This is a genomic window from Pseudomonas sp. TE50-2, from assembly GCF_040813665.1.
Lineage (GTDB): Bacteria > Pseudomonadota > Gammaproteobacteria > Pseudomonadales > Pseudomonadaceae > Aquipseudomonas > Aquipseudomonas soli.
Map to the genome: position 1 here is coordinate 3404194 of NZ_JBFNXN010000001.1, position 56777 is coordinate 3460970.

Sequence of the window (56777 nt, forward strand, 5' to 3'; positions counted from 1 at the left end):
CCCCGGAAGTCGATCCGGAGCACGCCGGCGTATTCATCAACGCCGTGCACGAGCTTTCGGCGCAGTACCACCAGTAACCGGTGTGCAACGCAAGAAGCCCGGCCAAGTGCCGGGCTTTTTGTTGTATTAAGTTTCAATTCAGCGATCGTCGGTAATCTGGTGGCATCAAAACGCAAACAGGACCCGATCACCATGAAAGCCCGTTACCTGCCCCTGATCCTCGCCCCACTGTTCAGCACCGCCGCCCTGGCCGCCGGCTACACCGGCCCCGGTGCCCAGTCCGTGACCACGGTGGCTGCCGCCAATGATGCCGCCGACGACACCCCGGTGGTGCTGCAAGGCTACGTGACCAAGAAGATCAACAACGACGACAAGTACGAGTTCAAGGACAACACCGGCACCATCACCGTCGAGATCGACGATGAAGACCTGCCAGCGACGCCGTTCAACGACAAGACCAAGGTCAAGCTGACCGGCGAGGTGGAAAAGCACCTGATGAGCCGTGAGGTGGATGTGGATATCGTCGAGATCATCAACTGATCCAAAGGCCTCATCGCCTGTAAGCCGGCTCCCAAGGTTGTGGGAGTCGGCTTGTCGTGGCGACGAACCGCGGCGATTGGGCTGCAAAGCAGCCGCACTCAGGTAGTCTTCGGCGCCAACCTGCTCAAATGCACCGCCACCAGCAACGCCACCGCCAACAGGCTGCCGATGAACAGCCCGATACCGTTCCAGCCCCACTGGTGCCAGAATACCCCGCCCGCCGTCCCGGCCACACTCGACCCCGCGTAATAGCTGAACAGGTACAGCGAAGAAGCCTGCCCCTTGGCCTTCAGCGCCCGGCGGCCGATCCAGCTGCTGGCCACCGAATGCGCGCCAAAGAAGCCGAAGGTGAACACCAGCATGCCGAGAATGATCATGGCCAGCGGGTTGGCCAATGTCATGAGCAGGCCGCCGGCCATGACCAGGATACTGGCCCAGAACACCTTGCGCCGCCCGAGCTTGTCGGCCAGCGCGCCGACCTGCGCAGAGCTGTAGATCCCCGACAGGTACACCACCGACAGCAGTCCGACCAGCGCCTGGTTCATATGGTAGGGCCCGGCGAGCAGGCGATAGCCAATGTAGTTGAACAGGGTGACGAAGGCGCCCATCAGCAGGAAGGCCTCAAGGAACAGCCAGGGCAGCCCGGCATCCTTGAAGTGCATGACGAAACCGTCCAGCAAGCTGCGGGGTTTCAATGACTGGGCCCGGAAGTTGCGCGATTCGGGCAGCACCTTCCAGAACACCACGGCCGCCACCAGGGCCAGGCCGCCGATCACCAGCATCGCCGTGTGCCAGCTGACGAAGTCGATCAACACGCCGGTGATCAGGCGCCCGCTCATGCCGCCGATGGCATTGCCGCCGATATACAGCCCCATGGCCAGGCCGATGTGCTGCGGGTGGATCTCTTCGCTCAGGTAGGTCATCGCCACCGCGGCCAGGCCGCTCAGAGACAGGCCCACCAGTGCCCGCGTGGCCAGCACCAGCTCCCAGCTCGGCATCACCGCGCTGGCCAGGGTCGACAGCGCCGCGCACAGCAAGGCGAAGACCATCACCGGCTTGCGGCCGATACGGTCGGAAATGGGGCCGGTGATCAGCAGGCCGACCGCGAGCATGGCGGTGGACACCGACAGCACCAGGCTGCTCTGCGCGGCGTTGATGGCGAACTCCTGCGACAGCAGCGGCATCATGGGCTGCACGCAGTACAGCAGGGCGAAGGTGGCAAAGCCGCCGCTGAACAGCGCCAGCACGGTTTTCATGAAGGCGGGCGTGCCTTTCTCGATCCAGATGTCGTTGAAGGCAGGTTCGGGTTCGACGGGCAGGGGGGCGACGGCGGATCTCACGGGAGCGGTACCTCGGGGCGTTGCGATGGAAAAATCATATAGCTGGCTAATGATTAGATCCAATATATTGTTCGACCTGTTTAAGACCTTTAACGACCTGTTCGGAGCCGGCCATGGAGCTGCGTCACCTGCGTTATTTCATCGCTGTGGCCGAAGAGCTGCACTTCGGCCGCGCCGCCCAGCAACTGGGCATCTCGCAACCGCCGCTGAGCCAGCAGATCCAGGCCTTGGAGCAGGAGCTGGGCGCACGGTTGTTCGAGCGCACCAACCGCCGGGTCGAGCTCAGCGAGGCCGGGCGGTTGTTCCTCGACGAGGCCCGGCAAGTCCTGGCCCAGGTGGAAAAGGCTGCCGACGTGGCCCGGCGTGCGCAATTGGGGGAACTGGGGGAGTTGAAGATCGGCTTCACCTCTTCGGCACCCTTCACGTCGAAGCTGCCTAAGGCACTGCACGCGTTCCGTCAGCAGTTCCCGGCAGTGCACCTGAATCTCAAGGAGATGAGCAGCCGCGACGTTGCCGAAGCGGTGCTCGACGAGTCCATCGAAGTTGGCCTGATGCGGCCAATGCCCTTGCCGCAAGGGCTGGTGGTCAACGAGTTACTGCGCGAGCCGCTGGTAGCAGTGATCAATGCCTCGCACCCGTTGGCCGAAGGCAGCGAGCAGGGGCTGTACATGCAGGCCCTGGCCACCGAGCCGTTCGTGTTCTTCCCGCGCAGCTATGGCAGCGGCTTGCATGCCCAGTTGCTGAGCCTGGCGCGCCAGGCCGGTTTCAGCCCGCACTTCGCCCAGGAGGCGGGGGAGGCGATGACCATCATTGGCCTGGTGTCGGCGGGGTTGGGGGTATCGGTGCTGCCAGCGTCGTTCCAGCGCATGCGCATCGACGGAGTGGTCTACCGCACCCTGCTGGACGAGGGCGCCGACACCGCCGTGTGGCTGGTGCGGCGCTGCGGCGAAGGCTCGGCGATGGCGCGGGCCTTCGCCGCCTTGCTGGGCGGGCAGCCGGTCACGCCGCCCGCCTGAGGGTCAGTCAACGTGGGCCAGTTCGCCGCGCAGCGCCACGGCGCTGACGAAGGTGCCGGCGCGGCACTGGAACTTCTCTGAGTCCTTGTACAGCGAGCGCTGGTCGACGCTGGCGATGTTCACCACGGCGTTGGCGTCGGCCTCCTGGGCCGCGCGCTGCATCGTTGCCAAGGCCGATTGCAGGGCCCAGTAACAGGCCTCGCTGTCGGACTTGTTGCTGCCGTTGGTCTTGCGGCTGCTGCTCACCGTACGCAGGGTGCGCACCGAAGTCGGCAGGGCCTCACCGGCCAGGTAGAAGGTCACGCTGCCGTCGAGCAGGCCTGCCTCGGTGGCGCGCTTCACGCCTTCGCGGAAGCTCAGGTAGGTCGGCCCGTCGACGCCCTGGTTGATGATGCCCAGGTTGTTCACCGCTTCGATGTCCGGGTTGAACGACAGCTCCTTGAGCACGTTGTCGCGCAGGCGGTTGACCCAGCGGTTGTAGTTGCCGTGGATCTTGCCGTCCTTGTAGTCAAGGCCCCAGCTGCTGCGGTAGACGATCTGGAACTCGGTAGGGCTGAAGGGGATGTCGACCTCGGCGTGGTGGCGGCCGCGTACGGTGATGGCCGCCTTGACCATGCCCGGGCGCACCGACTGCACGATCCACTGGCGGTCGTTGAGCGCGGTGACGATGGCGCGTTTCATCTGGTCGTCGGTGAAATTGAGGTCCTTGGCGAAGTCTTCCTTGGCGTTGTACACCGGCTTGCTGGTGCACCCGGTGAAGACCAGGGCCAGTGCCAGCAAGGCGAGGATGCGGTGAGTCCGGGACATTCCTTTACTCCGTGGTTTTGCAGGTCAGGGCCAGCGGCGGAAGATCAACGAGGTGTTGACGCCGCCGAAGGCGAAGTTGTTGTTCATCACGTATTCGTGACTCATGGCGCGGAAGGCGCCTTGCAGGTAGTCGAGCTCGCCGCATTGCGGGTCGACGTTATCGAGGTTGAGCGTGGGGGCGTACTGCTCGCGGTTCATCATCTCGATGCTGAACCAGGACTCGAGGGCGCCGCAGGCACCCAGGGTGTGGCCCAGGTAGCTCTTCTGCGAGCTGATCGGCATGCGCGGCCCGAACAGGCTGCTGGTGGCCCGGGTCTCGGCGATATCGCCCTGCTCGGTGGCGGTGCCATGGCCATTCACATAACCGATGGCCTCGGGCGCCAGGCCTGCGTCTTCCAGCGCCAGCTCCATGGCCCGGCGCATGGTCGCCTGCTCGGGCCGGGTAATGTGCTGGCCGTCGGCATTGCTGCCAAAGCCCACCACCTCGGCGTAAATCCGCGCGCCACGGGCCAGGGCGTGTTCCAATTCTTCGAGCACCAGCATGCCGCCGCCCTCGCCGATCACCAGGCCGTCGCGGTCGAGGTCGTAGGGGCGTGGGCTCAGGTGCGGGGTGTCGTTCTTAAGGCTGGTGGCATAGAGCGCGTCGAACACCATGGCCTCGGTGGGGCACAGCTCTTCGGCGCCGCCGGCGAGCATCAGCGGCAGGCGCCCGAACTTGATCGCTTCATAGGCATAGCCGACGCCCTGGCTGCCGCTGGTGCAGGCGCTGGAAGTGGGGATCAGCCGCCCGGTCAGGCCGAAGTAGATGCTGATATTGGCCGCCGTGGTGTGCGGCATCATGCGTACGTAAGAGTTGGCGTTGAGGCCGTCCGAGGTGGAGTTGAGCAGCATGTTGCCGAAGGTCTTGATCTCGTCGGTGCTGCCGGTGGACGAGCCACAGGCCACGCCCATGCGCCCGTCGCGGATGCTCGGGTCGTCGAGCAACCCGGCATCGGCCAGCGCCCGCTCGGCGGCGGCCACCGCCAGGCGCGACACCCGGCCCATGCTGCGCAGTTGCTTGCGGGTCCAGTGCGCAGGTACCTGGAAGTCATCGATGGGGCCGGCCAGGCGGGTGTTGAGTTCGCTGTAGCGGTCCCACTCGTCCATGCGGCGGATGCCGCTGCGCCCCGCCGCGAACTGTGCGGCGATGCTCGCCCAGTCGTTGCCCAGGGCGGTAATGCCGGCCATGCCGGTGACCACGACGCGGCGCATCAGCACAGCCCTCCGTTGACCGCCAGCACCTGGCGGGTGATATAGGCCGCCTCGGGCGACATCAGGAAATTCACCGCGCCGGCCACTTCTTCCGGGGTGCCCATGCGCCCGGCCGGGATCATCTTCAGCAGTTCATCGACCGGTACGTTTTCGTCGAGCATGGCCGTGTCGATCAGCCCGGGGGCCACGCAGTTGACCGTGATGCGGCGCTTGCCCAGCTCGATCGCCAGGGCCTTGGCGGCACCGATCAGGCCGGCCTTGGAAGCGCTGTAGTTGACCTGGCCGCGGTTGCCGATCAGCCCCGACACCGAGGTGATGCAGACGATACGCCCCGGCGCGCGGCGGCGGATCATCGGCATCGTCAGCGGATGCAGGACGTTGTAGAACCCGTCGAGGTTGGTGCGCATCACCTGGTCCCAGTCGTCGTCGGTCAGCGCCGGGAAGGCGCCGTCGCGGGTCAGCCCGGCATTGCACACCACGCCGTAGTAAGCGCCATTGGCTTCGACATCGGCTTCCAGCACCGCCTTGCAGCGGGCGCGGTCGGCCACGTCGAACTGCAGCACCCGGGCCTGTTGGCCAAGCGCGCGTACTTCCTCCGCCACGGCATCGGCCTCGGCCCGGCCACTGCGGCAGTGCAGCACCAGGTCGAAGCCGGCCCGCGCCAGGCGCAGGGCAACGGCGCGGCCGATGCCACGGCTGGAGCCGGTAACGAGAATGCTGTCAGTCATGGTGCGGTTCCTCTGGGCCGGCTTCGGCCAGGTAGCGGTCGGGCTGTGGCGGGCGGTACACATTCAGGCGGGCCGTGGCATGGATGCCGGGGCCGCGCAGGTGGCATTCGAACACGCCCATGCCGTTGTCGTCTTCCAGCGAGCGCTGCGCGTGGATCAGCAGTTCGGTGCCGGCGGGGAAGTGCTCGACGGCGCATTCGAACTTGCGCGTGCCCAGCAGAAAGCCCAGCTCCACCGGCAGGCCCTGGCGGCGGGCGCGACAGCCGGCAAAGGCGGCCACGCTCTGGGCCATCAGCTCCAGGCCCAGCCAGGCCGGCAGGCTGCCGTCGGCACGGTTGAACAGGCCGCCTGGGCGCACCGTGGTACGGGTGTGGATCTGCTCGTCGTCGCAGCTGTCGATCTGCTCGATGAGGATCATGTCACCGGCATGGGGCAGCAGCTCGGCCAAGGGCCAGGGGATCATGGGGTGTCTCCGAGAATCAGGCTGACATTGTTGCCGCCAAAGGCGAACGAGTTGCTCATCAGGTAACGCGGGCGTTCCGTTGTCAGTCGCTGGCTGCCATCGACCAACGCCAGGGCCGGCAAGGCCGGGTCCTGTTGGCCATCCCAGACATGCGGCGGCAGCAGGCCCTGCGGGTTGTGCCCGCTCAGGGCCAGCCAGCAGAACGCCGCTTCCAGCGCACCGGCGGCGCCGAGGGTGTGGCCGGTCATGGACTTGGTTGATGAACAGGCCAGGCCGGCGCCGAACAGGCTGTGCACGGCCAGGGCTTCCATGGCGTCATTGTGCACGGTGGCGGTGCCGTGCAGGTTCAGGTAGCCGATCTGCGCGGGCACAAGGCCGGCATTGTCCAAGGCTTTGCCCATGGCCTGCAAGGCACCTTTGCCGGTAGGCTCCGGCGCCGAGATATGGTGCGCGTCGGAACTGGCGCCAGCGCCCAGCAGGGCGATGCGCGGGCCTTGTGGGTTGGCCTCGCGGGTCATCAGCAACACGGCCGCGCCTTCGCCGATATTGATGCCGGCGCGGTTGAGCGAAAACGGGTTGCAGCGCGCGTCGCTGACGGCCTCAAGGGCGCTGAAACCGTTGAGGGTCAGGCCGCACAGGCTGTCGACGCCGCCGCACAGCACTGCGTCGCACAGCCCCAGGTCGAGCAGGCGGCGCGCGCTCATCAGCGCCCGGGCGCTGGAGGTGCAGGCGGTGGAAATCACGTAGGCCGGGCCGCTCAGTTGCAGCCAGTCGGCGAGGAAGTTGGCCGGGGCGCTGAGCTCTTGCTGGGCGTAACGGTAGCCTTCGGGAAAATGCTGCTCGCGCAGGTAGTGGGCAATGCCGTCGCTGGCTTCGGCGATCCCTGAGGTGCTGGTGCCCAGCACCACGCCGACCCGATGGGCGCCGTGGCGCGCAATCGCCTCGCGGATAGCCGGCTCGATCTGCAGCGCGGCGCTGTACAGCAGCTGGTTGTTGCGGCTGTGGTGTTCCGCCAGCGGCAGCGCGGGCAGCGGGGTGGTGACGGCGCCCACCGGCAGGCTGCGCCCGGGCACCCAGCCTGCTTGCGAAAGCATGCCCGAACAGTCGCCGGCAAACAGCTTGCGGGCCACATCGGCCTGGCCGTGGCCGAGGGCACAGACCAGGCCCAGGGCATTGAGATAGGCGCTCATGGGGTGTTCTCGGCGGGCAAGGGGCTGACGTGATAACGCAGCCCTTGGCCCAGGTTCAAGGTAAAGGTATCGGCGCCCTGGTAGCGTACTTGCCAGCGCTCGCCGAGCCAGCGTCGCTCATCCTGCTGGTGGGCCTGGGGGTAAGCCTGTGGCAATTGCTGCGCCGGGGTCAGGGCGAACAGCATGGCGGCGAACAGCTCGCGCGCCGCCGGGTTCGGCGGCAGCAGTCCGTCGGCCTGCCACTGCTGGCCATCGAGTAGCTGGCGGGCCTGGGGAATGCCCAGCAGATCGAGCAGCGACCAGCGCAGGCGGGTGTCTTCGCGCTGGATCACCAGCAGCCAGTCCTGGCGTTGCCCGGCCTGTTCCCGTTCGACGTGCAACTGGCGTGGCAGTTCCAGCGCGGGCGTTTGCTCAGGCAAGGGCGGCCGTGCGGCGCAGGCGCCGAGCAGCAGGCAGCAGAACATGGCCAGCAGGACTTTCATGGTGTCTCCAGCGGTTTGCGCGCCACCACGTTGAGCAAGGTCTCTTCGCGTTGCCCGATGGGTGGTGGTTTGCGCAACCCGAAGCGTTCGAGCAGGCCGAAGTCCTTGGCGCGGCTCCACCACAGGTACGGGTACGAGACATTTTGCGCGCTGAACGCGAAGCCTTGGGCGCTGAGCATCTGCAGGTAGCCCTCGGCGCTCTTTTGCACGTGCATCGGGTGGCGGAACAGCCAACGGATCACCCAGGTGTCGATATACGCCTCGGTGGACTCGGCGAACAGCAGGTAGCCGCCTGGCTTGAGCACGCGATGGAATTCGGCCAGGGCCTTTTCCTGCTCCACCAGGTGGTGGAAGGTCTGGTGGCAGAACAGGATATCGACGCTGGCGTCGGCGTATGGCAGCGCGGCGCAGTCGCTGCCGTGCAGCTCCACGCTGATGCCCAGGCGCTCGGCCTCGGCGGCGCTGAGCGCCAGGCTGTGCGGGTCGGCGTCGGTGCCCAGCAGGCGCGAAGGCGCGAACACCTGGTGCAGGTGGCGGAACGACTTGCCCTGGCCGCAGCCAACATCCAGCAGCACCGGCGCGGCCGGCGGGTTGCCGTCGAACAGCTGACGCAGGTCGTTGATCGCCACCCGCAGCACATGGTGCTGCCAGGTGTGGCTGCGCAGGAACCAGAAACCGAAACGGGTCTCCTCGACATAGGTGTCGCTGTAAAAGGCCTTGGACATGCTGCTGTTCATGGCGGTGGATGCGCTCCTTCGCGGGTGGCGGCCCAAGGGGCCAGCAGGAAACTGAAAGCCAGGCCCAGGCTTACCGCCAGGCCGAAATTGCTGACCGTCGGGGTGCTCGACAGCGCCAGCAGGCCGAACGACAGCCAGGTGGTCACTGCCGCCAGCAGGGTGCCCAGCAGGCTCACGGCGGCGCCGCCGATGCGCTCGTGCATGAGGATCGCGTAATCGACGCTGATCGCCGTTACCAGCAGCAGGCCGAACAGGCTGAACAGGGTCAGCGGCTGGCCCAGCCAGCCGAGGCTGGCCAGGCTGCACAGTGCCGCCAGCAGCGGCAGGGCGACGATGCGCAGGGCGCCGCGCAGGCCGAACGGCAGCACCAGCAGCACCACGATCAGCAGGCATGACAAGAGCTTGAGCTCGGCGGCGCTGAGCTGGGTGGCGGCGAACAGTTGGTTCAGCTCGCCCAGGCGGTCGACCAGTTGCACGCCGGGCAGGTCATCGGTCTGCAGGCGCAGCAAGGCGGTGTCGCCCAGGCCTTGCAGGCTGACGATGGCGGCCACGCCGTCGCCGTCCTGGCCCAGCCACAAGGGCCGCCAGGCTTCGCCCAGTGGGCCGGCCAGCACGTCGTCGATGCTTTGCAGTGGCAGCTGTTGCAGGTGCTTGAGTTCGTTATCCAGGCCAGTCGCGGGCACGCCAAGGGCGACCAAGGGCTGCCAGTGCGCCTGCAACTGGCCGAGGGACTGTTGCAGGTGCACCTGTTCAGCAGGGCTGGCGACCAGTTGGCTGAGGCTCATGTAGCCCTTGAGTTTGCCCAGCTCGACCAGTTCGCCCAGCTTGCCGCTCAGCGCCTGCAGGCGTTCGAGCAGTTGCTGCGGGTCGTTGCCGCGCACCAGGTAGAACTGGCTGGTGGGCTGGTAGCCGGTGATGCGCGCCACGGCCTGGGCCTCTTGCAGCAACTGCGGCGGGCTGCCGACCCACTGGCGGATGTCGTTGCGAGTCTCCAGGCGCCACAGGCCGGCGGCGCAGAACAGCAGCACCAGAATCAACAGCACCGCGCTCGGGACCCTGGCCAGCAGGCGTTCACGTAGCGTGGTCAGGGTTTGTGCGATGCGCAGCGGCCACTGCGCCGGGCGCAGCTCGACGCCCGCGAGCAGTGCTGGCAGCAGGCATACCGCGCTGAGGTAGGCGCCAAGCAGCCCGGCGGCGGAAAACGCGGCGATCTGGGTCAGCGCCGGGAACGGCGTGAACGCCAGGGCCAGGTAGCCGATGGCGCTGGTCGCCAGGCTCAGGCTCAGCCCAGGCAGCGTGAGGCGCAGGGCCGGCCAGCTGTGCCAGGGCTTGAGGCTCCAGCTCTTGGACAGGTAATGCAGCGGGTAGTCCACCGCCACGCCGATCAGGCTCGACCCCAGCACCAGGGTCATCACGTGCATCTGCCCGAACAGCGCCACGCACACCACTGCGCCGAACATCATGCCCACCAGCACCGGCACGAAGGCCAGCAGCACGCGCCAGCGGCGGAAGGCCAACAGCAACAGCAGCAGGATGCCCAGGGTGGCGCCCCCGCCCACCCAGGTGATCTCGCGGCTGGCCTGCTGCTGGCCGGCGGCGGCGTACAGCAGGCCGCTGGCAGCCAGCAGCCGGGCGCCGTGCTGGTCGGCGTCGAGGCGGCTGGCGGCGAGCAGCTCGGCCACCTGCAACGGCAGGTGCATGTCGAAGGCGTTGCCCTGGGTGCGTGCCCGCAGCAATACCCACTGCTGGCCGTCGGCCTCGGCGACCAATGCGCCGCTGGCGGTGTCGAGCTGCACGTTGACCGGCATCGGCTGGCTGTTCTGGATGCGCCCGGTCAGGCCCAGCCAGTCGTCCTGGCTGGGCACCAGGCTGAAACCAGCGAAGGGGTCGAACAGGCTTTGCACGCGCTGCTCGATGAAGGCCTGGGGTTGCGTGCTCAACTGCTCGCGGTCGTTCGCCGAGAGCAGGGACAGGCGGCCTTGCAGCAGTTGCGCGCGCAATGCCGACAGGTCGGTTTGCAGGCTCCATTGCACCTTTTCGAACAGGCCGCTGCCTTGCCATTGCGCGGCCAGGCGATCGGCAAGGGCCAGGGCCTGCTCACGCTCGGGGTGGCCGACCAGCACCAGCATTTCGCGGTTGAGCGGCTCCTGCATGCGCTGTTCGGCCCGCAAGACCAGCGGGTCCTGGGAAGCGCCGGGCACCAGGGTCATCAGGTCGGCCGACAGCGGTGCGCCGCGGTGCCACTGCCAGCCGGCGATGGCCAGCATCACCAGCAGCAGCCCGAGGAACAGGCGCGGCAGCAGGCGTTCAGTCGGCAAAATCGCTGCGCTCCGTGTCGTTCAGGGCCGTTGCGGCGGTGCTGGCAGGCATGCGCAGCACGGTACTGTCGCCCTGGGTCTCGCTGAGCTCGATGCGTTCCACGTACTGGCCACCGGCGATGTCGATGCGCGTGAACACCTGCTTGAGCAGCAGCGAGCGGGGCGTCAGGCGCAGTTGCCAATGCCCGGCGTCGCCAGACAGGGCCAGTTCGAAGTCGCGTTGCAGGCCGCTGCTGTCGCCCTGCAGCACGGCGAAGAACAGGCGGTTCTGCTCGGCGCCGGCGCTCCGACTGGGCAGGGTTTGCCAGCCGCTGGGGTCGCGCCGGGCGATGCCCTGGGCGTCGATGCGGTAGTCCTGGCGCAACGGGGTGTCCAGCAGCCACAGCAGGCCGTGGTCACGGGCGAGGACGAAGCGGCCTTTGCTCAGCAGCGGCTGGGGCAGGGCGCGCAGGTGTTTTTCCTGGATGAACGGGCCCTTGACCACGGCGGGCTGGCTGAGCTGCTTTTGCAGGTCGTCGAGGGTGAAGGCCAGGGTCAGCGGGCAGACGAGTAGCAGGCCGAGCGCGATGAGCAGGCGGGCCGCTTTGCGGCCCATCGCCGGCAAGCCGGCTCCCACAGGAGCCGAGCAGCCTTGCAGGTCCCTACTCCTGTGGGAGCCGGCTTGCCGGCGATGAGGCCAGAACAGGCGACTCATGCCAGCACCTTCGCAACCGCATCAAGCATCACCTGCGGCGAGGCCAGCTGCATCTCGCCGCTGTCGATATGCACGGCCACCTGCACGGTGCTGGCGCGGGTCATGCGCTCGCCGGTTTCGGCATCGCTGATCAGGTAATGGATCTTCAAGCGGTTCTCCCATTCCACCAGGCTGGCGCGCACGGTCAGGCGCTGGCCGAAGGTGGCGCCACGGATATAGCGCAGCTGCAGGTCGATCACCGGCCAGTGGTAGCCGGAGGCCTGCATGCCCCGGTAATCGTGCTGCAGACGCTCGAGCAGGGCGCAGCGGGCGACCTCCAGGTACTTGACGTAATGCCCGTGCCAGACGATGTGCATGCTGTCCACATCGAAGAACGGCACGACGACTTCGCTGTCGACGTGAAACACCCCGGGGTTACGCATGCAGCCTCCAGTGGCGTTGGCCGATACGGGTCAGGCACAGGCGCAGGTCGTGTTCCAGGGCGCGGTCCTCGATGACCGGGGCGAAGTCGGCCAGCAGCGCCTGGTGCATCTGTTCGAGCGCCGGCGGCAAAGGCCGGGTGTCGGCCTGGCGGGCGCGTAGCCAGACGCCCTGGTTGGCCGCCAGCAAGGTGGCGGCGGCGACCTGCTCGGTCAGCTCCAGCACCCGCAGGGCATCGCGTGCGGCAATGGTGCCCATGCTCACCTTGTCCTGGTTGTGGCATTCGGTGGAGCGCGAGAACACACTGGCCGGCATGGTCTGCTTGAGCGCTTCGGCGGTCCAGGCACTGGCACCGATCTGCACGGCCTTGAAGCCGTGGTTGAGCATCGCCCGTTCGGCCTCGGCGCCGGACAGGTTGCTTGGCAGGCCGTGGTTGTAGCGCACGTCCACCAGCAGCGCGAGTTGCCGGTCGAGCAGGTCGGCGACGTTGGCCACCAGGGTTTTCAGGCTGTCCATGGCGAATGCGATATGCCCGCCGTAGAAGTGCCCGCCGTGCAGCACGCGCTCGGCGTCGCCGTCGATGATCGGGTTGTCGTTGGCACTGTTCAGCTCGGTTTCGATGAAGCCGCGCAGCCAGCCCAGGCTGTCGGCCAGCACGCCGAGCACATGGGGTGCGCAGCGCAGCGAGTAGCGGTCCTGCAGACGGTGCAGCGACGGCAGCGGCGCGTCGATGGCCAGGTCCTGGCGCAGCCAGGCGGCCACCTGGGTCTGGCCTGGGTGCGGCTTGGTGGCGAACAGGCGCTCATCGAAGTGCTCGGGGTTGCCCTGCAGGGCGATCACGTTGAGTGCGGTGATACGGGTTGCCAGTTGCAGCAGGTAGTCGGCGCGGGCGAAGGCCAGGCAGGCCAGGCCGGTCATCACCGCGGTGCCGTTCATCAGTGCCAGGGCCTCCTTGGGCCGCAGCACCAGGGGTTGCCAGCCCAGCTCGCGGTGCACCTCGGCACTGCTGCGGCGTTCGCCCCGGTAAAGCACCTCGCGCTCGCCGGACAGAGTCGCGGCCACGTAGGACAGTGGCGTCAGGTCGCCGCTGGCGCCCACCGAGCCCTCTTCGGGGATCAGTGGCAGGATGTCGTGTTCGAGGAACAGTTGCAGGCGTTCCAGCAACTCCATGCGCACCCCGGACACGCCATGGCTCAGCGAGCGCAAGCGCGCCGCCAGCACCGCGCGGGTGGCCGGGGCGTCGAGCAGGCGGCCCAGGCCGCAGCCGTGGAAGGTGTACAGGTGGCGCGGCAGGCTTTCGACATGCTCCAGCGGCACGGCCACCACACAGGAGTCGCCGTAACCGGTGGTGACCCCGTAGATCACCCCTTCCTGGTCGAGCAGGGTATCGAGAAAGCGCGCGCCACGGGCGATGCGCTCGCGGTACGCGGCGTCGTCCTGCAGGCGGGTAGCGGCGCGGCGCTCGGCCACGGCCAGCACGTCCTCGATGGCCAGCGGCGCTTCGCCGAAGGTGACAGGCTCATGGGGTTGCATCGTCATCGCTCTTCCAGAAGGGGTAGAAATTGAACCATTGCAGCGGTGCCTGGCGGCAGTAATGCGCCAGGCGCTCGGCGTAGCGTGCCGTCCATTGCTGGATCACCTGGTCACGCTCGGCGCGCCGCCATTGCAGCTGTTCGGCGAAGGGTTCCAGGGTGATCTGGTAGCGGCCGTTGAGCTTGAGGCAGAACAGCAGGTTGACCGGGCAGCCGAGCAATCCGGCCAGCAGCCACGGGCCTTGTGGGAAGGCAGCCGGCTGGCCGAGGAAGTCCACGGTGGCGGTGCGCGCGCCATGCAGCGGCACACGGTCGCCGGCAATCGCCAGCCACTCGCCACGTTCCAGGCGCTGGGAGAGCTGCAGCATGATCGCCGGGTCCAGCTCGCTGACCTGGATCAGCCGCAGGTGAGTAGCGCCGGCCTCGCCCAGCAGGCGGTTGAACTGCTCGGCATGGCGGGTGTGCACCAGCACGTTCATGGTCACCTGCTCGCCCAGCTCGGCCAGCGCCCGGCACACTTCCAGGTTGCCCAGGTGGGCGCCCACCAGCAGTTGCCCGCGCTCGCCGCGCAGCTGCCCGCGCAGTCCGGCCGGGTCATTGATATCGATATCTTCAAGGCGCAGGCGGCCGTTCCACACGTCGAGCTTGTCCAGCAGGGCGTCGGCGAAGGCCATGAACTGGCGAAACACCTGCCACTGGCTGGGGGCTGGCGTCTGCCCGGCGCTCCACTGGTGCAGGCGCTGCTGGTACTGCATGGCGCTGCGCCGGGCGCGGCGGCCGAACAGGAAGAAGTAGGCGACGATCACATGGATCAGCGGGCTGAGCAGGCGGCGCCCGAGCAGGCGCGCCAGCAGCGCGGTCAACTGCATCAACCGGAAGCTGCCGCGCTCGCGTTGCGCGGCCCAGTGCTGCTCGCTCATCGGAGCCACCGGCGCCAGAGAATCAGAGGGCTGCGCAGCAGCATGCCGAAGAACAGCTTGGCGTGCATCTTCGAGATCAGTGCGTTGTCGTATACCAGGCGAAAGTGCGAGAGGCCGTCCTGCGGGTAGTGCACCCGGGTCGGCAGCCAGCGCATCGGCTGGTTGCGCCAGGCTAGGCGCACCAGGATCTCGGGGTCGAAATCCATGCGCCGACCCAGCTTGACGCTGTCGATCAGCGCCAGGGTGGGCGGCAGCGGGTAGACGCGAAAGCCGCACATCGAATCGGGAATGGCCAGCGACAGGCTGTTGATCCATACCCACACGTGGGTGAGGTAGCGGGCATACAGGCGACCCTTGGGCACACTGGCGTCGTACTGGGGATAACCGCACACCAGCGCCTGTGGATAAACCTGCGACTGGGCCAGGAAGTGGCCGACATCGGCCAGGTCGTGCTGGCCGTCGGCGTCCACCTGCAGGGCGTGGCTGAAGCCCAGCCGCGCGGCTTCGCGCAGGCCGGCCATCACCGCGCCGCCCTTGCCTTGGTTGACTGCCAGTTGCACCAGATGCACATCCGCGCGCTCGGCCAGCTGACGCAACACCTCGGCGCATGGCGCATGGCTGGCGTCATCCACCAGAACACAGGGCAGGCCAGCGTGCAGCAGGTCGTCGACCACCTTGGGCACGGCCTGTTCGTGGTTGTACACCGGGATCACCGCGCAGGGTTTATGCACAGGCCACCTCCAGCAGGATGCGGCCGCTGGCGCAGGGCTGGCCGGCGCGGGTGTAGCTGAAGTACAGCTTGCCGCGTGCCGCCTCGAAGCGCAGGTCCAACTGCAGCATGTCGCCGGGACGTACCAGTTGCTGGAACTTGAGCACTTCCATGCCGGCGAAGCGCAGGTTGGCGGTCAGTAATGGTGCAGCGAGGGCGATGGCCCAGTCGACCTGGACCACACCAGGCAATACCGGCGTGTGCGGGAAATGGCCGGTGAAGCAGGGCAGGTCCAGCGGCACGGCTAGGCGCAGTTGCAGCTGGTGGTCTTCGCGGGCCTGTTCCACGACCTCGGGCGCCTGGCTCCGGGCTGCCAGCAGCAGGGCCGTCACCTCGGCCTGGGGCAGCTTGCCCTGGCCGTTGTACGGCAGCTGGCGCAACAGGCGCCAGCGCCGGGGCAGGGCGATGGTCTCGCAGTGTTCGGCCAGGTGCGCACGCAGGCCCTCCACCAGTGCGCGGCGACCTTGGTTACGCAGCACATGCAGGCCTTCGGCGCTCGGCACCAGCAGGCTACCGAGGAAGGCGCGGCCTTCTTCGATCACCCCCAGGCGCGCCTCGGCGACCCAGGCGTGGGAGCACAGGGCCTGCTCGAGCATGGGCAGGGAGATGCGTTTTTCTTCCAGCTTGACGGTGCGGTCGAGGCGGCCGAGCAGGCGGAAGCGCCCGTCGCTGGCAAACTCGACGGCATCGGCGCTGTGCTCGACGTGGCCGGCAGGCAGGTAGGGTGAGGCGATGCGCAGGGCGCCTTCGGCGTCCTGGCTGAGCTCTACGTCGGCGAATGGCTGCCACAGCGCTTCGCCCTGGCGCCAGGCGATGCCGCCGGTTTCGGAGCTGCCGAGGATTTCCGTTGGCCACTGGCCGAGGCGCTGTTGCAGGTGTTCGGCGGCTGCGGCGGGCAGTTCGCCGCCGGAGGAGAATACTCGGCGCACCGAGCTCAGCCCCGGCCAGTCGAGGTTGTCGCCCATGCGCTTGAGCAGCGCCGGGCTGGCCACCCAGGCGAACGACGGGTGTTCGCGGCTGGCGCGTTGCAGGTCTTCGGGGAACGGCTGGGCCTTGCGGGCGAAGCCGCGCCCGGCGCACAGCGGCCACAGCACGCGGAACAACAGGCCGTAGATGTGCTGGGTGGCGACGCTGCCGAGGATGTGCGCATCACCCAGCGAAGCCCCCCACAGCTGCTCCAGGGCGATGACTTCGTTGCCCAGCTGGCGCAGGCATTTGTCGATGCGTTTGGGCTCGCCGCTGGAGCCTGAGGTGCACAGGCTGATGCGACACTGGTCCGGGTCGAGATCGGCACTGGCCAGTGGCTCGCCCAGCAGGTCGTCGAGCTGTGGGTCACCAGGCTGGTCGCTGAGCCACAGGTCGACCTGGGCCTGCCAGCGGGTACGGGTCTGCGGTTGCAAGTCGGCGCTCAGCAGTACCTCGGCCCCGGCGCGCCAGGCACCGAGCAGGGCGATGGCCAGCGTTGCGGCGTCGTCTACATGCACCGCCAGGCGTTGCACGCCCTGAGCTTGCAGGCCGCCGGCCAGGCGCAGTGCTTGCTGGCACAGCGCGGCGTGGTCCAGGGCAGGCGCCTCGGTCACCGGGCGCGGCAACGCCTGCGGGCGCAACAGGTGTTCGAGGTTGATCCAGTTCATGTGCGTCCTCGCACACGTTGACGTATCAGCCATTCCACGGCGAACAGCAGGCCCATCGCTGCATAGGCGATCAGGCCGTTGTACAGGGTCCACCAGGCCAGCGGCGCCCACAGTGTCAGGCCGGCGGCGATCAGGCCGTTGACCAGGAAGAACAGGCACCAGGCCTGGGTCACCCGGCGCGTGTAGCGCACCGCCGCCGCTGGCAGCTCGGGTTCACGCAGGCGCGCCAGGCGCTCGGCCACTGGCATGCCCTGCATCAGGCTGGTGCCGAACAGGCCGAGCATGAAGCCGCTGATCAGCACCGGGTACCAGCGCAGCAGTTGCGCGCTGTCGGACAGCGCCAGCAACACGCAGAACCCCAGCGCCGCCAGTGCCATCCACAGGCCACCGGGGCGTTGTGGCGCGCTCAGTGCGCGGGCCAGCCACAGGCCGCCGAGCAGCAGGGCGAACTGCCACGGGGCGAAGTGGCCCAGGCCGTAGTGCACGGCAAACGGATACAGCACGCCGGCCAGCAGCAGGCCGAGGCCGACCAGGCGTTTCATGCCGCGCTGTTTACCAGGCGATGAACCGCTTCGACCACATCGTTGACGGTGCGTACCGACTTGAAGTCCTCGGCGCTGATCTTCTTCCCGGTCTTGCGCTTGATGTGGTCGAGCAGGTCGATGGCATCGATGCTGTCGATTTCCAGGTCCTGGTACAGGTGGGATTCCAGGCTGATGCGCTCGGGCTCGAGCTCGAACAGCTCGACCAGGGCGTCACGGAGGGTGTTGAAGATGTCTTCGCGGTTTTGCATGGTGCGGTCTCAGGCGGCCTGGCGAGCGGTGATGAACGCCGCGAGGGTGGCGACGTTGGTGAAATGGCTGCGGGTGTCCTTGGCATCGGCGTCGATCTTGATGCCGTAGCGCTTCTGGATCGCCAGGCCCAGTTCGAGGGCGTCCACCGAGTCCAGGCCCAGGCCTTCGCCGAACAGTGTCTGCGCGTCATCGATGTCCTGCACGCTGATGTCTTCCAGGCCCAGGGCGTCGATGATCAGTTGCTTGATGTCACGGTTCAGGTCGTGCTGTGCATCGCTCATCGGTGGCGAGCTCCTTGTTGTAGTACTGGTGCAGGTAATCATTGAGTTTGCGCGACGCCAGGGGCGCCGGGCCAAGGCTGGCGAAGGCCTGGGGGTCGATATCGGCGCCGACGCGCAGGCTGAAGTGCACGCGCCGCCGGGGGATGCGGTACCAGGGTTCGTGCTTGGTCAGGGTGGTGGGGCTGACCTTGATGATCACCGGTGTGATGATTTTCGCACCGCGCAGGGCGATTGCGGCGGCGCCACGATGGAAGGCCGGGGCCTGGCCAGGCGGGGTGCGGGTGCCTTCGGGGAAGATCACCAGCGGCTGGCCCTGTTGCAGCGAAGCAGCGGCATTGTCGAGCATGTCCAGGCTCCCGTCATTGCCGATGTACTGCGCCTCGCGCACCGGCCCACGGGTGAAGGGGTTGCCGAACAGGCTGTGCTTGACCACGCAGTTGGCGTTGCGCACCAGCCCGAGCAGGAACACCACGTCGATCAATGAAGGGTGGTTGGCAATGATCATCTGCCCGCGCCGGCCCAGGCGTTCGGCGCCGCTGATGTCGAAGGTGAGCACACCGAGGCTGCGCATGATCAGGATGAACCGCCAGAACAGCCAGCCAATGGTGCGGCGGGCGCGTTGGCGGTGCTGCTCGTCACTGCCGGGCAGGCAGGCCAGCATGGGAAATACCAGCAGGCGCAGGCACAGCCCGCCGAGGCCGAACAGCAGGAAACTCAGGGCGGTGGCCGCCAGGCGCCACAGGTAGGCGTCGCGGGGACGGTTCATGGCTGACGTCGCCAGTTCCATGTGCGACGGCTCCAGGTGTGTGAAAAGGCGTTGTGGCCGTTGAGCGAGGCGTGCAGCCAGGCCAGGGCATGGGGCAGCTCGGGGGCTGGCGCCGTTTGTGCAGGCTCAAGGGACAACTGCCATTGCCGGCCGGGGGTGAGCAGCAGCGCCACGGCGTAGGCGAACGGTACATCGCTGATGCAGGGCGCGTAGGCGGCCGGAGGTTGTTCCTCGGTGACGATCAGCAGCACCGCCGGCGCACCTTCGGCCAGCAGCGCGGCGGCTTCCGCGGCGCCTTGCTCGAAGCCGTCGCCGGCGGCGGCCAGGGCGGTCATCTCGCAGGTTTGCCCGCGCATGATCGACCACAGGCCGATCATCGCGTTGTGCACCGACAGGCTGAACTGGGTCGGCGACAGGGGCTGCTGGCTGGCCAGTTCACTGAGGATCGAGAAGGTGCGCGGGGTTTCACCATGGCGTGAGACGAACACCAGCGGCAACTGGGCGTGGCCTTCGGCCAAAGGCCAGCCGACAGCAAAGGCCATGCGCGCCATATGGCTCAGGCGGCGGCGCTGCAATGCCGGCAGGAACGCCACGTCCGGCGCCTGCTCGGCACAGGGCTGGCGTTCGGCGCCGTGCGCCCAGGCCTGCCAGTCGGCAGGGCTCTGCAGGCCCGGGGCCCAGGCACGCCATTGGCTGATGTCAAAGGTGATCATGATGAGTGTGACGTTCCGCCCTGAGGGAGTTCCTGTCCGTGGGAATGACTCGGAGCACGCGCCGTGCGGGCTAGGCGCACGGGAAGGTGGCGCGCATTATCCCGGTGCACGGGACGTGTATCAATCCACATGATGGCTATCGGACAATATCCACACGCATCTGCGTCGTGTCCGCCTCCATGCCTGCATGGTTTCCGACAGTCGGTTACTCGCAGGTTGTCGGGCGGCTTACCGTCAACTTGAGCGAACAACGCTGGCCAATGGCGCGGTGTCGCCACATACTCGGGCATTCGTTGATACACGGAGGTCTGACATGCGGCGCGTGGTGTTCAATCAGAAAGGTGGCGTGGGCAAGTCGAGCATTGCCTGCAATCTTGCGGCGGTCAGTGCCAGTGAAGGCTACCGGACCTTGCTGATCGACCTGGATGCCCAGGCCAACTCGACCCAGTACCTCACCGGCCTGACCGGCGACGATATCCCCATGGGCATCGCCGACTTCTTCAAGCAGTCGCTGTCCAGCGGGCCGTTCGCCAAGAAGAACAAGGTCGATATCTACGAAACGCCCTTCGATAATCTCCATGTGGTGACTGCCACTGCGGAGCTGGCCGACCTGCAGCCCAAGCTCGAGGCCAAGCACAAGATCAACAAGCTGCGCAAACTGCTCGACGAGTTGGACGAGGATTACGAGCGGATCTATATCGATACCCCTCCAGCACTCAATTTTTACGCGGTTTCCGCATTGATCGCGGCCGATCGCGTGCTGATCCCCTTCGATTGCGACAGCTTCTCGCGACAGGCCCTGTATGGCCTGCTGGCCGAGATCGACGAGCTCAAGGAAGACCACAACGACGACCTGATGGTCGAGGGTATCGTGGTCAACCAATTCCAGTCCCGCGCCAGCCTGCCCCAGCAGATGCTCGACGAACTGCTGGCCGAGGGCCTGCCGGTGCTACCGGTTTACCTCGGCAGTTCGGTGAAGATGCGTGAGTCGCACCACGCCAGCCTGCCGCTGATCCACCTGGAGCCACGGCACAAACTGACCCAGCAGTTCGTCGAGTTGCATGATCTGCTGGAGCGTAGCGCCTAGATCCCTTGGCTGCGTAGCCATTCCAGTAATGACTGAAGTGGAAACGCACCGGCCTGGCGGGTCACTTCGCGGCCATTCTTGAACAGGATCAGGCTGGGGATCGAGCGGATACCCAACTGGCCGGCCAGGTTGCGGTTGGCCTCGCTGTCGAGTTTGGCCAGGCGGCAGCGGCCCGACAGCTGGCGAGCGGCTTGTTCGAAGGTCGGGGCGAAGCTCTTGCACGGGCCGCACCAGTCGGCCCAGACATCCAGCAGCAGCGGCAGATCACCTTTGATCTGGGCGGCATAGTTGCCTTCGGTCAGCTCGAACGAGGTGCTCAGTAGCACGTTCTGTTTGCAGCGGCCGCATTTCGGCGTGTCGCCCAGGCGCTCGGCGGGGATGCGGTTGAGGCCGTTGCAGTGGGGGCAGGGAATAAGCAGTGGGTCAGGCATGTTCAGCTCCAGTGGGCATTCAAGGGGCACTGTGGGAGCGGGCTCCACAAAAGGGCGTCGTTCAGGACGAACAGCTGATCTCCAGGTGCTTGCCCCACTCCGGCGGTCGCTCGGCATACGCTTGCATCCCGGGCTGTTCCTCGAACGGTTTGCTCAGCACCTGATGCAGCCGACGCACTTCACTGTAGTCACCGGCCTCTGCCGCTTCGATGGCCTTCTGCGCCAGATAATTGCGCAGTATGTACAGCGGGTTGACCGCATGCATCCGCTCACGGCGACCTTCGGCATTACCCGGCTCACGCTCGCAGCGTGCCAGGTAGTCCGCACCCCAGGCATCGAAACCGGCCAGGTCGACGAAATCGTCGCGCACCACTTGCAGGGCCTCGGCCACCGGTTGCTCGCCCAGGCGGCGGAAGAACAGCGTGTAGTCCACACCGCCGCTCTGCATGCGTTGCAGCAGGCGTTCGACCAGGGCCATGTCGTCGTCCTCGGCGGTGGTCAGGCCCAGGCGGCGGCGCATCAGGTCCAGGTAGTGGGCCTGGTACAGCGGCAGGAACAGCGCGAGCGTCTCCTTCAGCGGCTCGACCTCGATCACCGTGGTCAGGGCCTGGGCCAGAGCGCTGAGGTTCCAGTGGGCGATCGGCACCTGGTTGGCGTAGCTGTAGCGGCCGCGCTCGTCGGAGTGGTTGCAGATGAAGTTGGCGTCGAAGTCGTCGAGGAAGGCGTAGGGGCCGAAGTCGAAGGTGATGCCGAGGATCGACATGTTGTCGGTATTCATCACCCCATGACAGAAGCCGTAGGCCTGCCAGCGAGCGATCAGCTCGGCGTTGCGTTCGACGAAGGTGCGGAACATGGCCAGGTAAGGCTGTTCAGCGTCGCGGCATTCGGGATAGTGCTGGTGCAGCACATGGTCGATGAGCACTCGCTGCTGTTCTGGCTGTTTCGTGTAGTAGAAGTACTCGAAATGGCCGAAGCGCACATGGCTCTGGGCCAGGCGCAGCAGCATCGCGGCGTTTTCGCGGGTTTCCCGCCACACCGTGGTGCTCGAGCCGATCACGCACAGTGCCCGGCTGCTGGGGATGCCCAGCGCGCTCAGGGCCTCGGAGGCAAGGAACTCGCGAATCGACGAGCGCAGCACGGCCCGGCCATCACCCATGCGTGAGTAAGGCGTCTGGCCGGCGCCCTTGAGGTGCAGGTCCCAGTGTTCGCCGGCCTCGTTGAGGATCTCGCCCAGCAGCAGGCCGCGGCCATCGCCCAGGCGCGGGTTGTAGGAGCCGAACTGGTGGCCCGAGTAGACCATCGCCCGCGGGTCGGCCTCTTCCCAGAGCTTGTGGCCGCTGAACAGCTCGGCGAACACCGGCAGCTCGGCCTGGGCCGGGTCGAGGTCGAGCAGGGCCATTGCCGAATCGCTGGCAACGACCAGGCGTGGGTCGGCGATCGGGTCGGGCAGGACCTGGGTGGAGAAGGCATCGCCGAGTTGGGCGAAGCGGTTGTCGAAGGTGAGTTGGTCGAGGGACTTCACGGGGCCTGCTCCTGAATTCGGTGCCATTGGGGCCGCCGTGCGGCCCTTTCGCCGGCGAGCCGGCTCCCACAGGGCAAGGCATGCCATCTTGTGGGAGCCGGCTTGCCGGCGATCGAGGGCAAAGCCCTCGCCTGCATTCTGGAGGGCATGCCTGTCGCAGTCCACTCAGCTCGGCGGCGTGCTGTCCGGTTTGCTGTCCATCGGGATCAACTGCTGCTTGCCGTTCTTCGCGTCCATGAGGAATACCTCCACCTGGCGCACCGAGATCTTGATGTTGTGCGCCTTGAACTCACGGTTGATATAGCGGTTGAGCTCGTCCAGCGTCGGGTTGCGGTCGCCGAGGTCGCGCACGTGCATGCGCAGCTCGTGGTCCAGCGAGCTTTCGCCGAAGTTGAGGAAGTACACCAGCGGCTCCGGGTCCTTGAGCACCCGCGGGTTCTCGTGGGCGCCCTTGAGCAGCAGGTCGCGCACCAGGTCCAGGTCCGAGCCGTAGTCGATGCCCAGCTTCAGCGTCACCCGGGTGACGGTGTCGGTCAGCGACCAGTTGATCAGCTGGCCGGTGATGAAGGTCTTGTTGGGGACGATGATGTCCTTGCGGTCGAAGTCGGTGATGGTGGTGGCACGGATGCGGATCTTGCTCACCGTGCCGGACAAATTGCCGATGGTGATGGTGTCGCCGATGCGTACCGGGCGTTCGAACAGGATCATGATGCCGGAGATGAAGTTGGCGAAGATCTCCTGCATGCCGAAGCCCAGGCCCAGTGACAATGCCGCCACCAGCCACTGCAGCTTGTCCCAGCTGACTCCGAGGGTGGCCAGGGTGCTGACAATACCGACCCCGGCGATCACATAGGACAACAGCGTGGTAATGGCGTACGCGCTGCCCTGGGCCAAGTTCAGTCGCGACAGCACCAGCACTTCGAGCAGGCCGGGCAGGTTGCTGGCCAGGGCCACGGCGATGCCGGCGATGACCATGGCGCCGAGCAGGTCGCCGAGGCTGATCGGCACCATGCTGGCAGCCGCGCCGGTGCCGCTGCTGTACTCGTACAGAGTGATGTTGTTGAGGTAGGCGAACACCGTGATCAGGTCCGACCAGACCCAGTACAAGCCGCCGATGAAGCCGCCGAGCAGAGCCAGGCGGATCAGGCGCAGCGACTGCTGGTTGACCTGTTCGATGTCCAGGGTCGGCTCCTCGACCACCACCTCGCCATCCAGGCCTTCCTTGGCGGCCTGGCGTTTGCTCAGGGCGCGCTGGTAGGCCAGGCGCCGCGCCGCCACCGACAGGCCACGCACGAACGCGGCCTCGATCACCAGCCAGAACAACAGCAGGTAAAGGGTGTAGATCAGCCGGTCGGTAAGCTTGAGGGCGGTGTAGTAGTAGCCGAAGCACACCGCCACGAACAGGGCGATGGGCAGGGCGGTGAAGGCCACCCCGACCGCCTTGCGAAACAGCGAAGTGTCCTGGTGCGCGGGGCTGCTCAGCAGCAGTCGGCTGAGCAGCCAGGCCATCAGTGCATAGCAGGTCAGCACCACGCCGATGCCCAGTACGTCGTCTGCCAGCGCCGAGGGCTGGTGCTCGGCCACCGCCACCACGCCGACCAGGGCCAGTACCACGGTACCGAGGCGACGTACCCAGCCGCGCAGGAACTCGACCTGGGGCTTGTGCCAGCGGAAGTGAATCTCGGCAACGCCGCCCGGGGCAAGGATGCGGTACGCGGTGTAGAACACCAGCCAGGCCTGGGCGATCTGCCACAGGGCGGCGCCGAGGTTGGCGTTCTGCCCGCGGGCGTCGAGTTGCAGGGCGTAGCTGCCCAGGGTAAGCGCCAGGGCCACCGGCAGTGCCAGCAGGATGTTGATCAGGATCGCCTGGGGCGTATGCCACTGGCTGTCGCGCTTGAAGTGGCCGATGTCCTGGTGGACCTTGCCCAGGCGCCGGTACAGGGCCTTGCGCCGCCACAGCAGGGCACCGATCACCAGGATCAGCGGCAGGAACAGCAGCGGCTGCTGCACCAGGCCGTCGCCCAGCTCCTTGATACCCGCGCCCCAGGGCAGGCTGGCCACCTGGTAGGCCAGGCCCTCGGGTACTTCGCGCAGCCACTGCCAGTCCAGCGGCTTGTTGCTGGGGATCCAGAACATCTGCTCTTCCAGCGTGGTGCGCAGGTTCTGGGCGGTGCTCAGCAGTTGTTTCTGGTTCAGTTGCAGGGTGATGCATTCGTTGAGCAGCGCCGACAGCTCGCGGTTCAACCGCTCAAGCAGGTCGCCGCGGGTGATTGCCACTTCCAGCAGGGCCTTGCGCAATTGCGGGGTGACATCTTCCTCGGGCTGGCTGGCCAGCAGCTTGTCCACATAGTTGGACGGGCTGCTCATCTGTTCGCGTTCCTGATTGATCTCGAACTGGTACAGACGGATATCGGCGATCTGGTCGGCCAGGTTGCGGTCGAGCTTCAGGTGCGGCAGGGCCTGCTTCTGCTTGTACAGGATCTTCGACAGCAACAGGCTGCCCTTGAGCACATTGATCTGCTCGTCCAGGGCCTGGTCGGCCTGGGTGAGGCTGTCGAGCTGCTGCTTGGTGCGCAGGTTCTGCTGGGTCACCTCGTTGAGGCGGTCGGTGCTGCGCAGCAGGTAGTCGGACAGCTGCAGGTTGGCGGTGCTTTCGGTGGCCAGCAAGTTGCTGCCGCCGGCCTTCTGCGCCTCGATCGACTGGCGGGTGACGGCCTGTTGCGACTGTGCCAGGCGCTTTTCGTTGATCAGCGTCTGCAGGTCCTGGATTTCCTGTTCCTGGCGGGTGGCGCGCTCGATCAGCAGGTCGTGGCGGGCGTTGCCCAGGTCCTGCAACACGCTGTTGCCGGCCAGTTCCTGGCGACGCAGCAGGGTCAGGGCGTTGAGCGAGGCCAGCTCGGCGTTGAGCTGGTTGCGCTGGTCGGCATTGATCGACTTGCCGTTGTCCTTGCCGCTCTTGAGGCTGTTGTTGATCTGCTGGGCACGCATCTGGTTGCCGCTGATCTCGGCCTGGGCGCGCTCGGGGCGGGTCTGGGAGTTGATGATCAGGCTGTTGGCTTCGGACAGCGCCTTCTGCAGGTCGCCCTGCTGAGTGCTGCGCTCGCTGAGCATCTGTTCGAGCTGAGGCACCGTCAGGCTGGCGTAGCGCTGCGCCACCGGCACGACGCTGGAGGCTTTGAGCTTGATCAGCTCGCGCTGGCTGTCGCGGATCTCCTGGGGGGCGTTGGCCAGCTGCTGCTTGAGGGCTTCGAGCTTCTTTTCGCTGTCGTCGCGGGCGTTGAGCAGCGCCAGGGTCTGTTCCAGCACCTGCTGCACGGCTTTCTGCTCGGTTTCCGGCAGTTTGCGCTCGGCGATCTTGCTCAGGCTGCTCTGGATGCCCGGAGTGGTCGGGATTTCCACCGCGCCGGCGGCGAACGAGAGGGTCAGGCACAGCCCCAGCAGGGCTGCGCGGCAATGGTCACGCAGGGACATAGGCAGAGTTCTTGTGTTACGCGGCAAATCGGAGTTTAGAGGAACAGCCCGGGGCCTGGGCGGGTACCTTCGGGGAATCTGACGCCCACTTTCTGGATCTTGTTCCCGTCCATGACCGCGACGGTCCAGATCGTGCCGTGCCATTCGATCTGGTCGCCTACTACTGGAGCGCCTCCGACCTTTTGTCGGATGAACTGCGCCAGCGGCATCTTCGCGTCCAGGCCATCGAGTTTCAGGCCATAAAGTGCAGCCACCGCGCCCAGTTCGGCATCGCCTTCGAGTACGAAGTCGCCGAAGAAGCGCAGGTCCAGGCCGCGTTGCGGCGCCTGGCTGAACAGCTTGCCCAGCGCCGGCAGGTTATGTTCGTGGCCGATCACGCAAAGCATGTCGCCGACCTCCAGCACGGTGCTGCCCGACGGGTGCAGCAGCTGTTCGCCACGGAACAAGGCGGCGATCCGCGTGCCCTCGGGCATCTTCAGCTCGCGCAGGGCGGCGCCGATGCACCACTTTTCGGCGCCCAGGCGGTAGACGAACAGCTCCCATTCGCTGGTGACGTGCACTTCGAGCGCGGAGCGAGAAATCGGTGCCGGGTCCGGCGGTACCGTGACCTTCAGCAGCTTGGCCATCCACGGCAGGCTGGTACCTTGCACCAACAGCGACACCAGCACGATGAAGAACGCCAGGTTGAAGAACAGCTGGGCCTGGGGCAGGCCGGCCATCAGCGGGAACACCGCCAGGATGATCGGCACCGCGCCGCGCAGGCCGACCCAGCTGATGAAGCCTTTCTCGCGGCCATGGAAGGCCTTGAACGGCAGCAAGGCGGCGACCACCGACAGTGGTCGGGCCACCAGGATCATCCACAGTGCCAGGCCCAGGGCGGGCAGGGCGATGGGCAGCAGGTCGTGGGGCGTGACCAGCAGGCCGAGCACCAGGAACATGCCGATCTGGGCCAGCCAGGCCATGCCGTCGAGCATGTGCAGGATGCCGTGGCGGCTGCGGATCGGCTTGTTGCCCAGCACCAGCCCGCACAGGTAAACCGCGAGGAAACCGCTGCCATGCAGGGCGTTGGTCAGGGAGAACACCACCAGGCCGCCGGCCACCACCAGGATCGGGTACAGGCCGCCGGCCAGGTTGATGCGGTTGACCAGTTGCAGCATCAGCCAGCCACCGCCCAGGCCCATCAGGCCGCCGATGCCGAACTCGCGCAGCAGGTGAGTGAGCAGGCTCCAGTGCAGGCCGGTCTGGCCGCTGGCGATCATGTCGATCAGGGTCACGGTGAGGAACACCGCCATCGGGTCGTTGCTGCCTGATTCGATTTCCAGGGTGGCGGTGACCCGTTCGTTGAGGCCTTTGCCGCCGAGCAGGGAGAACACTGCCGCGGCGTCGGTGGAACCGACGATGGCGCCGATCAGCAGGCCTTGGATCAGGCTCAGGTCGAACAGCCAGGCGGCGACCATGCCGGTCAGCCCGGTGGTGATCAGCACGCCCACCGTGGCCAGCGACAGCGCCGGCCACAGCGCCACGCGGAAGCTCGCCACCCGGGTGCGCAGGCCGCCGTCGAGCAGGATGACGGCAAGCGCCAGGTTGCCCACCAGGTAGGCGGTCGGGTAATTGTTGAAGATGATGCCGCCACCGTCCACGCCCGCGACCATGCCGACGGCGAGGATGATGACCAGGATGGGGATGCCCAGGCGCGATGACAGCGAGCTGACCAGGATACTTGCGCCCACCAGCAATGCGCCGATCAGGAACAGGCTGTTGATGGTGCTTGCATCCAAAGGCAGGTACTCCGGGACAGCGGGGAAAGGAACTTGCAACTGTGAACTAGCAGGTCGCGTGCCAATCGATTCTAACCTGATGAATTGGCAGGCTGTAAAGCGTTTCTGCAGATGTAGAAAAGGCACCTCGAAAGGTGCCTTTTCTTGTGTTGCCTGTTACCGCCTCATCGCTGGCAAGCCAAGCAGGTCAGGCCTGCTTCACTTCACGCATCGGCTTGCCCTTCACCGGTGCATCGCCCGCCACGTAGTACTTGGCGGTGCTGCGCGGCAGCGGCTTGCGGCCACGGATCTTGTCCGAGATCTTCTCGGCGATCATGATCGTGGTGGCGTTGAGGTTGCCGGTGATGATCAGCGGCATGATCGAGGCGTCGACCACGCGCAGGCCCTGCATGCCGTGCACGCGGCCTTCGGCATCGACCACCGCCATGTCGTCGGTGCCCATCTTGCACGAGCAGGACGGGTGGAAGGCGGTTTCGGCGTGCTCGCGGATGAATTTGTCCAGCTCTTCATCGGTCTGCACGTGCGCGCCTGGGCTGATCTCGCGGCCGCGGTATGGGTCCAGCGCCGGCTGGGCCATGATTTCGCGGGTCAGGCGGATGCCGTCGCGGAATTCCTGCCAGTCCTGCTCGGTGGACATGTAGTTGAACAGGATGCTCGGGTGCTGGCGCGGGTTCTTCGACTTGGCCTGGATGCGACCACGGGCCGGCGAGCGCATGGAGCCCATGTGCGCCTGGAAGCCGTGTTCTTTCACACCGTTCGAGCCGTTGTAGTTAATCGCTACCGGCAGGAAGTGGTACTGGATGTTCGGCCACTTGAATTCAGGACGGGTGCGGATGAAACCACCGGCCTCGAACTGGTTGCTGGCGCCGATGCCGGTGCCGTTGAACAGCCACTCGGCACCGATGGCCGGCTGGTTCCACCACAGCAGCGACGGGTACAGCGACACCGGCTGGGTGCAGGCGTACTGCAGGTACAGCTCGAGGTGGTCCTGCAGGTTCTCGCCGACGCCCGGCAGGTCGTGGACCACCGGGATGTCGAGGCTTTCCAGCAGGGCGCGCGGGCCGACGCCGGAGCGCTGCAGCAGTTGCGGCGAGGCGATGGCGCCGGAGGAAACGATGACTTCCTTGCGGGCGCGGGCTTCGACGCGCTCTTCGCTGTCACCGACCAGGTAGGTCACGCCAACAGCGCGCTTGTTGTCGAACAGCACGCGGTCGCTCAGGGCGTGGGTGACGATGGTCAGGTTCGGGCGCTTCTTGGCCTGGTCCAGGTAGCCGCGGGCAGTGCTGGAGCGACGGCCGTTCTTGGTCACCGAACGGTCCATCGGGCCGAAACCTTCCTGCTGGTAGCCGTTGAGGTCTTCGGTACGCGGGTAGCCGGCCTGCACGCCGGCTTCGACCATGGCGTGGAACAGCGGGTTGTTGCCGGCTTTCGGCGTGGCCACGCTGACCGGGCCTTCGCCGCCGTGGTAGTCGTTCGGGCCGATGTCGCGGGTTTCGGCCTTACGGAAGTACGGCAGGCAGTCCAGGTAGGTCCAGTCTTCCAGGCCTGGCAGTTCAGCCCAGCCGTCGAAGTCCATGGCGTTGCCGCGGATGTAGCACATGCCGTTGATCAGCGACGAGCCACCCAGGCCCTTGCCGCGGCCACATTCCATGCGGCGGCCGTCCATGTGCGGCTCCGGATCGGTCTCGTAGGCCCAGTTGTAGCGACGACCCTGCAGGGGGAAGGCCAGGGCGGCTGGCATCTGGGTGCGGAAGTCGAAGCGGTAGTCCGGGCCGCCGGCTTCGAGCAGCAGGACGGTGACGCTGGCGTCTTCGGTCAGGCGGGTGGCCAGGGTGTTACCGGCCGAACCGGCACCGACGATGATGTAATCGAATTCTTGGGACATTGAAGTACCCTCGTTGGCAGTTGTCAGGGAGCGGAAACGCCCGCGCTCAAGGGCGCGGGCGTGGCGGGACCGGGTTTAGAAAACCGAGTTGTAGCCGCCCAGCTCGACCTGAACCGACTTGATGCGAGTGTATTGAGCCAGCGAGCTGACACCGTTTTCACGGCCGACGCCCGACTGCTTGTAACCGCCAACCGGCATTTCGGCCGGCGACTCGCCCCAGGCGTTGATCCAGCAGATACCGGCTTCAAGCTTGTGGATGATGCGGTGGGCGCGGCTGATGTCGTTGGTGCAGACACCGGCGGCCAGGCCGTATTCGGTGTCGTTGGCGCGACGGATGACTTCTTCCTCGGTCTCGTAGCTGAGGATGCTCATCACTGGGCCGAAGATCTCTTCCTTGACGATGGTCATGTCGTCGGTGCAGTCGGTGAACACGGTCGGGGCGACGAACGCGCCCTTGGCGAAGTCGCCGTCCAGCAGACGCTCACCGCCGCAGAGGACGCGGGCGCCTTCTTCTTTACCCTTGGCGATGTAGGACAGCACGCTTTCCATGTGCTGGAAGCTGACCAGCGGGCCGAAGTTGGTATTCTCGTCTTCCGGGTTGCCGGCACGGATGCGGGCGACGCGCTCGGCGATCTTGGCTTCGAAGGCGGCTTTCATCGCGGCAGGGATGAACACGCGAGTGCCGTTGGTGCAGACCTGACCGGAGCTGTAGAAGTTGGCCATCATGGCGATGTCGGCGGCCTTGTCCAGGTCGGCGTCGTCGCAGATGATCAGCGGCGACTTGCCGCCCAGTTCCATGGTGACTTCCTTGAGCGACGAGCTCGAGGCGCTGGCCATGACTTTCTTGCCGGTGGTGGTGCCGCCGGTGAAGGAGACTTTCTCGATGCGCGGGTGCTCGGTCAGCCAGGTGCCGACTTCGCGACCGCTGCCGGTCAGGACGTTGAACACGCCGTTCGGCAGGCCGGCTTCGGTGAAGATCTCGGCCAGTTTCAGGGTGGTCAGCGAGGTGACTTCCGACGGCTTGAAGATCATCGCGTTGCCAGCGGCCAGGGCCGGGGCGGATTTCCACAGGGCGATCTGGATCGGGTAGTTCCAGGCGCCGATACCGACGGTCACGCCCAACGGCTCGCGGCGGGTGTAGACGAAGGACGATTCGCGCAGCGGGATCTGCTCGCCTTCGATGGCCGGTACCAGGCCTGCGTAGTATTCCAGCACGTCGGCGCCGGTGACGATGTCGACGTAGCGGGTTTCGGAGTACGACTTGCCGGTGTCCAGGGTTTCCAGCATGGCCAGCTCGTCGTTGCGCTCGCGCAGGATGTCGACGGCGCGGCGCAGGATGCGCGAACGCTGCATGGCGGTCATGGCGGCCCAGACTTTCTGGCCACGCTCGGCGCTTTCGACGGCCTTCTCGACGTCAGCTTGAGTTGCGCGCTGCACGTGGGCGAGGACTTCGCCGGTAGCTGGGTTGATGGCTTCGAAGGTGGCATCGCTGCCAGCGTCGACGTAAGCGCCATCGATGTAGAGTTTTTGCGTTCCGAAACGGGCCATAGTGTCCTCGCAAGTGCAGTGTGTGGTTGGCTGCCGCGTCACGCTCCCGCCGGTTGGCTGGTCGCTGCGCGCGGCTGTTCAGCGGCCTGGTCGGTTGTGCCCAGGGTCTGCTGCTTAGCCAGTTGTAGATCCATGTATTCGTAAGCGATGCGTATTGCCTGCTCGGTGTCGAATGCGTCACCCGACAGGGCGCCACGCAGCCACAGGCCGTCGATCAACGCTGCCAGGCCGCGGGCAGCCTTGCGCGCATGGTAGAGCGGCAGGACGCGGCGGAACTGGCAGCACAGGTTGGAATACAGGCGGTGGTCGTTGATCCGCTGCAACCTGTGCAAAGACGGCTGGTGCATGCTGGAGGCCCAGAAGGCCAGCCAGGTTTTCATTGCCGGGCCATTCACCTGGCTCGCATCGAAGTTGCCTTCGATGATCACCTTCAGGTGGGCACGCGGGCTGTCGTCCGTGAGGGCCTGACGACGCGCGATCACACCCTCGTTGAGCATGTTCATGATGTAGCGCATCGTCGCTGCGATCAGGCCGTTCTTGTCCTGAAAGTAGTGACTGATGATGCCGTTCGACACGCCGGCCAAACGGGCAATCAGCGCAATGCTGGCATCTCCCAGTCCGACCTGATCGACTGCCAGCAAGGTGGCTTCGATCAACTGCTGGCGGCGGATGGGTTGCATACCGACCTTGGGCATCTTGCTATCTCCTCAGGCCTGCGGGCAGACGACAAGCGGCTGCCTCGGCGAAGGCCAGTCTATTTTGTTTTGATTGAACGTTCAATCAATAAAGAATAAGCTCTGCGACAATTTGTGCCATTGACAGTTTTCGGACGGTCACAGAAGCACGAATCGACACCCCAGGAAATCGCGTAACCCCCGGAATACAAGGCGTTGACGGGCATGGGCGATGCGAAAGACAGATTTTGCCGAGCAGTCACTGGCTGCGCGGCCGGCCCTTGGAGCGGGCCAGGTGTCTGTGGCGAATGCGCGCACCTCCTTATGGAGGGCAGGGTTTTCCACAGGCGACCGGTCTGATTTTTTTGCAACGTTCCTATTCGGGATCACGGTTTCCAGGGTGCTTTTATAACACCTGTCGCAGTAGGGCTATTGCACCAATTGCGTGGGAAATAACTGTTTAGCCTCCACTGCCGCACTGCCCGGAGCATTCGTGCAATGAGTTCTGCCTCCCTGACAAAGCCCCCCGCCGAGCGGGTACGGGTCAATCGCGTGGTGTTCTACACCTCGGCGCTGATGATCCTCGTTCTGACTGCCTTGCTGATCGCTGTACCCGAAGCCGCCGGCCAGGTGCTGGGCGTCGCCCAGAAATGGCTGACCCGCACCTTTGGCTGGTACTACATGCTGGTCATCTGTGGTTACCTGCTGTTCGTCGTCTACCTGGCCTTCTCCGACTTCGGCAAGCTCAAGCTGGGCGGCAAGGACGACACCCCGGACTTCAGCTACGGCGCCTGGGCCGGCATGCTGTTCTCCTCCGGTATCGGTATCTCGCTGCTGTACTTCGGCGCTTCCGAGCCGCTGGACCACTACTTCAACCCACCGGAAGGTACGCCTGCCAGCCTCGAGGCCGCGCGCCAGGGCCTGCAGCTGACCTTCCTGCACTGGGGACTGCACGGCTGGGCGATCTACGCCCTGGTCGGCCTTGCCGTCGGCTACTTCGCCTACCGCCACAACCAACCGCTGGCACTGCGCTCGGCGCTGTACCCGCTGGTCGGCGAGCGTTGGGTCAAGGGCGGCGCCGGCCATGCCGTGGATATCTTCGGCATGTTCGTCACCCTGCTGGGCCTGGTGACCAACCTGGGTATCGGCTCGATGCAGGTGGCCTCGGGCCTGGAATACCTGTTCGGCATGGACCACAGCAAGACCAACCTGCTGGTGGTGATCCTGGTCATGGCGGGCGTTGCCACCGTGGCCGCGGTGTCGGGCGTGGAGAACGGCATCCGCCGACTGTCCAACCTGAACATCCTGCTGTTCAGCGGGCTGCTGATCTTCGTGCTGCTGGCTGGCAACACCCTGCACCTGCTCAACGGCTTCGTGCAGAACGTCGGTGACTACCTCAACGGTGTCGTGCTGAAGACCTTCGACCTCTATGTCTATGAGGGCGACAACGACAAGTCCGAGCGCTGGCTGGGCCTGTGGACCGTGTTCTACTGGGCCTGGTGGATCTCTTGGGGCCCGTTCGTCGGCATGTTCATCGCCCGTATCTCCAAGGGCCGGACCGTGCGTCAGCTGGTCAGCGGCGTGCTGCTGATCCCGCTGGGCTTCACCCTGGCCTGGTTGTCGATCTTCGGCAACACCGCTCTGGACCTGGTGATCAACCAGGGTGCGGTGGAACTGGGCAAGACCGCGCTCGAACAGCCATCGATGTCTATCTACCAGCTGCTGGAATTCTTCCCGGCCGCCAAGATCGTCATCGGCCTGGCAGTGTTCGTCGGCTTCGTGCTGTTCCTCACTCCGGCCGACTCCGGCGCGGTGATGATGGCCAACCTGTCGTGCAAAGGCGGCAAGGTCGACGAAGACGCCCCGCACTGGATGGTGGTGTTCTGGTCGGTGGTCATCACCCTGGTCACCATCGGCCTGCTGTTCGCCGGTAACTTCGAAGCCATGCAGACCATGGTGGTACTGGCCGGCCTGCCGTTCTCGGTAGTCCTGGTGCTGTTCATGTTCGGCCTGATGAAGGCCATGAAGCAGGACGTCGCGGTCGAAAGCGAGCGCGCCGAACTGGCCGCCCGTGGCCGTCGCGGTTTCAGCGAGCGTCTCAGCCAGCTGGACCTGCAGCCGACCCAGGCCGTGGTGCAGCGGTTCATGGACAAACAGGTCAGCCCGGCGCTGAAAGAGGCCGCCGAGCAGCTGCGTACCCTGGGCTTCGAGGTCGAGACCCGGGTAGGTCAGTCGCGTAACATGATGGGCCTGCGAGTGATGATGGAAGAGGGCAACCCCTTCGTCTACGAAGCCAGCCTGGATGGCTACCTGGCCGCGCCGAGCGAGGCGCCGGTCGAGGGTGAGCCGGAAGTGCAGCAGCGCTTCTACCGTGCCGAGGTGTACCTGCACGACGGCAGCCAGGAGTACGACCTGATGGGCTTCACCCGCGAGCAGATCGTGCGTGATGTGCTTGATCAGTTCGAAAGCCACCGTCAGTTGCTGGGGCGTGTGTACAGCTGATATCGGCTGATGTCAGGCAAAGGCCCGGTTCGTGAGAACCGGGCCTTTTTGTTTTCGGTGTCAGTGTTCGATTGCTTCCAGGAGGTCCTCTCGCGGGGCCGAGCGCTGCTTGACGACATCTTCTGCCTGGCTGCAAAGCTTCAGCGGTAAATCGGAGTGCCTGAACACATATTGCTTGTGTAACAGCACCCTGTAGCCGCTCGGATCTGCGCAGTCGGTCTGCTCCGGCCTGCCCTTCTTGACCCGATAGCGTTGCAGATGAGGCGGGGTGGTTGTCCAGCTCACACGCCTGTCGCCGTTGTCCAAGCGTTCGACGGTCACATCGGCTGCTGGAACCGCCACAGCAGGCAAGACCTCCACCGCGATGCTCAGGGCATTGGCCATAAGGCCGCGCCAGGCGAGTTCCTGGGCTGAGTCGACGCCCACCACGCAGAGAAAATGCCAGCCCGTTCCCGGGCCTATCGGCTCGTCGATCAGCACGCTATCCGTACTGGGGAGTGTGGTGCTATAGCCAGCGGGGTCCTCGCAGGCCCGTGCATCGCGCGCTGTCTTGTAGCGGTAGCGCGGTGTGTCCAAGGTAAAGGCGAAGTTCCACGATGGCATGCGAGAGACGCCATCTTCATCGACGCGGAGCTTGTGCAGTCGCTTGAAGCCCTCGTGGTGTTGCTGCTGGAGTTGAAAACCGGGGAACAGGTGGCACTGCTCTACATTCATGTCGAGCTGCCCTTTGTCGAAGCAGTCAAGCAGGTGTCTGAGCGGGATAGAGGCGACCCGGTCGCCGCTGATGCTGTTGACCACGCCGATCAGGCGATTGCTCACCCTCTCTATTACCGGACTGCCGGATACGCCTTCGGCAATACCTTGGCAGTCATTGCTTTTCAGATTTCGCCAAACCCAGGGTGGCGACACCAGTACCGGCATGTCTTCTTCCGTGCAGGCCCGCAATCGTAGGCCGGTGTTCAGGGCGATGGACTCGCCCACAACCAGCACAGCTGTTCCCGGAGGCGCTGGAAAAGCCGGTTTCATCGGCGCAATGCCCTGGTCGATGAGTTGTCGCAGGCTTGCATCCAGTTCGAGGAGGGCAAGGTCACTGCCCTGAACGCTGCTCCAGACGGTTCGACGCACCGCGATGGTCTGTTGCTCGGCCACCGTATCGGCGAAGAAATTGAAAGTGATGCTGGCCTGCAGGGGCTGATTCTGGATGATCACGCCATTGTGTTGACTGATGCAATGGCCGGCCGTGACGGTATAGGCCGGGCCCTTGGCCTCGCCGCTCGGCGAGCGGGTATCGAGCAGGGTGCTCATGCACAGACCGTTGTCAGGCAGATTCAAACGGCCGATACCGGTCCAGTGATGGTTCTCACCCCGGCTGTTGCCAAGCAGCACTGGTTCGGAGGGGGAGGGCAAGCCTTGGCCGTAGTCGACGGCCAAGGCAGGCGAGGAGAGGGCAAGCCCCAGGCAGATGGTACGCAAGTCGAGCATGATTCAGACCTCTTGAGCAGAGGCCGCACTGTCGAGCAGGGCTGGTCATGCGCGGTGGTGAATAGTGCTTTGTCGCAGGCAGTATTAGTTAGTGCCCGGCAGCTCGGTCAGCCTTTCATGTTTGTGCTCCATCCATTGAGCGCACATCATCATGCCGATTTCAGAGACCTCGCCTTTCGATTTTCTGGCCGCTGTCGCCAGCCATTTCGCCGATCGGCCTACCCTGCGAACGGTAGCGAGCCAGCAGCTCCTGCAATTGCTGCTGAAGCAACTTCCCTACCTCGAGGCCGTGCAGCCACCGCTGACATCCGCCGATCCGTTGACGCTCGACTCACCGGAGCCGGGGACAGCCTGGTGGACCACTCAGCCTCTGGTCGATGCGCTGCTCGAGTGCATGGTCCAAGGCGAGCCCATGGATATCGAGCCGCTTGCACAGCGGACCTACAATTTGGGTCTCACCGGGCCACACCGCTTCGCTGGGGCGACCAGCGATCTGGACACCCGAGCCTTGGCAGGCCTTAGCGAACCGCTCAACGAACTGATAGAGCAGCTTCCCGGACATTTCGCCGAGGCGCAGGTGGCGTTCTGGCGATCCTGCGACGAGGAAGGTGTCAGCCGCGACCGTTGGTTCCAGTTGCTGTTGAAACAGGCGCTCCTGCGCAATTTGCCGCTTCAGGGGTTGGATACCCAGCAGCAGGCATGTGTACGCGGGCTGCTGTTGGGGGAGCCTGGCCCATCGGTGTTTGCAGTACAGGTGACGCTGACCGTGGGAGGCCAGACGTTCCAGCTCATGCAGGAGAGCCTGCTGGTAACCGGTGAATGGGACGAGCGGCTGGTGGTGCTGTGGTGCGCGCCATCCAGTGTGGTCAGGGCCTTCGATTCGTTGGAAAACTTCGCATTGGCACTGCGAGACGATCTCGCAGAGCGCTATCGGTTCGATGAAATGACATGGGATCGCTATTGCCTTGAAGGCAATGTGTTTGCCCAGCAAAGCGCACTGTTGCTGGATGCAATGCTGGAGCGGATCAGTGCGCTGCGTTACTCGCGTATTGAGGATGTACAGGCGTTGGAACAGCTGTTCCGACGCCTGAGTGACCCCTCGCAAGTCTTCTACAGTGGCTATTTCATCGATCAGGATGTGGCGCCGGTACCGCCGCCGGGGCTAGTGATGGCCAAGGCCGATGACAGCTTTGCCTGGCAAGAGGCACTCTTCACGCTTTCCCTGTACCAGCTCGAGTCACAGGGTTTTGGGGCGCTTGATGGTATTGAGGATCTGAACAGCTACACACGGGAGCGACTCAGCGACGCAATGCGTCAGGCGCATCCGCACGATAGCCCGGCTCCGGACGACATCCTGCTGGAGCTCGGAATCGCCGCAGGAGTGCCGGGTGGCGCCGGGGTGGGGGCGGGAGGCGGTGAGCCTCTGGTTCGGGCAGGTAGCAAGACATTGACGGAATTTGCCATTGGCAATCTTGCCTCGCTCGGGGGAGCGATCATCACCGGTATCTCCTGCAGTGGGAGCGGTCCATTGCCCCGTTGGCTGGACATGGACTACGTCAGGTACCTGGTGGCTCGCGTCGACATTGGTGGGTGTTATCCCAAGTATGTGGCCGAGCGGCTGGATGACCGCGAAGAACGCACGGCGAGGGTCGAGCGATTTGCCCGCGAATGGCGCATCGGCCTTTTGTTCGCGGCGCTACAGGCCAAGCTGGATGGTCGTTTGGGCGCCGGTGCGCTGCAATGTGTCACAGATTATTGTCGAGGTTATCTGGATGACTTGAATCCAGCCACGTTTCTGGTGCCTCTGGCCTTCAAGCGTCGTCCGGACTCCACGGTTCATGACATTGTTTCCGGTATGTATGTGCTACTCGGCAGCGAACCATCCGTCCTGGTGCTCTACAGACCATTGCATGGACGCGATTCGGTCCGGGCATTTGCCAGTGAGCAGGCGCTGCTCGAGGCGGTTTGCCAGGACTCTACGTTGCAGCAGAGCATCCTGGACTGGTTGCCACAGGACGTCCGTCCCATCTACGACACGGTGGCTTTGCCGAGCCGCATATCCTCAGCATAGGTATCGACCCATTCCTGAACTTCGAGGCTCCGGCACCTGCCAGCCTGGCGATCAGACTGTGGGAAACCAATGTGGATGAGAAACTCTACGCCGCTAACCGCGACTTGCTGGTGGAGTTGGCGGATCTGCGTTCGACTTCCAATGCTGAAAATCGTTGGTCGATGCTGCTGGAAGGGGCCTGGTTGCTGTTCAATACAGCCACACTCTTTCTCAGGGGGCCGATCGCTTCCTTCGCTTGGCTGATGCAAGGCATCTCAAGCCTCGAGAGCGATCTGCGGGCCATTGCCGATGGTGAAGGTTTCGATCGGTCAGCCGCCAGTGTGGATGTCCTTCTCACGCTCGGCATGGCACTGGCGCATCTGCGCCAGCCAGTGCGCGCCGAACTCAAGCCAGGCCGGCTGCCGGATATTGACCGCTTCGAAGGGCCTCCCCGGCGCGCTGCAGCCAGGCAACTGGTCAGTGTCGTGCCGCGCCAGGGAAAAGTGGGCGGGCAGGGAGGGCTTGGCAGCATGCAGGAGCGCCAGCTCGACTTTTCATGGCGTGGCAACCAGGGATTCAACGCCTTGCTGCCCTCTCAACGCATTGCTATCAGGGCGATGCGGGCACCACTTCTGCTTGATGGCCTGGCCCCCTTGGCGAGCGGCCAGGGCAAGGGGACTTATCGAGTCGGCAGCAAGCATTATGTCCTGCTCGCCGGCGACAGCTATGAAATCGTCCTTGTAGCCGAAGGTGTGCGGGTCATCGATGCCAATGGTGCGCTGGGCCCATGGTTGTCTCTGGAACACGGTGCGTGGCGTGTCGATGCGGGGCTGCGCCTTCGAGCAGGGATGCCCCGAGAGACGATACGGACGAGGCTGGATCAAGACTTTGCGGCGGCAAGGCAGGCAGCCGACACGCTCACACAGCAGGCCAATGATGCCTCGGTCACATTTGCTACGTATCGCCAGGAGGTGCTTCGAATCGGGGGGCAGCTCGAGAAACTGGAGGTACTCAAGCGCACCGAAGCCATGAAGGAAAATGCTGATGTCGCCATGATCGAACGCTATGCGGCTCGAATTGCGAGCCTCGAAGCAACGATGAATCCCAAGAGGCTCGAGGCGGTCACGACAGTCGAGACGATTGTGAAGCTGGAAAATGAAAAGCTGGCACTGCTTGACCGGATGCTGGAGCCCAAGTACGGCGCTCGACGGCACCTCAATCTTGAGCGGCTGCTGAACGAAGAGCGTGATTCATTGCGTTGCGCGTTGATTTCCAACAATGACTTTATCCTCAACGAGCTATGGCGGCTGGCCGACTATCCCGCGCTCACCAAAATGGCAGGAGACCTGAATACGAGAAGTGCCTATGAAGCCAAGGCGCAATATCAGGTCTTCAGGCGTGCGCTCGAACACACCGTGGGATTGCAGGAACGCATGTTGCTGGCCAACGCTGAACTCGATGCGCTACTTGCCGATGCAGCCCCCCATCTGCTGATCGGCAGCGAGAGCGAGGCCCGATCAGTGGCCCAGATCGTGGAGCAAAGGACATTCACTACCGAGGACCTACGTTTTCATCATGTCTTGAACCTGGCGGACCTGGCATTGCATATGGACTCGGCCAGCGGTCAAGAGCAACTGTCGAGGTATCGGGCTGGTCTGGGTGGCAAGACGCTCCAGAGCGCGGCCAATGCTCATGGCGAATCGATCATGGCCAATCTCGAGCCAGCCGATCGGGTCATGATCCTGCAGGAGGCCTGGGACGAGTATTCGGTCGCGATACTTAACAGCGAGCTTGTTGCCGCGCGGGGTGGGCGCTTGGTCGAGGCAGCCATGCTCGAGCGTTACCAGTCGCATGTACAGTTGCTGAAGCAGGATGCAGGCCGGCGCTTGATCGAGGCCAGGGATGCCTTGGAGGGGAAACTTGAAGGTCGGGCGACTGGCGGTGCCTATCGGGTTTCAACCGATATCCAGCATGTGATCCGCGACAGCGAAGGTACGACCGTCATCGCCTCTGCAACGCAGGAGGAAGGGCACACGATTCTTGTCGTGCGCGATCCGCTCAGCAAGGCCGTGGTCCAGCGATTCGACCGGCATGATGGTCAGTGGGTCGAGCGCGTCGGCGATATATCGCCTGAGCCGGTCTTGCAGACGGCTTCATCGAGTGGGCTGGAGAGGGTGAGGTCACTACTTGCGTTCAACAAGATCATTCTCGCGCAGGCTGAACGTTATGTAGAACGAGACATCAGTGGCAGGCATCTGGCTCGATTGTTCGACGGGCCCCTTGCACGGCTTCGGGCGATCGAGACGCAGTTGTCGCAAGATGATGAGGACGCGCTCGACATGCTGAATGCGGGGCGCAGCGAGTTGCAGGCGGGCAGGGAGCAGTACTTGACCGAGCTTTATACCCGAACTTGCTATCCGTCCGCCGAAGCCCTGCGCTACTTGCATGAGCGGCAACTGATCAAGGTCGAGTACATCGGCCCTCGACGAACGATGGCTGATGGTAGTGCGTTTGATGAGTACAAGGTCACGCGCTTGAGAAAAGCGGGAGAGCACAAGGGGAGAGCACTCTGGGCCGCCCACTTCCACCTGTCCAGTGCCGATGCCCTGTCCACGGAGTTCACGCGGGGCCACCTGAAGCTCTGGGCCCAGCGATTCGAATGCAACCGGGGCTTGGGGGCCGCAAGTGAGGTCGTGCCAGGCAAGCGAGTGCACTATGGTCCGCTCAGCCTTGCCGAGGCACAGGGGATCATTCCTTTTTGACAGGGCCCGCATTCGTGTAGCGGCCATGCCTGCCGTGGGCGGGCATGGCCTGGTTGCCGCGTTCGGCGATCATCTGCCGCAGGCTGATCAACTCGATTCCCTGGCTCTTGAGTCGGGGAATCTCTTGTGCCAGGACGCTCAGGGTCTGCGGATAAGGGTGCCCAATCAGCACCGCCGAACCCTGCTTGCGGGCCACCTCGATACCAAGACGCAATTGCCCGGCAATGGCTTCGGTCGTTCGTACGTCGTCAAGGAAAACATCCCGCGAGAGATGCGCCAACCCCAGCGCCTGGGCCTCTGCCGCCGCCACCGTCGCCGCGCTGGTGCGGCTGTCGACGAAGAACAGATGGCGGCGTTGCAGTTCACCCATCAACCACGTCATGGGCTCGCGCTGGGCGGTCATGCGACTACCCATGTGGTTGTTGATGCCGGCGGCGTAGGGCACCTTGGCCAGGGCGGCATCCAGGCGTCGGGCCAGTTCGTCGAGGGCGACGCCTGGGTGCCAGGCGTAGGGCCCGGTGGCAGGGTCCATGGGCATGTGCAGGATCACCGTGCGCCCGGCCTTGTGGGCCTGGCGGGCGAAGTCGGTGGCGTGCGGGGTGTCGGGCATGATCGCCATGGTCACCGGGCCGGGCAGGGCGAGCGTACGGCTGTCGCGTTCGCTGCTCTGGCCCAGGTCGTCGATGATGATGCTCATGTAGGCCTTGGCCGGGGCCGCTTGCGCGACGCCGGCCAGCAGGCAGAACAGCAGGGACAGCAGATAACGCATGGTGGGTATCAGTCACCCTTGGTGATGTTCAGGCCCTTGAGCAGGCTGAGGGCCTGGCTGAGCTGGAAGTCGTTGTCCTGCGGGCGGTCCTTGCGCTTGGCACTGCCGGTCGGTCGGTCGGCGCCGCCATTGCCGTTGCCCAGGTGACCCTGCAGGTCGGCTTCCTTGAAGTTGTCGTTGTCGGCCTCGGCGGTCAGCTTGGCCGGGCGTACTTCGATGTCCGGAACAATGCCCTGGGCCTGGATCGAGCGGCCATTAGGGGTGAAGTACAGCGCGGTGGTGAGCTTCAGCGCACGGTCGTTGGCCAATGGCAGCACGGTCTGCACCGAGCCCTTGCCGAAGCTGTCGGTACCCATCAGCACGGCGCGCTTCTGGTCCTGCAGGGCGCCGGCGACGATCTCCGAAGCCGAGGCGCTGCCGCCGTTGATCAATACCACCAGTGGCACGCCTTCGCTGGCATCGGCCGGGTCGGCGGAGTAGCGCAGCTCGGAGTTGGCGATGCGGCCCTTGGTGTAGACGATCAGGCCTTTGGTGAGGAAGTGGTCGGCCACTTCGACCGCCGACTGCAGCACGCCGCCGGGGTTGTTGCGCAGGTCGAGAACCACGCCGCGCAGCTTCTTGCCGTTGTCCTTGCGCAGCTTGGCCAGGGCCTTGCCCACCTCATCGCCGGTCTTGACCTGGAACTGGGTGATGCGGATGTAACCGTAGTCGTTCTCCAGCAACTGGCTCTTGACGCTCTTGACCTGGATCACCGCACGGGCCAGCGTCACGTCGAACGGCGTGCCGCCGTCGCGCACCAGGGTGAGGGTGATCTTCTCGCCGATCTTGCCGCGCATCTTGTCCACGGCCTCGGTCATGGTCTGGCCACGGGTTGGCGCGCCGTTGATCTTGACGATCAGGTCACCGGCCTCGATACCGGCGCGGGAGGCCGGGGTGTCATCAATGGGCGAGACCACCTTGACGAAGCCGTCCTCCATGCCGACCTCTATCCCCAGGCCGCCGAACTCGCCGCTGGTGCTCTCCTGCAGCTCCTGGAAGTCTTCGGGGCCGAGGTAGGCCGAGTGCGGGTCAAGGTTGCTGAGCATGCCCTTGATGGCGTTTTCCAGCAGGGTCTTGTCGTCGACAGGTTCCACATAGGCCGCCTTGATGCGGTCCATGACCTCGGCGAAGGTGCGCAGCTCTTCCAGCGGCAGGGGCGCCTTGGCGGTCACCTCGGTGGCCGGCACCGCGGCCTGCTTGGCCGCTGGCTTGGCCGGTTCGGCAGCAACGGCCAGGGGCGCGCCGATGACCAGGGCGATGGTCAGGGCCAGCTGGGTGAGGCGAGGCGAGTGCAGCATGTCGAACGAACTCCTGATCCTGTTGGTGCTCCCGCTGGGAGCATCGGCGTCGCCGTTTCGTGGGCGGCGCCGTAAAAGTAGCACTAACTAACCGCGACACCATTGCGCGGGGTCGGTGGGCTGGCCCTGCTGGCGAATCGCGAAGTACAGGCCGGCGCTGTCCTGGCCGCCACTGTCGCCGACCGTGGAGATGGCTTCGCCGGCCTTGACGATGTCGCCGGCGCTCTTGAGCAGGCTCTGGTTGTGGCCGTACAGGCTCAGGTAGCCATTGCCATGGTCGAGAATGACCAGAAGTCCAGCGCCGCGCAACCAGTCGGCGAACACCACCCGCCCGCCATGCACGGCGCGCACTTGGGTGCCCGCGCTGGCGCTGATCATCACCCCGTCCCACTTGGCTCGCGCATCACCGCCGCGGGTGTCACCGAAGCGTGCCAGCAATCGACCATTGACCGGCCATGGAAGTTTTCCCCGCGCGGAAGAAAATGCGCCGCCATAGCTGGCCGTGTCGCTGGAAACCACCGGGCCCAAGGTAGTCCGGGCCTTTTTCGGGGCTTCCTCGGGCTCCTGCTTGCGGGTCGCGGCGGCCAGGGCCTGCGCCTTGCGGCGCTGCTCTTCTTCCTGTTTGGCCAGCAGGGCCCGCTGGCGGGCCTCTTCGGCCTCGCGAGCCTGGCGAGCGAGGGTTTCCTCGATGGTCTTGAGCACCTTGCCCAGATCGGCCTGGTCCTGCTCGCGGCTCTGCAGCTTCTGGTCGCGTTCCTTCATGTCGCTGCTGAGCTTGGCCAGCACCTGCTGGCGCTTGTCGCGTTCGGCGATCAGGGCCTGGCGCTGAGTGTCGAGCTCGGCACGTTGTGCCAGCAACTGTTGCTGGTGGCCGGCGATGTCCTGCTCGACGTTGGCCAGCTGGCGCAAGGTCTCGTTGAAGGTGCGCAACTGGTCCATGCGCGCTTTGCTGAGATAGTCGTAATAGGTGAGGGTGCGGGCGAACTTCTCGGGATTCTGCTGGTTCAGCAGCAGCTTGAGGTATTCCTCGCGACCATTGTTCTGGTAGGCCGAACGGGCCTGGATGGCAATCAGGCGTTGTTGTTCAACGCGGGCGCTCTGGAGTTTTTTTTTCTCTTGGTCAAGGCGCTCCAGCTCGCCCTCGGTCTTTTTTAGTTCTTGCTGCAGTGCCTCCACCTGTTTTTCGAGTTTGCCGATATCGGTCTCGGTGGCCTTGAGGTCTTTCTGCACGCCGGACTTCTCCTCCTGGAGCTTGCCCAGCATCTTTTTCAGCTCGGCGATGTCCTGGCGGGTGGCGTCCAGCTGTTGTTGGGTCTGCGCGCGCTCATCGGCAGCGAAGGCCGGGGCAAGCAGACATGACAGGGCGAGTAGGAACAGGGCGCGGAGCATGGGGTTGGGCGTACCAGGGATGGAGACTGGCCTAGTATGCCCGCGCAGGCGTGCAAAAAAAACGCCCAGCGGCGTGTGCGGCGGGGCGTTGGTCTGGAATTCAACTGTTTTGGGGGCCGCAAGGCAGCCCCACTACATCGATCAGGCGTCGATCAGGATCGAGGTGCCGGTCATCTCCGCCGGTTTTTCCAGCCCCAGCAGCTCGAGCATGGTCGGCGCCACGTCTGCCAGCACACCGCCGTCACGGACCTTCACGTGGCGCTTGCCGACATAGATGAATGGCACCGGCTCGGTGGTGTGGGCGGTGTGCGCCTGGCCGGTGCATTCGTCTTCCATCTGTTCGACGTTGCCGTGGTCGGCGGTGATCAGGGCTTCGCCGCCGACCTTGTCCAGCGCCTCGACGATGCGGCCGACGCAGCCATCCAGCGCTTCCACGGCCTTGACCGCGGCATCGAACACACCGGTGTGGCCGACCATGTCGCCGTTGGCGTAGTTGACCACGATCACGTCATAACGCTGCTGCTCGATGGCCTCGACGATACGATCGGTGACTTCAGGGGCGCTCATTTCCGGCTGCAGGTCGTAGGTGGCGACCTTCGGCGACGGGATCAGGATGCGTTCTTCGCCTTCGAATGGCTCTTCGCGCCCGCCCGAGAAGAAGAAGGTGACGTGGGCGTACTTCTCGGTTTCGGCGATGCGCAGCTGGGTCTTGCCGTTCTTCGCCAGGTACTCGCCGAGCACGTTGTTCAGGCTGGCCGGGGCGAAAGCCGCCGGGGCCGGGATCTTCGCCGAGTACTGGGTCAGGCCGATGTAGGCCGCCAGCTTGGGCAGGCGCGCGCGCGGGAATTCGTTGAAATCGGGCTCGACGAACACGCGTGACAGCTCGCGGGCGCGGTCGGCACGGAAGTTCATGAAGATCACGGCGTCGCCGTCTTCGACCTTGACCGCCTCGCCAATGCGCGTGGCCTTGACGAACTCGTCGCTCTCGTCGCGGGCGTAGGCGGCTTCAAGGCCGGCTACGGCGGTCGCTGCGGTGAATTCGGCGGCGCTGTCGACGATCAGGTTGTAGGCGGCGCTGACGCGGTCCCAGCGGTTGTCGCGGTCCATCGCGTAGTAGCGGCCGATCAGGCTGGCGATGCGGCCCTTGCCGAGCTTGGCGAAGGTGGCGTCGAGCAGTTCGATGGACGACTGCGCGCTGCGCGGCGGCGTGTCGCGGCCGTCAAGGAAGGCATGCAGGTAGATCTTCTCGGCGCCACGTTGCGCGGCCAGCTCGGCCATGGCGATCAGGTGGTCCTGGTGGCTGTGCACGCCACCGTCGGAGAGCAGGCCGAGGATATGCACGGCCTTGCCGGCGCTGGCGGCTTTTTCCACGGCACCGACGAGCACCGGGTTTTCGAAGAACTCGCCGTCGCGGATGGCCTTGGTCACCCGGGTGAAGTCCTGGTACACCACGCGGCCGGCACCGAGGTTCATGTGACCGACTTCCGAGTTGCCCATCTGCCCGTCGGGCAGCCCCACGTCCATGCCGGAGCCGGAGATCAGACCGTGCGGCTGGGTGGCGCGCAGGCGGTCGTAGACCGGAGTGTTGGCGGCGAAGATGGCGTTGTATTCGGGGCTTTCGCTGTGACCGAAGCCATCCAGGATGATCAGGACCAGGGGTTTAGGCGTACTCGTCATCAATCAAACTCACGGTTGTTCAAAGATGATAAAGACACGCATTTTAGGGCAAATCCGCCAGCGACGGCGAATATTCCTCCCATTGCCCGACCAGCGCGGTCAGGCATGCAACATGAAGGCGCGTTTGCCGCAAGCCCAGTGGGCTTTGGCGGTCATGGGGGGCTGTGTATACTGGCCGCCATTTTCAATCGCCTGGAACACCCCTGATGGTTGCTCACCTGATTCAATTCGCGACAGATCACTTCATCCTGGTGGCCATTTTCGTCGTCCTGCTGGTCCTGCTGCTGGTCAATGAAGTCCGCCGTGGCGGCCAGAGCCTGAGCAACGGCCAGCTGACCGCCCTGGTCAACGCCGACAAGGCCGTGGTGATCGATATCCGTACTGCCAAGGAATACTCGGCCGGGCATATCGTCGGCGCGCTGAGCATGCCGCAGGACAAAGTGGCCGGCCGCATGACCGAGCTGGAAAAACACAAAGACAAGACCCTGATCGTCGTCGACGCGATGGGCCAGCAGTCCGGTACCCTGTGCCGCGAACTGCTCAAGGCTGGTTACACCGCCGCCAAGCTCAGCGGTGGCGTTTCCAGCTGGAAAGCCGATAACCTGCCCCTGGTGAAGTGATATGAAGCCCGTCATCGTCTATTCCAGCGACTACTGCCCCTACTGCATGCGCGCCAAATACCTGCTCGAGAGCAAGGGCGTGGCGTTCGAGGAGATCAAGGTCGACGGCAAACCCCAGGTTCGCGCCGAAATGAGCCAGAAGGCCGGCCGTACCTCGGTGCCGCAGATCTGGATCGGCAGCACGCACGTCGGTGGATGCGATGACCTCTATGCCCTGGAGCGCGCGGGCAAGCTCGACGCGCTGCTGGCGGCCTGATTCGCACTGCATTCAAGAACATTAGGAAAAGGATCTGCCATGACTGACCAACAGAACAACGGCGCTGGTGCTGAAGAAACCGCACCACAATTCTCCCTGCAGCGCATCTACGTGCGCGATCTGTCGTTCGAGGCCCCGAAAAGCCCGCAGATCTTCCGCCAGCAGTGGGAGCCGAGCGTATCGCTGGACCTGAACACCCGCCAGAAAGCCCTGGAAGGCGACTTCCACGAAGTGGTGCTGACCCTGTCGGTGACCGTCAAGAACGGTGACGAAGTGGCCTTCATCGCCGAAGTGCAACAGGCCGGTATCTTCCTGATCGCCAACCTCGATGCCGCTTCGATGAGCCACACCCTCGGCGCGTTCTGCCCGAACATCCTGTTCCCGTACGCCCGCGAGACCCTGGACAGCCTGGTGACCCGTGGTTCGTTCCCGGCGCTGATGCTGTCGCCGGTCAACTTCGACGCTCTGTACGCGCAAGAGATGCAGCGCATGCAGGAAGCCGGTGAAGTGCCGACCGTGCAGTAATTTCTGCCGGTAAAGCAAAAGGCGACCTTCGTGGTCGCCTTTTTCATGCCTTGCTGGTGATCGGGCCCGAGCGGCAAGCGCATCAGCTTCCGGCAAACCCCTGCTGGCGCCATGCCTCGTACACCGTCACCGCCACGGTATTGGACAGGTTCAAGCTCCGGCACCCCGGCCGCATCGGCAGGCGCAGGCGTTGTTCGGCAGGCAGGCTGTCCAGCACCTCGGCCGGCAGGCCACGACTCTCGGGCCCGAACAGGAATGCGTCACCGGGCTTGTATTCCACCTCATGGAATGGGTGCGAGCCTTTGGTGGTGAACGCGAACAGCCGAGGCTGATTCAGGCTTTCCAGGCATTCGGCCAGGCTTTGGTGGCGCTGCAGCGTGGCATACTCGTGGTAGTCCAGCCCTGCGCGGCGCAGGCGCTTGTCGTCCAGTTCGAAGCTGATGGGCTCGATCAGGTGCAGGGCGCAACCGCTGTTGGCGCACAGGCGGATGATGTTGCCGGTATTCGGCGGAATTTCTGGTTGAAAAAGGATGACGTGAAACATGCACGGCTCCAAGCGTGAAGATGACGAGCATTCTACCCCTGAACCCGACCCGCGTTCGAAGGCCTGGCCGCGGGTGCTGCTGTCGCTGGCGATCTTCGGCATGCTCGTGGGCCTGATGATCGGCCGGCTGACGGCGCCCGAGGAGCGGGTGCTGGAGCAGATCGAGGTGGTGCAGGGCGGGCTGGACCTGTGGTTCAACGCAGAGCCGCAGCTGCATGGCGAGACTGTCGAGGGTACCGTGGCCGTGGTGTTCCAGGCCGAGGGCAAGGCCGCGCGGGGCCAGCTGATGTTGCAGGGCAAGCCGGTGGGCTGGCGCTTGCAGAAGAGCGAGGAAGGCTTGCTGTTGACGCTGGTCGCTGCGCGCCCCCTGCGCGGTGAATGGGCGGGCGCGCAGGAGGCGGGGCGTTGGCGGGTGCAGGTCAGGCTGCACGAATAAAAGAGGGGATATCCCGGCCTGCCTGTACCGAGGTCCCCGAAATGGGAGGTACGGTGTCTTTAGCAGGGAGCGTGCCAGGTTCTGCAAGTCCGAGAGTGCTGTGTTCTGGCCTTTTTCGAGTGTTTTAAGGGCAAGTTTTGCCTTATAGAGGTGCGTTAGGCACTGCATCGGTGCATGGGCAGGCGATTACTTGGTAGGCGCCAGAGGCGAATGTCTTCCAAGGCCAGCTCATAACCAGCCGGGCACACCTAGCAATTCTGTTAGGTTCACGATCGGCACCGCTTTGGTATGTTTCTTACCAAGTCTCAAGGCTGGGGTGACGCAATGGCTACACAAATGATGCTGGCGACCGACTGGTCAAGAAGCGTTGTACAGTGCTTTGTATCCGATCAACGGAAAACCGCCTGCTATACACCCTACGGTTGGCATCCAGGGCGGGATGATAGTTCCAAGACCGGATTTTCTGGTCAGCTTTTTGAGCCAGAGGTGAATTGGTACCTGTTGGGTAACGGACATCGGGGTTACAACCCTGCGTTGATGCGATTTCTCTCTCCTGACAACTTAAGCCCATTTGGTGAGGGTGGGGTGAATGCATACATGTATTGTCATGGTAATCCGGTTAACTATAACGATCCCACAGGTAGTTCTATGGCATCAATTAAGTTATTGGCTGGGACGATTTTTGGTCCGAAAGTCGTTGATCATGGCATGGCATTGCTCAACATGGGAAATTACGCTTGGGATAGGCGGCAAGCGATTAAAGCTGGTGTGGACGAAGCAAAACTTCCAAAGCCCGCTTCAAAAAGGCATGCCGCTGCAGCAGGGGCAGGGGTGGTGCTAGGTATAGTTGGTCTTGGGATCGCGCAGAAAAATATTGCGAAGGTAGCAAGTGGCTCTGGAGGGAACACCACTATCGATAGCCTCAATTTGAGCGGAGGGCATCCAGCTTCAGGTTCGTTTGAGCATGCTGGATTTGAAGAGGTAGCTGAAGTTTCGCTTCTTCTCGCCAATGCGGCGATAAATGAGGTAGGAGGAGGTATAAGATATGATTACGCGGACCGAATCAAGCAGGTCGCCTGGGAGGTTGAAAAACTTAATCAAGAAGTCAGGGTTCCTATGGTGCAAGCTGTAATAGTTCCCGCTGATACATGAATGTTGGCTCATGAGCAGGGCAGCTAAATATTGGTGAAGCGTTGCTCAAAATCCGGGTGAACGCTACAGTTTAGCGAGGCATTCATGAGGACCATGCTTGGTCCTCATTTGTCCGTCAACACTTCGTATGATCAGTGCTCTTCCCCCTCATCGTCATCCCCCCCATCCACCTTCATCCCCAGTTCCTTGATCTTGCGCGTCAGGGTATTTCGCCCCCACCCCAGCAACAACGCCGCATCACGACGACGCCCGGCGGTATGCTTGAGCGCTGTCTCGATCATGATCCGCTCGAAACTGGGTACGGCGCTGTCCAGCAGGTTGGTCTGGCCGCGGGCAAGGGCCTGGTCGGCCCACTGGCGCAGGGCCTGTTCCCAGTTGGTCACCGGGGCGGCGTCCTGGGGCAGGTTGAGCAGCTCGGGTGGCAGGTCGCCGACCAGCACTTCGCGGCTGGAGGCCATCACGGTGATCCAGCGGCAGGTGTTCTCCAGTTGGCGCACGTTGCCCGGCCAGGGCAGGTTGCGGATGAACGCTTCGGTCTCGGGCTTGAGCAGCTTGGGCTCCACCGCCAACTCCTGGGCGGCGCGGCCGAGGAAATGGCGGGCCAGCGCCGGGATGTCCTCGCGCCGGTCGGCCAGGCGCGGGATATGGATGCGGATCACGTTGAGGCGGTGGAACAGGTCCTCACGAAACTTGCCGGCCTGCACCAGGGACTCGAGGTTCTGGTGAGTGGCGGCGATGATGCGCACATCCACCTTCACCGGCACATGGCCGCCGACCCGGTAGAACTCGCCGTCGGCCAACACTCGCAGCAGGCGGGTCTGGGTATCGGCAGGCATGTCGCCGATCTCGTCGAGGAACAGCGTGCCGCCGTCGGCCTGCTCGAAACGCCCGCGACGCAGGTTGGCGGCGCCGGTGAAGGCGCCCTTTTCATGGCCGAACAGTTCGGACTCCATCAGGTCCTTGGGGATCGCCGCCATGTTCAGGGCAATGAACGGCGATGCCGCACGCGGGCTGTGTCGATGCAGGGCATGAGCCACCAGCTCTTTGCCGGTACCCGACTCACCATTGATCAGCACGGTGATGTTGGAGTGGCTGAGGCGGCCGATGGCACGGAACACCTCCTGCATCGCCGGCGCTTCGCCGATGATCTCCGGGGTGCGGGCCAGCGCCTGGGGCACTTCCAGGGCCTGTTGCTCCTGGGCGTGCTGGTTGGCGCGTTTGACCAGCGACACCGCTTCGTCGACATCGAACGGCTTGGGCAGGTACTCGAAGGCGCCGCCCTGGTACGAGGCCACCGCGCTGTCCAGGTCGGAATGGGCGGTCATGATGATCACCGGCAGCCCAGGGTGCTGGTCGCGGATCTGGGCGAGCAGATCGAGACCACTGGCGCCGGGCATGCGGATATCCGAGATGATCACGTCCGGTTGCTGGCGGGCCAGGCGGCCCATGACACCATCGGCGCTGTCGAAGCTCTGGGTGGTCATGCCTTCCTGCTGCAGGGCCTTTTCCAGGACCCAGCGGATGGAGCGATCATCATCGACGATCCAGACGGTTTCACTTCGGCTCATGGGGCGGTGGCTCCTTGTTCCAGGGGCAGGTAGATCGAGAAGGTAGTGTGGCCCGCGTGGCTTTCACACTCGATCAGGCCCTGGTGCTGGCTGATGATGTTCTGGGTGATGGCCAGGCCCAGCCCGGTGCCGTCCGGGCGGCCGCTGACCATGGGATAGAAGAGCGTGTCCTGCAGTTCCGCGGGGATGCCGGGGCCGTTGTCGATGATCTCGATCCGCGCCACCAGGCGGTGGCGCACATGACCGATGGTGAACTGGCGCACGGCGCGGCTGCGCAGGGTGATGCGGCCCAGGCGCAGTTCGTTCTGCCCGGCGATCGCCTGCATGGCGTTGCGCACGATGTTGAGCACGGCCTGGATCATCTGCTCACGGTCGATCAGTACGTCCGGCAGGCTCGGGTCGTAATCGCGCACCAGGGTGATGCCGCCCTGGCTCTCCGCCTCGACCAGGCTGCATACCCGCTCGAGCACTTCGTGGATATTGGTCATGGACAACGACGGCAGCTTGTTCGAGCCGAGCATGCGGTCGACCAGGTTACGCAGGCGGTCGGCCTCTTCGATGATCACATTGGTGTAATCGCGCAGGCCATCCTCGGGCAGCTCGCGGGCCAGCAGTTGCGCCGCGCCGCGAATGCCGCCGAGGGGGTTCTTGATCTCGTGGGCGAGGCCGCGCACCAGCATCTTGGTGGTCTCCTGCTTGCTCAGCTGGGCCTCCTCCTTGGTGATGCGCAGCAGGCGGTCACGCGGGTGCACCTCCAGCAGCAGCAGGGTCTGGCCTTGGTGCAGGATGGGCGTGACGGCGTAGTCGACGGTGATGCTCTGGCCGGTCAGCGATGTCAGCTGGGCTTCGCGCTTGGTGAACGGATGCGCCTGCTCCACCGCCTGGCGCAGCGAGTTGAGTGCCTCGGCCGATTCGGTGAACAGCTCGCTGATGAACTGGCCATGGCTGCGCTGGCCACTGACAGCCAGGAGCATTTCCGCGGCTGGATTCATGTACTCCAGGCGTAGTTCGGCATTGAGCAGGAGCGTGGCCGTGGTCAGGTTGTCCAGAAGCAGACGGTGCTGTGCATCGCTGATGGTCATAAGGTGTCGTTGACCTCTTTTGGCACAGTGGCGCCCAACGGCTCGGGCCCGGGGGCGCGCACGGGATAGTGCTGGATGCAGTGAAAATGCAAGAACCAAACCAAGGCTCCGAAAAGAAGCGGAAATTCCGGATAAAGACCTGGAACTGCGCGAATTCGAGCCAGAAAGCCCTGGTTTATCGATTCTTGTGAACCAAATTGGGTTGCATGATGGGGCGTGCCGCCAAGTCATGCACCAATATGGAGCATAGGGCGGTCAGCGCAATTTGCACAGCTGGGCGCTGGCGCGAACCAGGGCGAGGTGGCGTGTTGTGTCCTGGGTGCGTTGTTGCAGGGCGTCGGCCAGGTGGTTGGCGCATTGCCTCGGCGGGGTCTGGTCAAAATGGGCGAGTGCGCTCAGCAGCTGTTCCTGCAGCAGGTCCAGTTCAGGGCGCACTTCGTTGGCCAGGTCGCGGCGTGGAAGGGCTGGCGCCTGTCGGGCGCGATGCCAGGTGTCGAGCAGGTGGTACTGCAGGAGCTTGTTGGCTTCGATCTGGTCGGCAAAAAAGGCCTCGACGCGTGCCGGATCCAAGTGGTGGGCGACGGCGGCCTGGCGTGCGCTGAGCAATACCTGGTGCTCGCGGGCGCTGGCCTGCACGGGTTGCTGGTGATCCCACTTGTGCAGGGCGACAGCTTCGGCCAGGTCCAGGCGCCGGTCGATGGTGGCAAGCAACTGATCCAGGGTAGGCGTGATGCTCGGTGAGGTGGCACAACCGGATAGGGCGATGCAGCAGGTCAGGGCGAGGGTGGTGGCGCGCATGGCGATCTCCTTGGGAATGAAGCCTCGAGTGTCGCCTGTGGCGTTGCGGTGGCTAATAGGTGTTGTCCGATGATGAGGGTATGAAAAAGAAACGGCCTCCCGAGGGAGGCCGTCCTGATGTCACCGACGCGAGGCGCCGATCAGATCAGCAGCTGTAGTACAGCTCGTATTCCAGCGGGTGCACGAAGGTGCGGACCTTGATCTCTTCTTCGCTCTTCAGCTCGATGAAGGCATCGATGAAGTCGTCGGAGAACACGCCGCCCTTGGTCAGGAACGCACGGCCTTTGTCCAGCTCTTCCAGGGCTTCCTTCAGGCTGCCACAGACTTGCGGGATTTCCTTGGCCTCTTCAGGCGGCAGGTCGTACAGGTTCTTGTCGGCGGCATCGCCTGGGTGGATCTTGTTCTGGATGCCGTCCAGGCCTGCCATCAGCAGGGCCGCGAAGGCCAGGTACGGGTTGGCCGACGGGTCCGGGAAGCGTGCTTCGATACGGCGGGCTTTCGGGCTGCCGACGTAAGGAATACGGATCGAGGCGGAACGGTTGCGCGCCGAGTAGGCCAGCATTACCGGGGCTTCGAAACCTGGGACCAGACGCTTGTAGGAGTTGGTCGACGGGTTGGTGAAGCCGTTCAGGGCCTTGCCGTGCTTGATGATGCCGCCGATGAAGTACAGGGCGGTATCGGACAGGCCGGCATAGCCTTCGCCGGAGAAGGTGTTCTTGCCGTCTTTCCAGATCGACATGTGCACGTGCATGCCCGAGCCGTTGTCGCCGTACAGAGGCTTGGGCATGAAGGTGGCGGTACGGCCATAGGCGTCGGCAACGTTGTGCACGACGTATTTCAGGGCCTGTACTTCGTCAGCTTTCTTCACCAGGGTGTTGAACTTGACGCCGATTTCGTTCTGGCCGGCAGTCGCCACTTCGTGGTGGTGAACTTCGACGGTCTGGCCCATTTCTTCCAGGGCGTTGCACATGGCGGTGCGGATTTCGTGGTCGTGGTCGAACGGCGGGACCGGGAAGTAGCCGCCTTTCACGCCCGGACGGTGGCCTTTGTTGCCGCCTTCCACGTCAGCGCCGGTCATCCACGAGCCTTGCTCGGAGAAGATCTTGAACATCGAGCCGGAGATGTCCGAGTGGAACTTCACTTCGTCGAAGATGAAGAACTCAGGCTCTGGGCCTGCGAACACGGTGTCACCGATACCGGTGCTCTTCAGGTACTCTTCGGCGCGCTTGGCGATGCCGCGCGGGTCACGATCGTAGCCCTGCATGCTCGACGGGTCGACGATGTCACAGGTGATGATCAGGGTCGGTTCTTCGGTGAACGGGTCCAGCACGGCGGTTTCGTCAACCGGCATCAGGATCATGTCGGAGGCTTCGATGCCTTTCCAGCCAGCGATGGAGGAGCCGTCGAACATCTTGCCGACTTCGAAGAAGTCTTCGTCCAGGCCATCGCGCGCCGGCATGGTCACGTGATGCTGAATGCCCTTGGTGTCCGTGAAACGCAGATCAATCCACTTGACGTCATGATCTTTGATGAGTTGAACCGACTTCGACATGTTGTCCTCCGGATGGTCTAGGGCGCAGTTGGCCGCTGCCCTGGAAATAAGGGTGTCGCTGGGCGCGGATAGTCGGCCAAGCTTACCTGCCTCACAAGGGAGCAAATTGCATGCCAGTGCCCGAAAATGGCGAGGGTGGGATAAAAGAGGGCGTTGGCGGGCATTTGCCAAGGCGGTGCTGACAAGGTGTGCACCCATAAGATGCGCTTTTCATGGAGCATGCACCATTATGATGCATGTGTGAGTGGTAGCCTCATCGCGGGGCTAACCCGCTGCCGCGGGTACGTGCGCGATAAATCCAACCTCCTGTACAAAAGTTGGTCAAAAGCTGAGCAATTTCCGCTATAATTCGCGCCCCTCATTTTCGGTAGGCCCTGGGCGCGCTGTTAAACCAATGAAACTTATCGTCAAAGTCTTCCCAGAAATCACCATCAAGAGCCGGCCGGTGCGCAAGCGCTTCATCCGCCAGCTCGCCAAGAACATCCGCAACGTGCTCAAGGACCTTGATCCCGAGCTCGCGGTTGATGGTGTCTGGGATAATCTCGAGGTGGTCACCCGCGTCGAGGACGAAAAGATCCAGCGCGAAATGATCGAGCGCCTCACCTGCACGCCGGGTATCACCCACTTCCTGCAGGTCGAGGAGTATGCACTGGGCGATTTCGACGACATCGTCGCCAAGTGCAAGCACCACTTCGGCCACCTGCTGGCCGGCAAGCGCTTCTCGGTACGCTGCAAGCGCGGCGGTCACCACGACTTCACCTCGATGGACGTCGATCGCTACGTCGGCAGCCAGCTGCGCCAGCAGTGCGGCGCCGCCGGCATCGACCTGAAGACGCCAGAAGTCGTGGTGCGCATGGAGATCCGCGACCAGCGCCTGTACGTGATCCACAACCAGCACAATGGCATCGGCGGCTACCCGTTGGGCGCCCTGGAGCAGACGCTGGTACTGATGTCCGGTGGCTTCGACTCCACCGTGGCGGCGTACCAGATGATGCGTCGCGGCCTGATGACCCATTTCTGCTTCTTCAACCTCGGTGGCCGTGCCCACGAGCTGGGCGTGATGGAAGTGGCCCACTACCTGTGGAAGAAGTACGGCAGCAGCCAGCGCGTGCTGTTCATCAGCGTGCCGTTCGAGGAAGTGGTCGGCGAGATTCTCAACAAGGTCGACAACAGCTACATGGGCGTCACCCTCAAGCGCATGATGCTGCGCGGCGCCGCGCACATGGCCGACCGTCTGCAGATCGACGCGCTGGTCACCGGCGAGGCGATCTCCCAGGTGTCGAGCCAGACCTTGCCGAACCTGTCGATCATCGACTCGGCCACCGACAAGCTGGTGCTGCGCCCGCTGCTGGCCAGCCACAAGCAGGACATCATCGACCAGGCGACCGAAATCGGTACCGCCGACTTCGCCAAGCACATGCCCGAATATTGCGGCGTGATCTCGGTGAACCCGACTACCCATGCCAAGCGTCACCGCATGGAGCACGAAGAAAAGCAGTTCGACATGGCCGTGCTGGAGCGCGCCCTGGAGCGTGCCAAGTTCATCTCCATCGACCATGTGATCGACGAGCTGGGCAAGGACATCGAAATCGAGGAAGTGGCCGAGGCGCTGCCAGGCCAGATCGTCATCGACATTCGTCACCCCGACGCCCAGGAAGACGAACCTCTGGTGCTGGAAGGCATCGAAGTCCAGGCCATGCCGTTCTACGCCATCAACAGCAAGTTCAAGCACCTGGACCCCACGCGCCAGTACTTGCTGTATTGCGACAAGGGTGTGATGAGCCGTCTGCACGCACACCACCTGCTCAGTGAGGGACATGCCAATGTGCGTGTTTATCGTCCGACATAAGACGCCAGGGCTGTATGGCGGCAGCATCCGCCATCGCCCTCCCGACCACCGGGCCCGCTGAGCCGTAATCCGTACATATTGGCCGCCTACACTGGCGGCAACCGAATCCTCTGATCGAGATACAGTTGTGATCGAAAATCTGCGTAACATCGCCATCATCGCCCACGTTGACCATGGTAAAACCACCCTGGTCGACAAACTCCTGCGCCAGTCCGGCACCCTGGAGCGTAACGAGCTCAACGACGAGCGCGTCATGGACTCCAACGACCAGGAAAAAGAGCGCGGCATTACCATTCTGGCGAAGAACACCGCCATCAACTGGAACGGCTACCACATCAACATCGTCGACACCCCCGGCCACGCCGACTTCGGTGGCGAGGTTGAGCGTGTAATGTCGATGGTCGACTCCGTGCTGCTGCTGGTCGACGCCCAGGACGGCCCGATGCCGCAAACCCGCTTCGTGACCAAGAAGGCCTTCGAAGCTGGCCTGAAGCCAATCGTCGTGATCAACAAGGTCGACCGTCCGGGCGCGCGTCCTGACTGGGTTCTGGACCAGATCTTCGACCTGTTCGACAACCTCGGTGCCACCGACGAACAGCTGGACTTCAAAGTCGTCTACGCCTCGGCCCTGAACGG

At 64.3% G+C, this 56777-nt stretch carries 51 protein-coding genes (2 of these 51 only partly in view); 14 read left to right on the forward strand and 37 right to left on the reverse strand.

Translation table 11 applies throughout. The features are described from left to right. Positions 1-77, forward strand: partial view of a uroporphyrinogen decarboxylase gene (hemE, locus tag AAHK21_RS15590; protein ID WP_367857706.1) — the end only. It extends 988 nt beyond the left edge of the window; the window shows 77 of its 1065 coding nt (coding positions 989-1065); the start codon falls outside the window, past its left edge; its stop codon occupies positions 75-77. Between the two features lie 115 nt (positions 78-192). Then, the gene (locus AAHK21_RS15595) at positions 193-540 is read left to right on the forward strand and encodes a YgiW/YdeI family stress tolerance OB fold protein (RefSeq protein ID WP_046853850.1); all 348 of its coding nucleotides are present in this window, start codon (positions 193-195) and stop codon (positions 538-540) included. Positions 541-638: 98 nt separating this feature from the next. On the opposite strand, the gene AAHK21_RS15600 is transcribed toward AAHK21_RS15595, so the two are convergent. Continuing rightward, positions 639-1880: an MFS transporter gene (locus AAHK21_RS15600; protein WP_367857707.1), complete on the reverse strand. Its 1242-nt coding sequence runs from the start codon at positions 1878-1880 to the stop codon at positions 639-641. A 113-nt stretch (positions 1881-1993) separates the two neighbouring features. Between AAHK21_RS15600 and AAHK21_RS15605 the strand changes: the two genes are divergently transcribed. Beyond that, positions 1994-2896, forward strand: coding sequence for a LysR substrate-binding domain-containing protein (locus AAHK21_RS15605; protein ID WP_367857708.1), 903 nt, complete (start codon positions 1994-1996; stop codon positions 2894-2896). Between the two features lie 3 nt (positions 2897-2899). Here the strand turns inward: AAHK21_RS15605 and AAHK21_RS15610 are convergent, their stop codons facing one another. The 19 genes from AAHK21_RS15610 to AAHK21_RS15700 form a co-directional block, all read right to left on the reverse strand. After that, the gene (locus AAHK21_RS15610; protein WP_367857709.1) at positions 2900-3703 is read right to left on the reverse strand and encodes a hypothetical protein; all 804 of its coding nucleotides are present in this window, start codon (positions 3701-3703) and stop codon (positions 2900-2902) included. Positions 3704-3727: 24 nt separating this feature from the next. After that, entirely contained in the window at positions 3728-4954 is a 1227-nt protein-coding gene (locus AAHK21_RS15615) for a beta-ketoacyl-ACP synthase (protein WP_367857710.1), read from the reverse strand. Next, positions 4954-5682, reverse strand: a complete 729-nt coding sequence (gene fabG, locus AAHK21_RS15620) for a 3-oxoacyl-ACP reductase FabG (protein WP_367857711.1) — start codon at positions 5680-5682, stop codon at positions 4954-4956. The genes AAHK21_RS15615 and fabG overlap by 1 nt, the downstream gene beginning before the upstream one ends. Continuing rightward, positions 5675-6145, reverse strand: a complete 471-nt coding sequence (locus tag AAHK21_RS15625; RefSeq protein ID WP_367857712.1) for a hotdog family protein — start codon at positions 6143-6145, stop codon at positions 5675-5677. The genes fabG and AAHK21_RS15625 overlap by 8 nt, the downstream gene beginning before the upstream one ends. After that, the gene (locus AAHK21_RS15630) at positions 6142-7335 is read right to left on the reverse strand and encodes a beta-ketoacyl-[acyl-carrier-protein] synthase family protein (RefSeq protein ID WP_367857713.1); all 1194 of its coding nucleotides are present in this window, start codon (positions 7333-7335) and stop codon (positions 6142-6144) included. The genes AAHK21_RS15625 and AAHK21_RS15630 overlap by 4 nt, the downstream gene beginning before the upstream one ends. Beyond that, positions 7332-7817 carry a hypothetical protein gene (locus AAHK21_RS15635; RefSeq protein ID WP_367857714.1) on the reverse strand — a complete coding sequence of 162 codons (486 nt, stop codon included), beginning with the start codon at positions 7815-7817 and terminating at the stop codon, positions 7332-7334. Before AAHK21_RS15635 ends, AAHK21_RS15630 begins: the two co-directional genes overlap by 4 nt. After that, a complete protein-coding gene (locus tag AAHK21_RS15640) occupies positions 7814-8554 on the reverse strand; it encodes a class I SAM-dependent methyltransferase (protein WP_367857715.1) in 741 nt (246 codons plus the stop codon). Before AAHK21_RS15640 ends, AAHK21_RS15635 begins: the two co-directional genes overlap by 4 nt. Then, entirely contained in the window at positions 8551-10872 is a 2322-nt protein-coding gene (locus tag AAHK21_RS15645; protein ID WP_367857717.1) for an MMPL family transporter, read from the reverse strand. Before AAHK21_RS15645 ends, AAHK21_RS15640 begins: the two co-directional genes overlap by 4 nt. After that, complete coding sequence (locus tag AAHK21_RS15650) at positions 10862-11467, reverse strand: outer membrane lipoprotein carrier protein LolA (RefSeq protein WP_367857718.1); 606 nt, start codon at positions 11465-11467, stop codon at positions 10862-10864. Before AAHK21_RS15650 ends, AAHK21_RS15645 begins: the two co-directional genes overlap by 11 nt. A gap of 95 nt (positions 11468-11562) precedes the next feature. Next, positions 11563-11988 (reverse strand): thioesterase family protein, encoded by a 426-nt coding sequence (locus AAHK21_RS15655; RefSeq protein WP_023632105.1) that lies wholly within the window; start codon positions 11986-11988, stop codon positions 11563-11565. Further along, positions 11981-13525 carry a histidine ammonia-lyase gene (gene hutH, locus AAHK21_RS15660; protein ID WP_367857719.1) on the reverse strand — a complete coding sequence of 515 codons (1545 nt, stop codon included), beginning with the start codon at positions 13523-13525 and terminating at the stop codon, positions 11981-11983. Before hutH ends, AAHK21_RS15655 begins: the two co-directional genes overlap by 8 nt. After that, entirely contained in the window at positions 13506-14438 is a 933-nt protein-coding gene (locus AAHK21_RS15665) for a glycosyl transferase (RefSeq protein ID WP_367857720.1), read from the reverse strand. The genes hutH and AAHK21_RS15665 overlap by 20 nt, the downstream gene beginning before the upstream one ends. Further along, positions 14435-15169: a glycosyltransferase family 2 protein gene (locus AAHK21_RS15670; protein WP_367857721.1), complete on the reverse strand. Its 735-nt coding sequence runs from the start codon at positions 15167-15169 to the stop codon at positions 14435-14437. Before AAHK21_RS15670 ends, AAHK21_RS15665 begins: the two co-directional genes overlap by 4 nt. After that, complete coding sequence (locus AAHK21_RS15675) at positions 15162-16841, reverse strand: AMP-binding protein (protein ID WP_367857722.1); 1680 nt, start codon at positions 16839-16841, stop codon at positions 15162-15164. Before AAHK21_RS15675 ends, AAHK21_RS15670 begins: the two co-directional genes overlap by 8 nt. Further along, a complete protein-coding gene (locus tag AAHK21_RS15680; protein ID WP_367857723.1) occupies positions 16838-17383 on the reverse strand; it encodes a hypothetical protein in 546 nt (181 codons plus the stop codon). The genes AAHK21_RS15675 and AAHK21_RS15680 overlap by 4 nt, the downstream gene beginning before the upstream one ends. Next, positions 17380-17634, reverse strand: a complete 255-nt coding sequence (locus AAHK21_RS15685) for an acyl carrier protein (RefSeq protein WP_023632702.1) — start codon at positions 17632-17634, stop codon at positions 17380-17382. Before AAHK21_RS15685 ends, AAHK21_RS15680 begins: the two co-directional genes overlap by 4 nt. Positions 17635-17643: 9 nt before the next feature. Continuing rightward, positions 17644-17916, reverse strand: coding sequence for a phosphopantetheine-binding protein (locus tag AAHK21_RS15690; protein WP_023632703.1), 273 nt, complete (start codon positions 17914-17916; stop codon positions 17644-17646). Continuing rightward, positions 17885-18703: a lysophospholipid acyltransferase family protein gene (locus tag AAHK21_RS15695; protein WP_367857724.1), complete on the reverse strand. Its 819-nt coding sequence runs from the start codon at positions 18701-18703 to the stop codon at positions 17885-17887. The genes AAHK21_RS15690 and AAHK21_RS15695 overlap by 32 nt, the downstream gene beginning before the upstream one ends. Further along, on the reverse strand, positions 18679-19395 hold the full coding sequence (locus AAHK21_RS15700) for a beta-ketoacyl synthase chain length factor (protein WP_367857725.1): 717 nt from the start codon (positions 19393-19395) through the stop codon (positions 18679-18681). The genes AAHK21_RS15695 and AAHK21_RS15700 overlap by 25 nt, the downstream gene beginning before the upstream one ends. 313 nt (positions 19396-19708) lie before the next feature. Here AAHK21_RS15700 and AAHK21_RS15705 point away from each other — a divergent pair, with 313 nt between their 5' ends. Further along, complete coding sequence (locus AAHK21_RS15705; protein ID WP_023630116.1) at positions 19709-20482, forward strand: ParA family protein; 774 nt, start codon at positions 19709-19711, stop codon at positions 20480-20482. Here the strand turns inward: AAHK21_RS15705 and trxC are convergent. From trxC to betI, 7 genes are all read right to left on the reverse strand, one after another. Next, complete coding sequence (gene trxC / locus AAHK21_RS15710; RefSeq protein ID WP_367857726.1) at positions 20479-20913, reverse strand: thioredoxin TrxC; 435 nt, start codon at positions 20911-20913, stop codon at positions 20479-20481. The genes AAHK21_RS15705 and trxC overlap by 4 nt on opposite strands. A 61-nt stretch (positions 20914-20974) precedes the next feature. After that, positions 20975-22435, reverse strand: a complete 1461-nt coding sequence (gene selO / locus AAHK21_RS15715; RefSeq protein ID WP_367857727.1) for a protein adenylyltransferase SelO — start codon at positions 22433-22435, stop codon at positions 20975-20977. Positions 22436-22600: 165 nt separating this feature from the next. Then, positions 22601-25906, reverse strand: coding sequence for a mechanosensitive channel MscK (gene mscK, locus AAHK21_RS15720; protein WP_367857728.1), 3306 nt, complete (start codon positions 25904-25906; stop codon positions 22601-22603). Between the two features lie 35 nt (positions 25907-25941). After that, positions 25942-27684, reverse strand: coding sequence for a potassium/proton antiporter (locus tag AAHK21_RS15725; protein WP_046853875.1), 1743 nt, complete (start codon positions 27682-27684; stop codon positions 25942-25944). Positions 27685-27871: 187 nt separating this feature from the next. Then, entirely contained in the window at positions 27872-29569 is a 1698-nt protein-coding gene (gene betA, locus AAHK21_RS15730; RefSeq protein ID WP_367857729.1) for a choline dehydrogenase, read from the reverse strand. Positions 29570-29644: 75 nt separating this feature from the next. Beyond that, positions 29645-31117: a betaine-aldehyde dehydrogenase gene (gene betB, locus AAHK21_RS15735; RefSeq protein ID WP_046853877.1), complete on the reverse strand. Its 1473-nt coding sequence runs from the start codon at positions 31115-31117 to the stop codon at positions 29645-29647. A 38-nt stretch (positions 31118-31155) separates the two neighbouring features. Then, positions 31156-31812, reverse strand: coding sequence for a transcriptional regulator BetI (betI, locus tag AAHK21_RS15740; RefSeq protein ID WP_134691373.1), 657 nt, complete (start codon positions 31810-31812; stop codon positions 31156-31158). A 534-nt stretch (positions 31813-32346) separates the two neighbouring features. Here betI and AAHK21_RS15745 point away from each other — a divergent pair. Further along, positions 32347-34293, forward strand: coding sequence for a BCCT family transporter (locus AAHK21_RS15745; protein ID WP_231867495.1), 1947 nt, complete (start codon positions 32347-32349; stop codon positions 34291-34293). A gap of 60 nt (positions 34294-34353) precedes the next feature. On the opposite strand, the gene AAHK21_RS15750 is transcribed toward AAHK21_RS15745, so the two are convergent. Next, positions 34354-35775: a trypsin-like serine protease gene (locus AAHK21_RS15750; RefSeq protein WP_367857730.1), complete on the reverse strand. Its 1422-nt coding sequence runs from the start codon at positions 35773-35775 to the stop codon at positions 34354-34356. A gap of 151 nt (positions 35776-35926) precedes the next feature. Between AAHK21_RS15750 and AAHK21_RS15755 the strand changes: the two genes are divergently transcribed. Next, the gene (locus tag AAHK21_RS15755) at positions 35927-37846 is read left to right on the forward strand and encodes a DUF6543 domain-containing protein (protein WP_367857731.1); all 1920 of its coding nucleotides are present in this window, start codon (positions 35927-35929) and stop codon (positions 37844-37846) included. Then, positions 37741-40587 (forward strand): hypothetical protein, encoded by a 2847-nt coding sequence (locus AAHK21_RS15760; protein ID WP_367857732.1) that lies wholly within the window; start codon positions 37741-37743, stop codon positions 40585-40587. The genes AAHK21_RS15755 and AAHK21_RS15760 overlap by 106 nt, the downstream gene beginning before the upstream one ends. Here the strand turns inward: AAHK21_RS15760 and AAHK21_RS15765 are convergent. The 4 genes from AAHK21_RS15765 to gpmI form a co-directional block, all read right to left on the reverse strand. Then, positions 40574-41356, reverse strand: a complete 783-nt coding sequence (locus AAHK21_RS15765; RefSeq protein ID WP_367857733.1) for a divergent polysaccharide deacetylase family protein — start codon at positions 41354-41356, stop codon at positions 40574-40576. The genes AAHK21_RS15760 and AAHK21_RS15765 overlap by 14 nt on opposite strands. Before the next feature lie 8 nt (positions 41357-41364). Continuing rightward, on the reverse strand, positions 41365-42693 hold the full coding sequence (locus tag AAHK21_RS15770) for a S41 family peptidase (protein WP_367857734.1): 1329 nt from the start codon (positions 42691-42693) through the stop codon (positions 41365-41367). An 87-nt stretch (positions 42694-42780) separates the two neighbouring features. Beyond that, positions 42781-44082, reverse strand: coding sequence for a murein hydrolase activator EnvC (locus AAHK21_RS15775; protein WP_367857735.1), 1302 nt, complete (start codon positions 44080-44082; stop codon positions 42781-42783). A gap of 141 nt (positions 44083-44223) precedes the next feature. Then, entirely contained in the window at positions 44224-45759 is a 1536-nt protein-coding gene (gene gpmI, locus AAHK21_RS15780) for a 2,3-bisphosphoglycerate-independent phosphoglycerate mutase (protein ID WP_367857736.1), read from the reverse strand. 206 nt (positions 45760-45965) lie between these two features. Here gpmI and AAHK21_RS15785 point away from each other — a divergent pair, with 206 nt between their 5' ends. The 3 genes from AAHK21_RS15785 to secB are packed head-to-tail and all read left to right on the forward strand — an operon-like array spanning position 45966 to position 47160. Then, entirely contained in the window at positions 45966-46379 is a 414-nt protein-coding gene (locus tag AAHK21_RS15785) for a rhodanese-like domain-containing protein (RefSeq protein WP_023628822.1), read from the forward strand. Between the two features lies 1 nt (position 46380). Beyond that, entirely contained in the window at positions 46381-46635 is a 255-nt protein-coding gene (gene grxC / locus AAHK21_RS15790) for a glutaredoxin 3 (RefSeq protein WP_003249204.1), read from the forward strand. Positions 46636-46674: 39 nt separating this feature from the next. Next, positions 46675-47160 (forward strand): protein-export chaperone SecB, encoded by a 486-nt coding sequence (gene secB / locus AAHK21_RS15795; protein ID WP_023628821.1) that lies wholly within the window; start codon positions 46675-46677, stop codon positions 47158-47160. 82 nt (positions 47161-47242) lie between these two features. Here secB and trmL read toward each other — a convergent pair whose 3' ends face one another. Then, positions 47243-47704 (reverse strand): tRNA (uridine(34)/cytosine(34)/5-carboxymethylaminomethyluridine(34)-2'-O)-methyltransferase TrmL, encoded by a 462-nt coding sequence (gene trmL / locus AAHK21_RS15800; RefSeq protein WP_367857737.1) that lies wholly within the window; start codon positions 47702-47704, stop codon positions 47243-47245. Here trmL and AAHK21_RS15805 point away from each other — a divergent pair. Next, on the forward strand, positions 47703-48140 hold the full coding sequence (locus tag AAHK21_RS15805) for a hypothetical protein (protein WP_367857738.1): 438 nt from the start codon (positions 47703-47705) through the stop codon (positions 48138-48140). The two genes, trmL and AAHK21_RS15805, sit on opposite strands and share 2 nt — an antisense overlap. A 324-nt stretch (positions 48141-48464) precedes the next feature. After that, complete coding sequence (locus AAHK21_RS15810; protein ID WP_367857739.1) at positions 48465-49292, forward strand: RHS repeat-associated core domain-containing protein; 828 nt, start codon at positions 48465-48467, stop codon at positions 49290-49292. 131 nt (positions 49293-49423) lie between these two features. Here the strand turns inward: AAHK21_RS15810 and ntrC are convergent, their stop codons facing one another. The 4 genes from ntrC to glnA all read right to left on the reverse strand — a co-directional run bounded on the left by ntrC (position 49424) and on the right by glnA (position 54292). Further along, complete coding sequence (gene ntrC / locus AAHK21_RS15815) at positions 49424-50860, reverse strand: nitrogen regulation protein NR(I) (RefSeq protein WP_214500890.1); 1437 nt, start codon at positions 50858-50860, stop codon at positions 49424-49426. Beyond that, a complete protein-coding gene (gene glnL / locus AAHK21_RS15820) occupies positions 50857-51942 on the reverse strand; it encodes a nitrogen regulation protein NR(II) (protein WP_046853886.1) in 1086 nt (361 codons plus the stop codon). Before glnL ends, ntrC begins: the two co-directional genes overlap by 4 nt. A gap of 255 nt (positions 51943-52197) precedes the next feature. After that, positions 52198-52740 (reverse strand): gamma subclass chorismate mutase AroQ, encoded by a 543-nt coding sequence (gene aroQ, locus AAHK21_RS15825; RefSeq protein ID WP_367857740.1) that lies wholly within the window; start codon positions 52738-52740, stop codon positions 52198-52200. A 145-nt stretch (positions 52741-52885) separates the two neighbouring features. Further along, positions 52886-54292, reverse strand: a complete 1407-nt coding sequence (gene glnA, locus AAHK21_RS15830; RefSeq protein ID WP_023628815.1) for a type I glutamate--ammonia ligase — start codon at positions 54290-54292, stop codon at positions 52886-52888. Between the two features lie 394 nt (positions 54293-54686). Here glnA and thiI point away from each other — a divergent pair, with 394 nt between their 5' ends. Further along, positions 54687-56141, forward strand: coding sequence for a tRNA uracil 4-sulfurtransferase ThiI (thiI, locus tag AAHK21_RS15835; RefSeq protein ID WP_046853887.1), 1455 nt, complete (start codon positions 54687-54689; stop codon positions 56139-56141). 127 nt (positions 56142-56268) lie between these two features. Next, a protein-coding gene (typA, locus tag AAHK21_RS15840) for a translational GTPase TypA (RefSeq protein ID WP_046853888.1) crosses the window boundary here: on the forward strand, positions 56269-56777 show its beginning. The gene runs 1312 nt beyond the window's last position; only the first 509 of its 1821 coding nucleotides appear in the window; it begins with the start codon at positions 56269-56271; its stop codon lies beyond the right edge, outside the window.

Coding starts and splice junctions, on each gene's coding strand:
- AAHK21_RS15665 (WP_367857720.1), bottom strand. CDS start 14,438: ATGAGCGAGCAGCACTGGGCCGCGCAACGCGAGCGCGGCAGCTTCCGG.
- AAHK21_RS15675 (WP_367857722.1), bottom strand. CDS start 16,841: ATGAACTGGATCAACCTCGAACACCTGTTGCGCCCGCAGGCGTTGCCG.
- grxC (WP_003249204.1), top strand. CDS start 46,381: ATGAAGCCCGTCATCGTCTATTCCAGCGACTACTGCCCCTACTGCATG.
- AAHK21_RS15630 (WP_367857713.1), bottom strand. CDS start 7,335: ATGAGCGCCTATCTCAATGCCCTGGGCCTGGTCTGTGCCCTCGGCCAC.
- AAHK21_RS15615 (WP_367857710.1), bottom strand. CDS start 4,954: ATGCGCCGCGTCGTGGTCACCGGCATGGCCGGCATTACCGCCCTGGGC.
- fabG (WP_367857711.1), bottom strand. CDS start 5,682: ATGACTGACAGCATTCTCGTTACCGGCTCCAGCCGTGGCATCGGCCGC.
- AAHK21_RS15775 (WP_367857735.1), bottom strand. CDS start 44,082: ATGCTCCGCGCCCTGTTCCTACTCGCCCTGTCATGTCTGCTTGCCCCG.
- AAHK21_RS15805 (WP_367857738.1), top strand. CDS start 47,703: ATGCACGGCTCCAAGCGTGAAGATGACGAGCATTCTACCCCTGAACCC.
- AAHK21_RS15650 (WP_367857718.1), bottom strand. CDS start 11,467: ATGGGCCGCAAAGCGGCCCGCCTGCTCATCGCGCTCGGCCTGCTACTC.
- AAHK21_RS15625 (WP_367857712.1), bottom strand. CDS start 6,145: ATGATCCCCTGGCCCTTGGCCGAGCTGCTGCCCCATGCCGGTGACATG.
- AAHK21_RS15770 (WP_367857734.1), bottom strand. CDS start 42,693: ATGCTGCACTCGCCTCGCCTCACCCAGCTGGCCCTGACCATCGCCCTG.
- AAHK21_RS15610 (WP_367857709.1), bottom strand. CDS start 3,703: ATGTCCCGGACTCACCGCATCCTCGCCTTGCTGGCACTGGCCCTGGTC.
- AAHK21_RS15680 (WP_367857723.1), bottom strand. CDS start 17,383: ATGAAACGCCTGGTCGGCCTCGGCCTGCTGCTGGCCGGCGTGCTGTAT.
- AAHK21_RS15810 (WP_367857739.1), top strand. CDS start 48,465: ATGGCTACACAAATGATGCTGGCGACCGACTGGTCAAGAAGCGTTGTA.
- AAHK21_RS15640 (WP_367857715.1), bottom strand. CDS start 8,554: ATGAACAGCAGCATGTCCAAGGCCTTTTACAGCGACACCTATGTCGAG.
- AAHK21_RS15635 (WP_367857714.1), bottom strand. CDS start 7,817: ATGAAAGTCCTGCTGGCCATGTTCTGCTGCCTGCTGCTCGGCGCCTGC.
- mscK (WP_367857728.1), bottom strand. CDS start 25,906: ATGTCCCTGCGTGACCATTGCCGCGCAGCCCTGCTGGGGCTGTGCCTG.
- AAHK21_RS15595 (WP_046853850.1), top strand. CDS start 193: ATGAAAGCCCGTTACCTGCCCCTGATCCTCGCCCCACTGTTCAGCACC.
- AAHK21_RS15695 (WP_367857724.1), bottom strand. CDS start 18,703: ATGGAACTGGCGACGTCAGCCATGAACCGTCCCCGCGACGCCTACCTG.
- glnA (WP_023628815.1), bottom strand. CDS start 54,292: ATGTCGAAGTCGGTTCAACTCATCAAAGATCATGACGTCAAGTGGATT.
- AAHK21_RS15750 (WP_367857730.1), bottom strand. CDS start 35,775: ATGCTCGACTTGCGTACCATCTGCCTGGGGCTTGCCCTCTCCTCGCCT.
- glnL (WP_046853886.1), bottom strand. CDS start 51,942: ATGACCATCAGCGATGCACAGCACCGTCTGCTTCTGGACAACCTGACC.
- betI (WP_134691373.1), bottom strand. CDS start 31,812: ATGCCCAAGGTCGGTATGCAACCCATCCGCCGCCAGCAGTTGATCGAA.
- AAHK21_RS15685 (WP_023632702.1), bottom strand. CDS start 17,634: ATGCAAAACCGCGAAGACATCTTCAACACCCTCCGTGACGCCCTGGTC.
- trmL (WP_367857737.1), bottom strand. CDS start 47,704: ATGTTTCACGTCATCCTTTTTCAACCAGAAATTCCGCCGAATACCGGC.
- AAHK21_RS15705 (WP_023630116.1), top strand. CDS start 19,709: ATGCGGCGCGTGGTGTTCAATCAGAAAGGTGGCGTGGGCAAGTCGAGC.
- aroQ (WP_367857740.1), bottom strand. CDS start 52,740: ATGCGCGCCACCACCCTCGCCCTGACCTGCTGCATCGCCCTATCCGGT.
- AAHK21_RS15785 (WP_023628822.1), top strand. CDS start 45,966: ATGGTTGCTCACCTGATTCAATTCGCGACAGATCACTTCATCCTGGTG.
- secB (WP_023628821.1), top strand. CDS start 46,675: ATGACTGACCAACAGAACAACGGCGCTGGTGCTGAAGAAACCGCACCA.
- AAHK21_RS15700 (WP_367857725.1), bottom strand. CDS start 19,395: ATGATCACCTTTGACATCAGCCAATGGCGTGCCTGGGCCCCGGGCCTG.
- AAHK21_RS15655 (WP_023632105.1), bottom strand. CDS start 11,988: ATGCGTAACCCCGGGGTGTTTCACGTCGACAGCGAAGTCGTCGTGCCG.
- AAHK21_RS15755 (WP_367857731.1), top strand. CDS start 35,927: ATGCCGATTTCAGAGACCTCGCCTTTCGATTTTCTGGCCGCTGTCGCC.
- gpmI (WP_367857736.1), bottom strand. CDS start 45,759: ATGACGAGTACGCCTAAACCCCTGGTCCTGATCATCCTGGATGGCTTC.
- betB (WP_046853877.1), bottom strand. CDS start 31,117: ATGGCCCGTTTCGGAACGCAAAAACTCTACATCGATGGCGCTTACGTC.
- AAHK21_RS15605 (WP_367857708.1), top strand. CDS start 1,994: ATGGAGCTGCGTCACCTGCGTTATTTCATCGCTGTGGCCGAAGAGCTG.
- AAHK21_RS15690 (WP_023632703.1), bottom strand. CDS start 17,916: ATGAGCGATGCACAGCACGACCTGAACCGTGACATCAAGCAACTGATC.
- thiI (WP_046853887.1), top strand. CDS start 54,687: ATGAAACTTATCGTCAAAGTCTTCCCAGAAATCACCATCAAGAGCCGG.
- hutH (WP_367857719.1), bottom strand. CDS start 13,525: ATGACGATGCAACCCCATGAGCCTGTCACCTTCGGCGAAGCGCCGCTG.
- betA (WP_367857729.1), bottom strand. CDS start 29,569: ATGTCCCAAGAATTCGATTACATCATCGTCGGTGCCGGTTCGGCCGGT.
- trxC (WP_367857726.1), bottom strand. CDS start 20,913: ATGCCTGACCCACTGCTTATTCCCTGCCCCCACTGCAACGGCCTCAAC.
- ntrC (WP_214500890.1), bottom strand. CDS start 50,860: ATGAGCCGAAGTGAAACCGTCTGGATCGTCGATGATGATCGCTCCATC.
- AAHK21_RS15765 (WP_367857733.1), bottom strand. CDS start 41,356: ATGCGTTATCTGCTGTCCCTGCTGTTCTGCCTGCTGGCCGGCGTCGCG.